Annotated in this window: 48 protein-coding genes and 1 riboswitch (1 of these 49 cut by a window edge); of the genes, 19 read left to right on the top strand and 29 right to left on the bottom strand. The window is 72.6% G+C overall.

Features of this window, described 5'->3' with window-relative positions; genetic code table 11:
* Positions 1-62 precede the first annotated feature (62 nt).
* From M3185_RS12915 to glyA, 6 genes are all read right to left on the bottom strand, one after another.
* Complete coding sequence (locus tag M3185_RS12915) at positions 63-584, bottom strand: hypothetical protein (RefSeq protein WP_251334092.1); 522 nt, start codon at positions 582-584, stop codon at positions 63-65.
* Positions 585-645: 61 nt separating this feature from the next.
* Positions 646-1545 (bottom strand): ABC transporter permease, encoded by a 900-nt coding sequence (locus tag M3185_RS12920; protein ID WP_374238513.1) that lies wholly within the window; start codon positions 1543-1545, stop codon positions 646-648.
* A complete protein-coding gene (locus M3185_RS12925; RefSeq protein WP_251334093.1) occupies positions 1500-2381 on the bottom strand; it encodes an ABC transporter permease in 882 nt (293 codons plus the stop codon). The genes M3185_RS12920 and M3185_RS12925 overlap by 46 nt, the downstream gene beginning before the upstream one ends.
* Positions 2374-3300, bottom strand: coding sequence for an ABC transporter ATP-binding protein (locus tag M3185_RS12930; RefSeq protein ID WP_251334094.1), 927 nt, complete (start codon positions 3298-3300; stop codon positions 2374-2376). Before M3185_RS12930 ends, M3185_RS12925 begins: the two co-directional genes overlap by 8 nt.
* 80 nt (positions 3301-3380) lie before the next feature.
* Positions 3381-4268 (bottom strand): bifunctional methylenetetrahydrofolate dehydrogenase/methenyltetrahydrofolate cyclohydrolase, encoded by an 888-nt coding sequence (locus tag M3185_RS12935; RefSeq protein ID WP_251334095.1) that lies wholly within the window; start codon positions 4266-4268, stop codon positions 3381-3383.
* 2 nt (positions 4269-4270) lie between these two features.
* The gene (gene glyA / locus M3185_RS12940; RefSeq protein WP_251334096.1) at positions 4271-5557 is read right to left on the bottom strand and encodes a serine hydroxymethyltransferase; all 1287 of its coding nucleotides are present in this window, start codon (positions 5555-5557) and stop codon (positions 4271-4273) included.
* A 445-nt stretch (positions 5558-6002) separates the two neighbouring features.
* Between glyA and M3185_RS12945 the strand changes: the two genes are divergently transcribed.
* Together M3185_RS12945 and M3185_RS12950 are read left to right on the top strand one after the other, a co-directional pair.
* On the top strand, positions 6003-9296 hold the full coding sequence (locus M3185_RS12945; protein ID WP_251334097.1) for a beta-phosphoglucomutase family hydrolase: 3294 nt from the start codon (positions 6003-6005) through the stop codon (positions 9294-9296).
* 10 nt (positions 9297-9306) lie between these two features.
* Positions 9307-9843, top strand: coding sequence for a gamma carbonic anhydrase family protein (locus M3185_RS12950; RefSeq protein ID WP_251334098.1), 537 nt, complete (start codon positions 9307-9309; stop codon positions 9841-9843).
* Positions 9844-9867: 24 nt separating this feature from the next.
* Here M3185_RS12950 and M3185_RS12955 read toward each other — a convergent pair whose 3' ends face one another.
* Positions 9868-10449, bottom strand: a complete 582-nt coding sequence (locus tag M3185_RS12955) for a TetR/AcrR family transcriptional regulator (protein ID WP_251334099.1) — start codon at positions 10447-10449, stop codon at positions 9868-9870.
* Between the two features lie 82 nt (positions 10450-10531).
* Between M3185_RS12955 and M3185_RS12960 the strand changes: the two genes are divergently transcribed.
* The 3 genes from M3185_RS12960 (at position 10532) to M3185_RS12970 (ending at position 14671) form a co-directional block, all read left to right on the top strand.
* On the top strand, positions 10532-11647 hold the full coding sequence (locus M3185_RS12960) for a Gfo/Idh/MocA family protein (RefSeq protein WP_251334100.1): 1116 nt from the start codon (positions 10532-10534) through the stop codon (positions 11645-11647).
* Positions 11648-11830: 183 nt separating this feature from the next.
* The gene (locus M3185_RS12965) at positions 11831-12334 is read left to right on the top strand and encodes an Hsp20/alpha crystallin family protein (RefSeq protein ID WP_251334101.1); all 504 of its coding nucleotides are present in this window, start codon (positions 11831-11833) and stop codon (positions 12332-12334) included.
* A gap of 114 nt (positions 12335-12448) precedes the next feature.
* Positions 12449-14671, top strand: coding sequence for an NADP-dependent isocitrate dehydrogenase (locus M3185_RS12970; protein ID WP_251334102.1), 2223 nt, complete (start codon positions 12449-12451; stop codon positions 14669-14671).
* A 103-nt stretch (positions 14672-14774) separates the two neighbouring features.
* On the opposite strand, the gene purH is transcribed toward M3185_RS12970, so the two are convergent.
* The 3 genes from purH to M3185_RS12985 form a co-directional block, all read right to left on the bottom strand.
* Positions 14775-16385, bottom strand: coding sequence for a bifunctional phosphoribosylaminoimidazolecarboxamide formyltransferase/IMP cyclohydrolase (purH, locus tag M3185_RS12975; protein WP_251334103.1), 1611 nt, complete (start codon positions 16383-16385; stop codon positions 14775-14777).
* Positions 16386-16463: 78 nt separating this feature from the next.
* The gene (purN, locus tag M3185_RS12980) at positions 16464-17045 is read right to left on the bottom strand and encodes a phosphoribosylglycinamide formyltransferase (RefSeq protein WP_251334104.1); all 582 of its coding nucleotides are present in this window, start codon (positions 17043-17045) and stop codon (positions 16464-16466) included.
* A gap of 469 nt (positions 17046-17514) precedes the next feature.
* Entirely contained in the window at positions 17515-19110 is a 1596-nt protein-coding gene (locus M3185_RS12985; protein WP_251334145.1) for a cell division protein PerM, read from the bottom strand.
* 143 nt (positions 19111-19253) lie between these two features.
* Here M3185_RS12985 and M3185_RS12990 point away from each other — a divergent pair, with 143 nt between their 5' ends.
* Positions 19254-20423, top strand: coding sequence for a glycosyltransferase family 4 protein (locus M3185_RS12990; protein ID WP_251334105.1), 1170 nt, complete (start codon positions 19254-19256; stop codon positions 20421-20423).
* Positions 20424-20426: 3 nt separating this feature from the next.
* Here the strand turns inward: M3185_RS12990 and M3185_RS12995 are convergent, their stop codons facing one another.
* On the bottom strand, positions 20427-20810 hold the full coding sequence (locus M3185_RS12995; RefSeq protein WP_251334106.1) for a PIN domain-containing protein: 384 nt from the start codon (positions 20808-20810) through the stop codon (positions 20427-20429).
* A gap of 30 nt (positions 20811-20840) precedes the next feature.
* On the bottom strand, positions 20841-21020 hold the full coding sequence (locus tag M3185_RS13000; protein ID WP_251334107.1) for a hypothetical protein: 180 nt from the start codon (positions 21018-21020) through the stop codon (positions 20841-20843).
* A 14-nt stretch (positions 21021-21034) separates the two neighbouring features.
* A riboswitch (SAM riboswitch) is annotated at positions 21035-21160 on the bottom strand.
* A gap of 376 nt (positions 21161-21536) precedes the next feature.
* Here M3185_RS13000 and M3185_RS13005 point away from each other — a divergent pair.
* A complete protein-coding gene (locus M3185_RS13005; protein ID WP_251334108.1) occupies positions 21537-21830 on the top strand; it encodes a hypothetical protein in 294 nt (97 codons plus the stop codon).
* An 81-nt stretch (positions 21831-21911) separates the two neighbouring features.
* Here the strand turns inward: M3185_RS13005 and M3185_RS13010 are convergent, their stop codons facing one another.
* The 3 genes from M3185_RS13010 to M3185_RS13020 form a co-directional block, all read right to left on the bottom strand.
* Complete coding sequence (locus M3185_RS13010) at positions 21912-22112, bottom strand: hypothetical protein (RefSeq protein WP_251334109.1); 201 nt, start codon at positions 22110-22112, stop codon at positions 21912-21914.
* Positions 22113-22233: 121 nt separating this feature from the next.
* Complete coding sequence (gene cspE / locus M3185_RS13015) at positions 22234-22440, bottom strand: transcription antiterminator/RNA stability regulator CspE (RefSeq protein ID WP_047804984.1); 207 nt, start codon at positions 22438-22440, stop codon at positions 22234-22236.
* Positions 22441-22715: 275 nt separating this feature from the next.
* Positions 22716-25841, bottom strand: coding sequence for a hypothetical protein (locus tag M3185_RS13020; protein ID WP_251334110.1), 3126 nt, complete (start codon positions 25839-25841; stop codon positions 22716-22718).
* Positions 25842-25968: 127 nt separating this feature from the next.
* On the opposite strand from M3185_RS13020, the gene M3185_RS13025 reads away from it, so the two are divergent.
* The 5 genes from M3185_RS13025 (at position 25969) to M3185_RS13045 (ending at position 34481) form a co-directional block, all read left to right on the top strand.
* Positions 25969-29313: a DEAD/DEAH box helicase gene (locus M3185_RS13025; protein WP_251334111.1), complete on the top strand. Its 3345-nt coding sequence runs from the start codon at positions 25969-25971 to the stop codon at positions 29311-29313.
* 181 nt (positions 29314-29494) lie between these two features.
* Positions 29495-30907 carry a TY-Chap domain-containing protein gene (locus M3185_RS13030; protein WP_251334112.1) on the top strand — a complete coding sequence of 471 codons (1413 nt, stop codon included), beginning with the start codon at positions 29495-29497 and terminating at the stop codon, positions 30905-30907.
* Between the two features lie 248 nt (positions 30908-31155).
* On the top strand, positions 31156-32280 hold the full coding sequence (locus M3185_RS13035; RefSeq protein ID WP_251334113.1) for a VIT1/CCC1 transporter family protein: 1125 nt from the start codon (positions 31156-31158) through the stop codon (positions 32278-32280).
* A 620-nt stretch (positions 32281-32900) separates the two neighbouring features.
* The gene (gene purU / locus M3185_RS13040) at positions 32901-33773 is read left to right on the top strand and encodes a formyltetrahydrofolate deformylase (RefSeq protein WP_251334114.1); all 873 of its coding nucleotides are present in this window, start codon (positions 32901-32903) and stop codon (positions 33771-33773) included.
* Between the two features lie 261 nt (positions 33774-34034).
* On the top strand, positions 34035-34481 hold the full coding sequence (locus tag M3185_RS13045) for a universal stress protein (protein ID WP_251334115.1): 447 nt from the start codon (positions 34035-34037) through the stop codon (positions 34479-34481).
* 111 nt (positions 34482-34592) lie between these two features.
* Here M3185_RS13045 and M3185_RS13050 read toward each other — a convergent pair whose 3' ends face one another.
* Genes M3185_RS13050 through M3185_RS13060 form a run of 3 tightly spaced genes read right to left on the bottom strand, consistent with a single transcriptional unit; the run spans position 34593 to position 37669 of the window.
* Positions 34593-35495 (bottom strand): ATP-binding cassette domain-containing protein, encoded by a 903-nt coding sequence (locus M3185_RS13050; RefSeq protein WP_251334116.1) that lies wholly within the window; start codon positions 35493-35495, stop codon positions 34593-34595.
* Positions 35496-35504: 9 nt separating this feature from the next.
* Positions 35505-36620 (bottom strand): ABC transporter permease, encoded by a 1116-nt coding sequence (locus M3185_RS13055; RefSeq protein ID WP_251334117.1) that lies wholly within the window; start codon positions 36618-36620, stop codon positions 35505-35507.
* A gap of 26 nt (positions 36621-36646) precedes the next feature.
* Positions 36647-37669, bottom strand: coding sequence for a substrate-binding domain-containing protein (locus M3185_RS13060; protein WP_374238514.1), 1023 nt, complete (start codon positions 37667-37669; stop codon positions 36647-36649).
* A 228-nt stretch (positions 37670-37897) separates the two neighbouring features.
* Here M3185_RS13060 and M3185_RS13065 point away from each other — a divergent pair, with 228 nt between their 5' ends.
* The 4 genes from M3185_RS13065 to M3185_RS13080 all read left to right on the top strand — a co-directional run bounded on the left by M3185_RS13065 (position 37898) and on the right by M3185_RS13080 (position 41858).
* Positions 37898-38638, top strand: coding sequence for a GntR family transcriptional regulator (locus M3185_RS13065; protein ID WP_251334118.1), 741 nt, complete (start codon positions 37898-37900; stop codon positions 38636-38638).
* Positions 38639-38705: 67 nt separating this feature from the next.
* Positions 38706-39626 (top strand): 5-deoxy-glucuronate isomerase, encoded by a 921-nt coding sequence (gene iolB / locus M3185_RS13070; protein WP_251334119.1) that lies wholly within the window; start codon positions 38706-38708, stop codon positions 39624-39626.
* Between the two features lie 8 nt (positions 39627-39634).
* On the top strand, positions 39635-41116 hold the full coding sequence (locus M3185_RS13075; RefSeq protein WP_251334120.1) for an MFS transporter: 1482 nt from the start codon (positions 39635-39637) through the stop codon (positions 41114-41116).
* 10 nt (positions 41117-41126) lie between these two features.
* Positions 41127-41858 carry a DUF72 domain-containing protein gene (locus M3185_RS13080; RefSeq protein ID WP_251334121.1) on the top strand — a complete coding sequence of 244 codons (732 nt, stop codon included), beginning with the start codon at positions 41127-41129 and terminating at the stop codon, positions 41856-41858.
* A gap of 190 nt (positions 41859-42048) precedes the next feature.
* Here M3185_RS13080 and M3185_RS13085 read toward each other — a convergent pair whose 3' ends face one another.
* The 3 genes from M3185_RS13085 to M3185_RS13095 all read right to left on the bottom strand — a co-directional run bounded on the left by M3185_RS13085 (position 42049) and on the right by M3185_RS13095 (position 45984).
* A complete protein-coding gene (locus tag M3185_RS13085; RefSeq protein WP_251334122.1) occupies positions 42049-43500 on the bottom strand; it encodes a sugar porter family MFS transporter in 1452 nt (483 codons plus the stop codon).
* 301 nt (positions 43501-43801) lie between these two features.
* Positions 43802-44809 carry a sugar phosphate isomerase/epimerase family protein gene (locus M3185_RS13090; RefSeq protein ID WP_251334123.1) on the bottom strand — a complete coding sequence of 336 codons (1008 nt, stop codon included), beginning with the start codon at positions 44807-44809 and terminating at the stop codon, positions 43802-43804.
* A complete protein-coding gene (locus M3185_RS13095; protein ID WP_251334124.1) occupies positions 44806-45984 on the bottom strand; it encodes a Gfo/Idh/MocA family protein in 1179 nt (392 codons plus the stop codon). Before M3185_RS13095 ends, M3185_RS13090 begins: the two co-directional genes overlap by 4 nt.
* Before the next feature lie 156 nt (positions 45985-46140).
* On the opposite strand from M3185_RS13095, the gene M3185_RS13100 reads away from it, so the two are divergent.
* Positions 46141-47154, top strand: a complete 1014-nt coding sequence (locus M3185_RS13100) for a LacI family DNA-binding transcriptional regulator (protein ID WP_251334125.1) — start codon at positions 46141-46143, stop codon at positions 47152-47154.
* Between the two features lie 55 nt (positions 47155-47209).
* On the opposite strand, the gene M3185_RS13105 is transcribed toward M3185_RS13100, so the two are convergent.
* The 7 genes from M3185_RS13105 to M3185_RS13135 form a co-directional block, all read right to left on the bottom strand.
* The gene (locus M3185_RS13105; RefSeq protein ID WP_251334126.1) at positions 47210-48253 is read right to left on the bottom strand and encodes a Gfo/Idh/MocA family protein; all 1044 of its coding nucleotides are present in this window, start codon (positions 48251-48253) and stop codon (positions 47210-47212) included.
* Positions 48254-48351: 98 nt separating this feature from the next.
* Positions 48352-49878, bottom strand: a complete 1527-nt coding sequence (locus M3185_RS13110) for a CoA-acylating methylmalonate-semialdehyde dehydrogenase (RefSeq protein WP_251334127.1) — start codon at positions 49876-49878, stop codon at positions 48352-48354.
* Between the two features lie 11 nt (positions 49879-49889).
* Positions 49890-51839: a 3D-(3,5/4)-trihydroxycyclohexane-1,2-dione acylhydrolase (decyclizing) gene (iolD, locus tag M3185_RS13115; protein ID WP_251334128.1), complete on the bottom strand. Its 1950-nt coding sequence runs from the start codon at positions 51837-51839 to the stop codon at positions 49890-49892.
* Positions 51836-52774, bottom strand: coding sequence for a Cgl0159 family (beta/alpha)8-fold protein (locus tag M3185_RS13120; protein WP_251334129.1), 939 nt, complete (start codon positions 52772-52774; stop codon positions 51836-51838). Before M3185_RS13120 ends, iolD begins: the two co-directional genes overlap by 4 nt.
* Positions 52771-53757, bottom strand: coding sequence for a 5-dehydro-2-deoxygluconokinase (gene iolC / locus M3185_RS13125; RefSeq protein WP_251334130.1), 987 nt, complete (start codon positions 53755-53757; stop codon positions 52771-52773). The genes M3185_RS13120 and iolC overlap by 4 nt, the downstream gene beginning before the upstream one ends.
* Positions 53754-54701: a sugar phosphate isomerase/epimerase family protein gene (locus tag M3185_RS13130; RefSeq protein WP_251334131.1), complete on the bottom strand. Its 948-nt coding sequence runs from the start codon at positions 54699-54701 to the stop codon at positions 53754-53756. Before M3185_RS13130 ends, iolC begins: the two co-directional genes overlap by 4 nt.
* Before the next feature lie 40 nt (positions 54702-54741).
* The gene (locus tag M3185_RS13135) at positions 54742-55698 is read right to left on the bottom strand and encodes a sugar phosphate isomerase/epimerase family protein (protein WP_251334132.1); all 957 of its coding nucleotides are present in this window, start codon (positions 55696-55698) and stop codon (positions 54742-54744) included.
* 459 nt (positions 55699-56157) lie between these two features.
* Between M3185_RS13135 and M3185_RS13140 the strand changes: the two genes are divergently transcribed.
* Together M3185_RS13140 and M3185_RS13145 are read left to right on the top strand one after the other, a co-directional pair.
* On the top strand, positions 56158-56316 hold the full coding sequence (locus M3185_RS13140; RefSeq protein ID WP_251334133.1) for a hypothetical protein: 159 nt from the start codon (positions 56158-56160) through the stop codon (positions 56314-56316).
* Between the two features lie 67 nt (positions 56317-56383).
* Entirely contained in the window at positions 56384-56776 is a 393-nt protein-coding gene (locus M3185_RS13145) for a tautomerase family protein (protein ID WP_251334134.1), read from the top strand.
* Positions 56777-56847: 71 nt separating this feature from the next.
* On the opposite strand, the gene M3185_RS13150 is transcribed toward M3185_RS13145, so the two are convergent.
* Positions 56848-57472, bottom strand: the end of a protein-coding gene (locus M3185_RS13150; protein ID WP_251334135.1) for an alkaline phosphatase D family protein. 1004 nt of this gene lie beyond the right edge of the window; the window shows 625 of its 1629 coding nt (coding positions 1005-1629); its start codon lies off the right edge, out of view — the gene reads right to left on this strand; its stop codon occupies positions 56848-56850.

Consider the following 57472-nt stretch of genomic DNA (forward strand, 5'->3'; position numbering starts at 1 on the left):
AGTCTATGCCAGGTGCTCCGGGTCCCGCCCGTGGGGGGGGGGGCGGGGGGCGGGGGGCGGGGTCAGTCGACGACGGTGCCGCTGAGCGGCTCGCCCGGGTCGCGGAGCATGCTCATCCCGTTGCCGGCGGTGATGTCGATCGTGTCGAGGGCGCGGTCGAGGGCCTCGCGCTCGGCGCCGTCGACGGGCAGCCCGGCCAGCTCCTGCTTGATGACCTTCGACTGCACCAGCACGATCTGGAAGCTGTGGGAGAGCTTCTCGTCGCGCATGGAGGGGGAGCTCCCCGCCTGCGCGGCGGCGGGGGCGCGGCCGCGCAGCTGCTCCTGGGCCTCCTCGACCCGGCGGCGGCCGAAGCGGGCGGCCTTGCGCACCATGAGCACCACCCACACGGCGAGCATGAGCCAGCCGAGCGCGATGCCGGCGAGGATCCAGCCCAGCAGCGAGTTGGCGTTCGCGGCCTGCAGGATGGCCACCACGAAGATGACCACGAGCACGGCCATGCCGATCACCGTGCCCCACAGGGCGGTGCGGGAGCCGGCCTCGCGGGCGGGGGCGGACGGGGTCGAGAATCCGATGGAGCGCATGGTGCACATTGTCTCAAATCCCGGCCCGGGCCACGAACCGGGCCGGGCCCGGCGGGAGGGCTCAGCGCAGGAACAGGGCCCGCAGCCGGGCCGTGGTGACGAGCACCCCCACCCCCACGAGGGCCAGGTAGTAGGCCGCGTGCCCTGCCGTGGCGGCGCCGGGGGCGCCCGCGGCCAGGTCCCGCAGCAGCTCGACCCCGTGCCACAGGGGCAGCGCCTGCACGGCCCACCGGACCGGCTCGGGGTAGACCTCCAGCGGGTAGAACGTGCCGGAGAACAGGAACAGCGGGAGCGTGAGGAAGGTGACCCAGTCCATCTGCTGGAACGTGCGCATGAAGCTGGTCACGGCCATCCCGAACGCGGCGAAGCCGAAGGCCACGAGCACGGCCCCGGGGACCATCAGCACGGCCCACCAGGAGTGCACGAGCCCCATGGCCGCCATGACCGCCGTGAAGCCGGCCGCGTAGACGCCGCCGCGCACCAGCGCGACGCCGATCTCCCCGAGGGCCACGTCGAGCGGGCCCAGGGACGTGTTGAGCATGCCCTCGTAGAGCCGGGAGTAGCGCAGCTTGAAGAACACGTTCCACGTCGAGTCGTAGACGGCCCCGTTCATCGCCGAGACCGCCAGCAGCGCCGGGGCGATGTAGGCGGCGTAGGCGACCGGGGCGCCGTCGGGGCCCGTCACCTCCCCCACGATCGAGCCCAGGCCCACCCCCATGGCGAGCAGGTACAGCACGGGCTCCACGAACCCCGAGGCCATGACGGCCCAGTTGGCCCGCCACTGCGCCCGCATCCCGCGGGCGAAGACCGCCCGGGCGTTGCCGCTGTAGAGCGCTCCCCCGCGCGGGGGGCGCAGCAGCCCCTGGCCGTCGGGCGGGGAGCCGGCGACGGGTCCGGGCCCGCGCCCCGGCGCGCTCACGCCTCCAGCCTCCCGGCGTAGGCCCGGCGCGCGAGCACCCATCCCGCGCCCGCGAGCGCGGCGAGGTAGCCGGCGTGCACCGCGGTGAGCCAGCCGGGCTCGGCGAGCCCGTACGCCAGGACCCGGCCCAGCTCGGTCGCGTGCCACAGCGGGGACAGCCACCCGACGACCTGGAGCGGGCCCGGGAGCACGGACAGGGGGAAGAAGGTGCCGGAGAACAGGAACAGCGGCATGATCACGAACCGCTGGAGCAGCGCGAACTCGCCCCGCTCCTCGCGCAGGCGCGCCGCGAAGGCCATCACGGGCAGCCCGAACGCGTTGCCCGCGAGCACGCCGAGGGGCACGAGCAGCCACCCGGTCGCCGGCCGCGGAACCGCGCCGAACGCCAGGAGCACCCCGTAGTAGACGCCGGAGGTCACCAGGTAGCGCACCGTGGCCGCCGCGGTGTGCCCGGCGGCGAGCTGCGCCGGGGACAGCGGAGTGGCGTGGGCGCCCAGGTAGGTGCGCCGCCACCTGAACCCGGCCATCACGGTGTAGGAGTTCTCCTCGGCGCCGGCCATCATCGCCGCGGACACGAGCAGGGCCGGGGCCACGAAGTGCAGGTACGAGGTCCCGAGCCCCGGGCCGGACGGGGCGGCGGTGTCGACGACGGTCGCCAGACCGATCCCCAGGGCGAGGAGGTAGAGCACCGGCGAGCCGACCCCCACGCCCAGCAGGGTCCCGGCGTAGGCCCGCAGGTTCCGCAGCTGGTGCTCGGCGAAGTACAGGGCACCCCGGGCCCGGGCCCGGCGGGCGGCCTCGTCCGGGCCGAAGGGCGGTCGCAGGGAGGAGAGGTCGACCACGGCGCCCCCGCGCGCCGGCCGGGCGGGCTCAGTCAACGAGGGACCTGCCCGTCAGCCGCAGGAACACGTCCTCGAGGGAGGAGCGGCGCACCAGGGACGTCAGCGGGTGCAGGCCCCGGCGGGAGACCTCCTCGAGGTCGCGCTCGCCGTCGGCGGAGTAGACGAGCACCCGGTCGGGGAGCACCTCGACGCGGGAGCCGAGCCCGGCGAGCCGCTCGGCGGCGGCCGCGTTGCGGTCGGAGCCGAAGCGCAGCTCGAGCACCTCGCGGGTGGAGAAGCGGCGGATCAGCTCGGCGGGCGAGCCCTGGGCCATGATTCGGCCGGCGTCGACGACGACCAGCCGGTCGCACAGCTGCTCCGCCTCGTCCATGTAGTGGGTGGTGAGCACCAGCGTCACGCCCTGCTCCTTGAGCCGGAACAGCCGGTCCCACAGCACGTGCCGGGCCTGGGGGTCGAGGCCCGTGGTGGGCTCGTCGAGCAGCAGGATGCGGGGGTCGGAGACGAGGGAGCGGGCGATGGTCAGCCGCCGCTTCATCCCGCCGGACAGCTCCGAGACCTTCGCGCCGGCCTTGTCCGTGAGCTGGGCGAACTCCAGCAGCTGCTCGGCCTTGGGCCGCAGGTACGCGTACGGGAGGCCGAAGTAGCGGCCGTAGACCACGAGGTTCTCCCGGACCGAGAGCTCCTCGTCCAGGTTGTCCTGCTGCGGGACCACGCCCAGGTGGGCGCGCACCCGCGGGCCCTGCTCGTCCGGGTCCAGGCCGAGGATCTCCAGTCGGCCGGAGGTGCGGCGGGAGACCCCGCCGATCATCCGCATGGTGGTGGACTTGCCGGCGCCGTTGGGCCCGAGCAGCCCGAAGGACTCGCCGCGGGCGACCTCGAAGCCGATGCCGTCCACGGCGCGGAAGCCGCCGTAGTGCTTGGCCAGGTCGGTGGCGCGGATCACGATCTCGGACACCGGCCCAGTGTAGAGCGGCGCCGGGGACGACCGCTCGTCCCCGGCGCCGCGGTGCGCCCGGGGTCCCCGGGCCGGCGGGCTCAGCGCAGCCCGGCCTGCCGCTCGGCGGTCTCGACGACGTTGAGCAGCAGCATCGCCCGCGTCATCGGGCCCACGCCCCCGGGGTTCGGGGAGATCCAGGAGGCCTTCGCGGCCGCGGCCGGGTCGATGTCCCCGGCGAGCTGGCGCTTGCCGGTCTCCGGGTCCTCCACGCGGGAGACCCCCACGTCGAGCAGGACCACGCCCTCCTTGAGGGAGTCGGCCTTGATCATGTGCGGGCGCCCGGCGGCGGCCACGACGACGTCCGCCTGGGCGAGCAGCTCGTCCAGGTTCCCGGTCCCGGTGTGGGCGAGCGTCACGGTGGCGTTGATCTCCCGCCGGGTGAGCAGCAGCCCGATCGGGCGCCCGACGGTGACGCCGCGGCCCACGACCAGGACGTGGCGGCCCGCGAGGTCCACCCCATGGCGGCGCAGCAGCTCCACGACGCCGTTGGGCGTGCAGGGCAGGGGCGAGGCCATCGGCTCGGACACGTTGAGCACCAGCCGGCCGAGGTTGGTCGGGTGCAGCCCGTCGGCGTCCTTGTCCGGGTCGATCCGCTCGAGGATCGCGTTGGTGTCGAGGTGGCCGGGCAGCGGCAGCTGCACGATGTAGCCGGTGCAGGCCGGGTCGGCGTTGAGCTCGTCGACGGCCCGCTCGAGCTCCTCCTGGGAGACGTCGGCGGGCAGCTCGCGGCGGATCGAGGCGATGCCGACCTCGGCGCAGTCCTTGTGCTTGCCGCCCACGTAGGAGTGGGAGGCCGGGTCGTCGCCGACCAGCAGCGTGCCGAGGCCGGGGACGACGCCCCGCCCGGCGAGGGCGGCGACCCGCTCGGTGAGCTCGGCCTTGATGGCCGCGGACGTGGCCCGGCCGTCGAGGATCTGCGCGGTCATGCTCACCACTCCTCGAGGCCGTCGTAGAGCGGGAAGTCGGCGGCCAGCTTGTCGACGCGGGCGCGCAGGGCGGCGACGTCGGCGCCGGGCTTGAGGGCGGTCGCGATGACGTCGGCGACCTCCTCGAACTCGGTGGCGCCGAAGCCGCGGGTGGCCAGCGCCGGGGTGCCGATGCGCAGGCCGGAGGTGACCATGGGCGGGCGCGGGTCCCACGGGACGGCGTTGCGGTTGACGGTGATCCCCGCCCTGTGCAGGAGGTCCTCGGCCTGCTTGCCGTCCAGCTGGGAGTTGCGCAGGTCCACGAGCACGAGGTGCACGTCGGTGCCCCCGGTGAGGACCGAGACGCCGGCCTCGGTGACGTCGGCGGCGGAGAGCCGCTCGGCGAGGATGCGGGCGCCCTCCAGGGTGCGCTCCTGGCGGTCGCGGAACTCGTCGGTGGCCGCGATCCGGAAGGCCACGGCCTTGCCGGCGATCGCGTGCATCAGCGGCCCGCCCTGCTGGCCGGGGAAGACCGCGGAGTCGATCTTCTTCTTGAACTCCCCCGTCGTGAGGATCACGCCGGAGCGGGGGCCCGCGAGGGTCTTGTGCACGGTGGAGGTGACCACGTGGGAGTGGGGCACCGGGTTGGGGTGCAGGCCCGCGGCCACGAGGCCGGCGAAGTGCGCCATGTCCACCCACAGCTTCGCGCCGACCTCGTCGGCGATCGAGCGGAACGCCTCGAAGTCCAGCTGCCGGGAGTACGCGGACCAGCCGGCGACGATGACCTGGGGCCGCTCGGCGAGGGCCTGCTCGCGGACCTTGTCCATGTCGACCGTGTAGGTGGTGGGGTCGACCTCGTAGGCGGCGATCTCGTAGAGCTTGCCGGAGACGTTGAGCTTCATGCCGTGGGTCAGGTGCCCGCCGTGGGCCAGGGACAGGCCCATCAGCTTGTCGCCGGGGCTCATGAGGGCGGCCATGACGGCGGTGTTCGCCTGGGCCCCGGAGTGCGGCTGGACGTTGGCGTGCTCCGCGCCGAACAGGGCGGTCGCCCGGTCCCGGGCGAGGTTCTCGACGACGTCGACGAACTCGCAGCCCCCGTAGTAGCGGCGCCCGGGGTAGCCCTCGGCGTACTTGTTGGTCAGGACGGAGCCCTGCGCCTCGAGGACCGCCCGCGGGGCAAAGTTCTCGGAGGCGATCATCTCGAGGGTGCCCCGCTGCCGCCCGAGCTCGTCGGCGATGGCCGCCGCGATCTCCGGGTCGACCTCGGTGAGGGGCTGGTTGGTGACGGACGGGGACGAGCTCGTGGACATGCCGCTCCTGAAGCTGGGACCTGGGGTCGGACACCACGAGTTTAGGCGATCGGCCGGGCGCTCCCGGCCGGGCCCGGGCGGGGCTCCCCCGCCCGGATCCGCTCGAGCCCGCCGGGGCTGTCCGTCGTGGAGGCCGTCGCCGGGGCCCAGCACGGGCGGGTCGACGTGCGCGGCGCCCCCGGGCCACCTGCTTCGCGGTCCGGCTCCCGCCCGCCCGAGCGGCGCGCCCGGGGCGGGCCGTGTCCCGCCAGGCGGACCCCGCTTGCCCCGGGGGCCACCGGGCCGTTTAATGAGGTCGTCAGGAACCGTCGGCACGGAGGGCGCGCCAGCCCCTCCCCGCCGAACCGCAACGCCGCGCCCGGGGTCCGTAGCGTACCGCGTGCAGGTTTCCCCGAGCGGTCCCGCGGGGCCCGGAAGCCGCTCACCACGCTCCGGAGGAACCCCCGTGAACGCACTCCCCACCGCTCCGTTCACCGCGTCCCTGCCGCGCATCCGGTCCTCGGACAACCCTCCCCAGACAATCGACCAGCTGCGCACCGACCACGAGTCGGTGATCTTCGACATGGACGGCGTGGTCACCGACACCGCCGCCGTCCACGCCGCCGCCTGGAAGACCCTCTTCGACGCGATCCTGGCCGACGACCGGCTGGAGCCGTCCGCCGAGGGCGGGACCGTGGACCGGCGCCCGTTCGACGCCGACGCCGACTACCGCCACTACGTCGACGGCCGCCGGCGCGAGGACGGGATCCGGGCCCTGCTGGACGCCCGCGGGGCCTGCCTGCCCGAGGGCGACGAGACGCCCGGGGCGTGGACCGTGCAGGGCCAGGCCGCGCTGAAGAACGCCTACTTCCAGGAGGTCCTGCACGTGAAGGGCGTGCGGGTCTTCGACGGCACCGTCGCCCTCATCGAGCGGCTGCGGGCGGCGGGTGTGCCGGTGGGGCTCGTGACCGCCAGCCGCAACAGCGTCCCGGTCCTGGCCGCGGCGGGGCTGCAGGACGCCTTCGACATCATCGTGGACGGCCACTTCGCCGCCGAGCACGGGCTGCCCGGCAAGCCCGCCCCCGACACGTTCCTGACCTGCGCGCAGATGCTGGGCGTGGACCCGGCCCGCTCCGTCGTGGTGGAGGACGCCGTGGCGGGCGTCCAGGCCGCCGCCGCCGGCGGCTTCGGCATGGTCGTCGGCATCCGCCGGCACGGCGAGCGCCAGGACCTCTACCACGCGGGCGCCACGGTCGTGCTCAACGACGTGGCCGAGCTCGACCTCGGCGCGCGCCGGGACGACCCGTGGAAGCTGGTCTTCGAGGGCTTCGACCCCGCGACCGAGGTCCGCCGCGAGACCCTGCTGACCCTCGCCAACGGCTACATGGGCGTGCGCGGGTCCGCGTGCGAGTTCCCCGACAACGGCGTCCACTACCCGGGCAACTACCTGGCCGGCGTCTTCAACCGCGTGGTGAGCCACCTCAGCGGCCGCGACGTCGAGCACGAGTCCATGGTCAACGCCCCGAACTGGACCCACCTGGACCTGCGGGTGGCCGGCGGCGAGTGGTGGTCCGAGGGCGGGCTGCGCCCCACCGCCGAGCGGGTCGAGCTCGACCTGCGCCGCGGGCTGCTGATCCGGTCCCTGACCCTCACCGACCTCCACGGCGACCTCGGCGACGACGGCTCCCACGCCCGGCTCGAGATCGTCCAGCGCCGCCTCGTCTCCCTGCGCCACCGCCACCTGGGGGCCCAGGAGACCACGGTGACCGCCCGCGGGTTCTCCGGGCGCCTGCACGTGCGCACCGGCATCGACCCCACCGTGCGCAACAACGGGGTCGCGGAGTACAAGGACCTCAACGCCCACCACCTGGTGGACCTGGAGTCGACGTCCCTGCCGGACGACCACGAGACGCTCCTGTCGCACGTGCGCACCACGCAGTCGAAGATCGAGATCACCACCGCCCAGCGCACCACGATCGAGGGCGGCCAGAACGTGCGCGAGCGCCGCGAGATCCGCCCCGGGGGCACCGAGTTCCGCCGCCACCAGGTGAACATCACGGAGGGCCGCCCGGTGATCATCGACTCGACCACGGCCGTGGTCACGAGCCGGGACGCGGCCATCGGCTCCCCCCGCGAGGGCGCCCTCGCCGAGCTGGACCGCAACCCGAGCGGCGTGCGGGGGCTGCTGCCCTCCCACGAGGTCGAGTGGGCGCTGCTGTGGGACCGCTACGACGTGGACGTCTGCCCCGACCCGGGAGACCGCCCGAAGGAGCTGGCCATGATCCAGCTGGCGCTGCGCACCCACCTGTTCCACGTGGCCCAGACCCTGGCCCCCCACCTGTCGCTGCGCGACGCCGGCGTGCCCGCCCGCGGGCTGCACGGCGAGGGCTACCGCGGCCACATCTTCTGGGACGAGCTCTACATCCTCCCGGTGGTCAACCTGCGCCAGCCGCGCGTGACCCGCTCCCTGCTCTCCTACCGCTGGCGGCGGATCGCGATGGCCCGGCACCGGGCGATGGAGTTCGGCCTCGAGGGCACCGCGTTCCCGTGGCAGTCGGGCTCGGACGGCCGGGAGGAGACCCCGCCGGAGCTGTTCAACCACCACTCCAACCGGTGGCTGCCGGACAACTCCTGGCGGCAGTTCCACGTGGGCCTCGCGATCGCCTACAACGCGTGGATCTACTACGAGACCACCGGGGACATCGACTGGCTGGCCGGCCAGGGCTCCGAGCTGATCATCGGGATCACCCGCCTGTTCGCCTCCCTCACCGACTACGACCCCGCGGACGGGCGCTACCACATGGCCGGGGTCATGGGCCCGGACGAGTACCACGACGGCCCGCGCGGCCAGCACGGCGGCGGGCTCAAGGACAACGCCTACACCAACGTGCTGGCGGCCTGGCTGTTCCGGCACAGCGCCCACATCTTCCACGACATGGTGGAGCACCAGCGGGAGGAGCTCGCGGCCCGCTTCGGGCTCTCGGCCGAGGAGGTCGGGACCTGGCAGCGGATGGCCGAGCGGATGTTCGTGCCCTTCAACCGGGACGGCACGATCAGCCAGTTCGACGGCTACGACGACCTCGACGAGCTGGACTGGGAGTACTACCGCGCGAAGTACCGCAACATCGGCCGCCTCGACCTCCTGCTGGAGAACGAGGGCGACATGACGAACAACTACAAGCTGTCCAAGCAGGCGGACACCATCATGCTCGTCTACCTCCTCGGCCCCGACGGGCTCGTCGAGGAGCTGGGCCGGATGGGCTACGAGGTCGACCACGCGGCCGTCGAGCGCACGGTCGACCACTACATCGCCCGCTCCTCCCACGGCTCGTCGCTGTCCCGGGTGGTCAACGCCTCGGTGCTCGCGTGGCTGAACCCCGACCGCTCGTGGTCCGCGTTCCAGGATGCGCTGCTCGTGGACCTCGACGACACGCAGGGCGGCACCACCGGCGAGGGCATCCACCTCGGGGCCATGGCCGGCTCCGTCGACGTCGTCACCCGCGCCTACGCCGGGTTGCGCGTGCGCGGGGAGTGGCTGGAGTTCGACCCGGCCCTGCCGAGCCAGCTGGACCGGGTCTCCTTCACCGTGCTCTACCGCGGTCAGGTCATCCGGGTCTGCATCGACCACCACGTGCTCGAGCTTGAGGGCTCGTCCCAGCGCGCGGACAGCGTCACGATCCACGTGCACGGCGCGGAGTACGTCCTCAAGGGCGGGCAGCGCATCCGCGTCGCCATCCAGCAGCGCCACCCCCGCCGCTAGGCTGGTGCCCATGGAAGCTCCCGCGGCCGCCGGCCTGGTCCTCCCGCACGCGGGGCACGCGCCCCGGATCGACCCCTCCGCCTTCGTGGCCCCCACCGCCACGGTGGTGGGCGACGTCGAGCTGGGGCCGGGCACCGGGGTGTTCTACGGCGCCGTCGTGCGCGGGGACCGCTCCTCCGTCCGGCTGGGGGCGCGGTCCAACCTCCAGGACAACGTCGTGGTGCACTCGGACCCCGAGCACCCGTGCACGATCGGCACCGGCGTGAGCGTGGGCCACGGCGCGGTCGTGCACGGGTGCACCGTGGAGGACGACGTCCTCGTGGGGATGAACGCCACCGTCCTCAACGGCGCCGTGATCGGCGCGGGCTCCCTGGTGGCCGCGGGCGCGGTCGTGCTCGAGGGCACCGTGGTGCCGCCCCGCTCGCTCGTGGCGGGGGTCCCGGCCAGGGTCCGGCGGGAGCTCACGGAGCAGGAGCAGGAGAAGGTCCGCGCGAACGCGCGCACCTACGTGCAGCTCTCCGCCGAGCACCGGCAGCTCAACGGCTGAGCCGGCCCGCGCCCGGTGGGCGGGTCACTGGGCCACGAGGGTGCGGGCGTAGTCCCGGTAGGCGTCGCGGTCGAAGCCGGGCAGCAGGCAGGACTGCACCACGTAGCCCTGCAGCACGGACAGGATGGCCTGGGCGAACATGCCGATCCACTCCTGCGCGGCCATGGCGTCCAGGCCGAGCTGCTCGAGCGCCCACCGGCCGTAGTGCGCCTCGATCCGCCCGCGCACCTGCGCCAGGTGCTCCCCGGCCAGCACTCCGAGGGCCGGGTCCGTCACGGCCGCTCCCCAGGTGACGAGCAGCAGCCGGGTGGTCCCGGGGTCCGCGTCCAGGCGCTCCAGGAGCCGCACCACCCACTCGGCGGGGGCGAGGTCCTCCCCGCCCGCCTCGTCCGCGAGGACGCGCCCCAGGGCGTCCCCCGCGGCGGCGAGCACGAGCTCCTGCTTGCTCGGGAAGTGGTTGTAGAGCGCGCCGGCGGACAGGCCCGTGGCGGCGATGATGCGCTGCATCGACGCGCCGTCGTAGCCGTGCGCGAGGAAGCACGTGCTCGCGGCGGCCACGATCTCCCGCCGCCGCCGCTCCCTGTGCTGCTCGCTCACCCGCGCCACGCCGGACAGTCTAGGGGACGAACGGTCGTTCGATCGCCGGGACGCCGCCGCACCCGGCCCGGCGGCGTGGCACAATGCGACGATGCTGCCCCAGACCTCCTCCGCCGCATCCGCCGCCCTGGCCCCCTTCGCCGACGCCGCGCTCGACGCCGCCCACCTCGAGGACCCGCTGGCCCCGACGGGCCGCACCCTGGGGTGGGGCGTGGTCAGCACCGCGGCCATCGCGGAGAAGGTCGTCCCGGACATCGCCGCCCTGCCCGACGCGCGCCTGGTGGCCGTCAGCTCCCGCGCGCAGGACCGCGCCGAGGACTTCGCCCGCCGGCACGGCGTGGAGCGCGCGTACGGGGACACGGACGGGGCGACGGGCCTGGACCGGCTCGCGGCCGACCCGGACGTGGAGATCGTCTACGTCGCCACCCCGCACGGCTACCACCACCGCGACGTCTCCGCGCTGCTGCGCGCCGGCAAGCACGTGGTCTGCGAGAAGGCCCTGGCCATGACCGCCGCCGAGGTCCGCGACCTCACGCGGCTCGCCCGCGCCCAGGGGGTGTTCCTCATGGAAGCCGTGTGGACCCGGATGACCCCCGGCTTCCGCACCGCCATGGGCTGGGTGCGGGAGGGCCGGCTCGGCCGGGTGCGCTCGGTCGAGGGCACCATCGGGATGCACCGGCCGGTCGACCCCGAGCACCGGCTGTTCCGCAACGCCGACGGCGGCGGCGTGCTGCTGGACATGATGGTCTATCCGCTCACCTGGACCGCGGCGGTGCTCGGCTCCCCCCGGAGCTGGAGCGTGCTGGCGGAGGTCGGGCCCACGACCGTGGACGTGGACACCGCCCTCACCCTGGACTTCGACCACGGCCGCGCCCACGTGAGCGGGACGCTGGCCACGACGGTCCCGCACCAGGTGACGATCAGCGGCACCGGCGGCTGGCTGCGGGTGGACGGCCGGATCAACTGCCCGCACACCCTGGTGCTGCAGACGGCCGAGCGGCAGCGCGCCGGCGCCGCGCCCGTCGTCGAGCACGTCGCCGTGACGGGCGCGGGCTACGTCTTCGAGATGCGCGAGGCCACGCGCTGCGTCCAGGAGGGCCTGCTCGAGTCGCCGATCATGCCGTGGGCCGACTCGCTGGAGCTCGTGGAGCTGTTCGACCGCGTCCGGGCGGAGATCGGCGTCGGCTACCCCAACGACGCGCGCTGAGGCGCACGGAGGCCCACCAGGTCGCGCGGCGGCACGCCCAGGGCGACCCGGTTCGCCCTGGGCGATGGAGCCTGTCATCTGTTGCCCGCCGATCGGGGCGGGGATATCATTTTTCACAGTTGAGTTGATCGGACTCAACTAAGTGTCAGAGACATTGCTCATCCGGTTCAGGAGATGATGACCATGGCTACGATGTTTACCCCGTTCAACGACTTCGACCGCCTCGCGGCGTCCATCCTGGCCCGCCCGGGCCTGCGGGAGATGCCCATGGACCTGTACCGCGCCGGCGACGAGTACATCCTGCGCGCGGACCTGCCGGGCATCGACCCGGGCAGCGTCGACGTCGACGTCGACGGCCAGCTGCTGACCATCCGGGCCGAGCGGAAGCTGCCCGAGGTCCACGACGTCCAGTGGATCACCCGGGAGCGGCAGAGCTCCTCGTTCGTCCGCCAGCTCAACCTGGGGCAGGGCGTCGACATCCAGAACATTGCCGCGACCTACGACAACGGCGTGCTCACGGTGACCATCCCGGTCACCGCCCAGGCCAAGCCGCGCAAGATCCAGGTGGTCTCCGGCCAGGGCGAGCAGCAGGCCCTGGGCCAGACGCAGTCCGGGGAGGAGGACCGCGTGATCGGCGAGGGCGAGCTGGTCAACGGTTCCGGCTCCACCCAGTCCACCGAGGGCTGATCGCGCGTCCCGCCGCGCGCGGGCGAGCACGACGAGGGACGGCTCCGGCTCGGGTATCTTGGCACCAGGAAACACTGTCCCGATCCGATGACGTTCATGGGAGACACCCCGCACATGGCAAAGATCATCTACACCCGCACCGACGAGGCGCCGCTGCTGGCCACCTACTCGTTCAAGCCGGTCATCGAGGCCTTCGCCTCCACCGCCGGCGTCGAGGTGGAGACCCGCGACATCTCGCTGGCGGGCCGCATCATCGCGGCCTTCTCCGACCGCCTGCCCGCGGAGCAGAGGGTCGACGACGCCCTCGCCGAGCTCGGCGAGCTGGCCAAGCGGCCCGAGGCCAACATCATCAAGCTGCCGAACATCTCCGCTTCGAACCCCCAGTTGAAGGCGGCCGTCAAGGAGCTCCAGGAGCAGGGCTTCGCCCTGCCCGACTACCCGGACGAGCCGGCGACGGCGGAGGAGCAGGAGATCCGGGCCCGCTACGACAAGATCAAGGGCTCCGCGGTCAACCCGGTGCTGCGCGAGGGCAACTCCGACCGCCGCGCCCCCGCCTCGGTGAAGAACTACGCCCGCAAGAACCCGCACCGCATGGGCGCGTGGACGGCGGAGTCGAAGACCAACGTCGCCACCATGGGCCACGACGACTTCCGGTCCAACGAGAAGTCCGTGGTCCTCGGCGAGGACGACACCCTCACGATCCAGCACGTGGGCGAGGACGGCACGACCACCGTGCTGAAGAAGGCCTTCCCCGTGCTCGCGGGCGAGGTCGTCGACGCCACCGTGATGCGCGCCGCCGCCCTGGACGCCTTCCTCGCGGAGCAGGTCCAGCGCGCCAAGCAGGAGGGCGTGCTGTTCTCGGTGCACCTCAAGGCCACCATGATGAAGGTCTCCGACCCCATCATCTTCGGCCACGTGATCAAGGCCTTCTTCCCGGAGGTCTTCTCCGCCTACGGCGCCCAGCTGGAGGAGGCCGGCCTGTCCCCGAACAACGGGCTCGCCGCAATCCTCAACGGCCTCGACGCCCTCCCCGCCGACCTCCGCGAGGACGTGAAGGCCGCGCTCGACAAGGGCCTCGCCGAGGGCCCGCAGCTGGCCATGGTGAACTCCGACAAGGGCATCACCAACCTGCACGTGCCCTCCGACGTCATCGTCGACGCCTCGATGCCCGCCATGATCCGCCAGTCCGGGCACATGTGGGGCCCCGACGGCGAGGAGGCCGACACCCTCGCGGTGCTCCCGGACAGCTCCTACGCCGGGATCTACCAGGTCGTCATCGACGACTGCCGCGCCAACGGCGCCTTCGACCCGCGCACCATGGGCTCCGTCCCCAACGTGGGGCTCATGGCGATGAAGGCCGAGGAGTACGGCTCCCACGACAAGACCTTCGAGATCCCCGCCGCCGGCACCGTCCAGGTCGTCGACGGCTCCGGGACCGTGCTCCTCGAGCACGAGGTCGCCCCGGGCGACATCTGGCGGGCCTGCCAGACCAAGGACGTCGCGATCCGCGACTGGGTCAAGCTCGCCGTCACCCGCGCCCGCGCCTCGCAGACCCCGGCCGTGTTCTGGCTGGACCGCACCCGGGCGCACGACGCCAACCTCATCGCGAAGGTCGAGCAGTACCTGCCCGAGCACGACACCGAGGGCCTGCAGCTGGAGATCATGTCCCCCGAGGAGGCCACCGCCTTCTCGATCGAGCGGATCCGCCGCGGCGAGGACACCATCTCGGTCACCGGCAACGTGCTGCGCGACTACCTCACCGACCTCTTCCCGATCCTCGAGCTGGGCACCTCGGCGAAGATGCTCTCCGTGGTCCCGCTGATCAACGGCGGCGGGCTGTTCGAGACCGGCGCCGGCGGCTCCGCCCCGAAGCACGTCCAGCAGCTGATCGAGGAGAACCACCTCCGCTGGGACAGCCTCGGCGAGTTCCTGGCGCTGGCCGCGAGCTTCGACCACCTGGCCTCGACGACGGGCAACGCCCGCGCCCAGGTCCTGGCCGACACCCTGGATCGCGCCACCGGCACCTTCCTCGAGGAGAACAAGTCCCCGAGCCGGAAGGTCGGCGAGATCGACAACCGTGGCAGCCACTTCTACCTGGCCCTGTACTGGGCCCAGGAGCTGGCCCGCCAGGACGCGGACGCCGAGCTGGCCCAGGCCTTCGCCTCCGTGGCGGAGCAGCTGGCGGCCAACGAGGAGACGATCAACGCCGAGCTGCTCGCCGTGCAGGGCCGGCCCGCCGACATCGGCGGCTACTACCGCCCGGACGACGTCCGCACGACCGCGGTGATGCGCCCGTCGCAGACCTTCAACGAGGTCCTCGGCTCGCTCACCGTCTGAACCGTTCCCGCGGGCGCCGCGCCGAGCACGACGCGGCGCCCGCGGCACAGCGCAGCGGCCGCATCCGTTCCCGGATGCGGCCGCTGTGCTGTGCCGGGAGGGCTCAGTGGAAGAAGTGCCGCGCCCCGGTGAAGTACATGGTCACCCCGGCGGCCTCGGCCGCGGCCACGACCTCCTCGTCACGGATCGAGCCGCCGGGCTGGACCACCGCGCGCACTCCGGCGTCGAGCAGCACCTGCAGGCCGTCGGCGAACGGGAAGAACGCGTCCGAGGCCGCGACCGCGCCCCGGGCCCGCTCCGCGCCGTCCTCGCCGAGGCTGTTGGCGCGCTCGACGGAGAGCCTGCAGGAGTCCACGCGGTTGACCTGGCCCATGCCGATGCCCACGGAGGCGCCGTCGTGCGCGAGCAGGATCGCGTTGGACTTCACCGGGCGCAGGGCCTTCCACGCGAAGGCCAGGTCGGCGAGCGTGCGCTCGTCGGCCGGGGCGCCCGCGGCGAGGGTCCAGTTCGCCGGGTCGTCGCCCGCGGCGTCGAGCCGGTCGGTGACCTGGAACAGCGCTCCGCCGGAGATCTGCCGGTACTCGAGGGCGTCGCGCTCGAAGCCTTCCGGCAGCTCGAGCAGGCGCACGTTCTTCCGGGTCCGCAGGATCTCCAGGGCCTCCGGCTCGAAGCCGGGCGCCACGACGACCTCGGTGAAGATGTCCTTGACGGTCTCGGCCATGGCCCGGGTCACGGGGCGGTTGGCGGCGATCACCCCGCCGTAGGCCGAGAGCGGGTCGCACGCGTGGGCCTTGCGGTGGGCGTCGGCGATCGGGTCGGCGGCACCGGGGCCGGCCACCGCCACGCCGCAGGGGTTGTTGTGCTTGACGACGGCCACGGCCGGCTCGTCGAAGTCGTAGGCGGCGCGCAGGGCGGCGTCGGCGTCCACGTAGTTGTTGTAGGACATCTCCTTGCCGTGCAGCTGGTCGGCCTGGGCGATCCCGGGGGACGCCGCCTCGTCGACGTACAGGGCGCCCTTCTGGTGGGGGTTCTCGCCGTAGCGCAGCGAGGCCGAGCGCTGGAAGGCGAGCCCCGCGTACGGCGGCCAGAAGTTGGCGTCCTCGTCCTGCTCGAACTGCTGCATGGTCCAGGTGGCCACGGCGGTGTCGTAGGCGGCGGTGTGGGCGAACGCCGCGGCCGCCAGCCGGCGACGGGCCCGCAGGTCGAAGCCCCCGGAGGCGGCGGCCTCGACGACCTCCCCGTAGGAGGCGGGGTCCACGACGACGGAGACGGCCGCGTGGTTCTTGGCGGCGGCGCGGACCATGGACGGGCCGCCGATGTCGATCTGCTCCACGACCTCGTCCTGCGCCGCCCCGGAGCGGACGGTCTCCACGAAGGGGTAGAGGTTGACGACGACGAGGTCGAAGGGCTCGATGTCGAGCTCCGCGAGCTGGTCCAGGTGCTCCTGCTTGCGGCGGTCGGCGAGGATGCCGGCGTGCACGCGCGGGTGGAGGGTCTTGACCCGGCCCTCCAGGCACTCCTGGAAGCCGGTCACCTCCGAGACCTCGGTGACGGGGACCCCCGCCTCGGCGATGCGCCGCGCCGTGGACCCGGTCGAGACGATCGCCACGCCGGCCTCGTGCAGGCCGCGGGCGAGGTCCTCCAGTCCCGTCTTGTCGTAGACGGACACCAGGGCTCGTCGGATGGGCACGCGGTCGGGCTGGGTGAGGCTCACAGGTTCTCCATGGGTCTTCGGTGGTGGGTGCCGGCGGGATCCGCCGCACACCAGTTTACGGACCCCGGCCGGGCGCGCTCACCGGGCCTCGTGCAGGGCGGACCGGCGGGCCAGCGCGCCGAGAGTGTCCACCAGCAGCTCCCGTTCGGCGGCCTTGATGCGCTCGTGCAGCCGGTCCTCGTCGTCGTCCGTCAGCACGGGCACGGCCGCCTGGGCGAGGATCGGGCCGGCGTCGACGTCGGCCACCACCTCGTGGACCGTGACGCCCGTGACCTTCACGCCGTGCGCCAGGGCGTCCCGGACGGCGTGCGCCCCGGGGAAGGAGGGCAGCAGGGACGGGTGAGTGTTGACGACCCGGCCGGCGAAGGCCTCGACGAACCCGGCGTCGACGATCCGCATGAACCCCGCGAACAGGACGCGGTCCGGCGCGTGGTCCTCCACGGCCCGCTGCAGCGCCCGATTCCACTGCGCCCGGTCGGGGTGGTCCCCCGGCCGCACGAGGAACGTCTCCACCCCCGCGGCCTGCGCGCGCTCGAGGCCGGTGCACGGCTTGTCCGCGCCCACGGCGGCGATCTCGACGTCGATCCGGTCCTCCCGGACGGCGTCGAGGACCGCCTGCAGGTTGGTGCCGGACCCGGAGACCATGACCACGATGCGCATGCCCCGATTCTAGTCGGGCCCCGGAGGGACCCCGGACGGGCACCGGACGGGGGTGGCCTAGAGTGAACGGCATGGCCCCTCCCCCACCGCCCGTCCGTGACCCTGCCGCGAAGGACGCCCGGCGTGCCGCCGCGATGCGCACGGCGGGCGGCGGCCTGGTGTGCGCCGTGGTCGCCCTGGCCCTGGTCGGCTCCACCCTGTGGCTCACGGTGGCCGGGCTGGCGGCGGCGGCCCTCGGCACGGCACTGGGCATCGCGGCGCTCGTGCGCTCCGGCGGCACCGCGCCGCGCCGGCTCGTGGTGGCCGGCGGGGTCGTCGCGATCCTCCTCGGCGGCCTGAGCCTGCTGACCGGCGGGGCGCGGCTGGCGCTGTGGCCCGTGGCCGAGGCCTACGAGCGCTGCGTCTCCCGCACCCTCACCCTCTCGGGCACCGCCCGGTGCCAGCAGCAGCTGGAGGACGGCATCTGGTCCTACTTCTCCGGCGGACCGGGATCCGCCGGGGCGTCCTCCGCCACCACCGGCGCGGTCCCCCGGGACGCGGCCTCCCCGGACGCGTCGACGTCGAACGCCTCGGCGGATCCCGGCACGGCGGCCTCGCCGTCCCCGGCCTCCTGGGCGTCCGCCGCCTGAGCCGCGCCCCGGGCGGAGCGGTCCGCGCGCGGGCGCCGCTTCCCGGCCGCGCGCATCGCCCGCCGCGCCGCCGCCTCGGCGCGGCGGCGCCGGCGGTCCTCGCGCCGGGCGGCCGCGCCCTGTGCCCCGGCCGCCCCGCGGGGCGGGGTGAACGGGGACTCGTGCTCGAGCCAGGGCCCGGCCACGTAGCCGAGCGCCGCCCCCACGGCGACCTCCGCGCCGAACCAGAGCAGGACCTGGACCCCGTCGGGGCCCACCTCCACGAGCCGGCCCAGTGCCAGGGAGCCCTGCGCGATCCAGCTCAGCGCCATCATCAGCGCGCCCGCGGCCGCGCCGATGAAGGCGCCGGTCACCAGCGTCGAGAGCGGGAACGTGATCCAGCGGGCCGGCAGCCGGATCGCCATCCAGTCGTCGAGGTGGTTCTCGCCCTCGCGCAGGAACCACCACCCGGCCAGCACCCCGGCCAGGACGGGCAGCACCACGACGGTCAGGGCCCAGGACGGCAGCTCGGCCGGTGGCAGGGCCGCGAGCGCGGGCAGCAGGGGCACGGGCCCGGTGGTGGTGCCGAGGGGGGAGGCGTGGGTGCCGGAGCCCAGTTCGAACCCGGCACCCGTCGCCCATGCGAAGGCGTAGACGGCGAGGTTGGGCAGGTAGCCGAGCTGGAGGCCCGTCAGGGCGGTGTCCCCGGGGGCGCCGGTGCCTAGGCGCTGGTAGACGGCCACGACGTCGTTCCAGTTCCAGAACAGGGCCGTGCTCAGCAGCGCCGCCCCGATCCCGACCCCGGCGACGGCCGCCAGGAAGCCCGCGCGTAGCACCGCCCAGACGTACGAGCCCGCCCACCGGGAGTACTGGCTGGTGCGCTCGACCCACGCCGCGGCGTTGACGCCGATCAGGCCGGGCAGCGAGCGGGAGACGCGGTAGGCCCCCACGAGGGCGCCCAGCGCCACGGGGACGAGCGGGAACACGGCACCTGCCACGGGGCTCGCCGAGACTTCGTCCGTGCCGAACAGCACGGCCGCCCCGGCCCCGAGCACGGCGTAGCCGGCCAGCCCGCTGAGGTACGGCTGCCAGAACTGGCCCTCCCAGCAGGCGCGGGCCAGCCGGCGTCCCGCGATCCACGCGAGCGCGAACGGGACGACGGTCAGGCCGAGGGGCACGAGGTTGAGGGTCCCCGAGGTCGCCGGCAGCCCGGCCCCCGGGTCCAGGGCCACCTGCAGCGGGGCGAGGTGGGCGAGCAACCACACCTGCCCGGACAGGACGAACCCGCCGGTGAGGCCGAGGCTGTCGAAGCCGTCGGCGAGCCAGACCATGAGCACGGTCAGCAGCACCAGGAGGTAGGAGACCAGGGCCACGGAGCCGAGTTCCATCAGGCCCTGGAGCCACAGGGGCATCGGCACGCCGCGGCGGTCGGGGGAAGAGGAGCCTTGGGTGATCATCACCGCCCATCTTCCCACGCCACCCCGGGGGGCACGGCCCCGGGGCCGCCACGGGGCGGTCGGGCGCGGAGTTCACGGTCGCTTCACCGGGGGGCCACGCGGTGCTGTCCCCCCGGTCGCTCGGGGGCGGCAGGTTCGGTGGCGTGAGAGTCGCCCTGGTTGCCGAGCAGTTCCTCCCCCACATGAACGGTGTCACGCACTCGGTGCTGCGGGTGCTCGAGCACCTGCGCGCCGGCGGCCACGACGTCGTCGTCGTGGCCCCCTCCTACGCCCCGGCGCCCCTCGGGGGCCTGGTGGAGGACGTCGTCGAGGACCTCGACGGCGTCCCGGTCCACCGGCTGCCCGCCGTCCCGCTGACCGGCTACCCGGACGTGCGCGTGGCCGGGGGCACCGTCGCCCGGGTGCGGCGGCTGCTGGAGCGGTTCCGGCCCGACGTCGTCCACGTCGCCTCGCCGTTCGTCCTGGGCCGCCGGGCGATCCTGGCGGCCCACCAGCTGGCCGTGCCCTGCGTGGCGGTCTACCAGACGGACGTGCCCGGCTACACCGCCAAGTACGGCGCGCCGTTCCTCGAGCAGCTGCTGTGGGCGCGGGTGCGGGCCATGCACAACCTCGCGACCCTGACCCTCGCGCCCTCGTCCGCCGCCGTGGGCCAGCTCGTGGAGCACGGTGTCCGCGACGTGCGGATCTGGCGGCGCGGGGTGGACACCGTCCGGTTCTGCCCGCGGCACCGGGACGAGCAGTGGCGCGAGGAGGTCGCCGCGGGGCGGCGGATCGTCGGCTACGTGGGCCGGATCGCCCCGGAGAAGCAGGTCGAGGACCTGGCCGCGGTCGCGGACCTGCCGGGCACGCGCCTCGTGGTCGTGGGCTCCGGGCCGGAGGAGGAGTCGCTGCGCCGCCGGCTGCCGGGCGCCCACTTCGCCGGGTTCCGCACCGGCGCGGACCTGGCCCGGATCATGGCGTCCTTCGACGTCTTCGTCCACCCCGGCGAGTTCGAGACCTTCTGCCAGACGATCCAGGAGGCCATGGCCTCGGGGGTGCCCGTGGTCGCGACCGGCCGGGGCGGGCCCCTCGACCTCGTGGACTCCTCCCGCACCGGCTGGCTCTATCCGCCCGGGGACCTGGCCGCCCTGCGGGGCCGGGTCGCGGACCTCGTGGGCGACGACGCGAAGCGGGCCGCGTTCGGCGCGGCCGCGCACGCCGCGGTCCAGGACCGGACCTGGCACGCGCTCGGCGAGGAGCTCCTGGGGCACTACCGCAGTGCCGTGGAGCTCTCGGCCCGGGCCCGCGCCCCGCGTCACCGCTGGCCCGTCTGAGGGTTAGCCGCGGGCGGTCCTCACGTCGAGGACGTCCACCCCCGTGCCGGCGTAGCGCTCCGGCTCGGCGGTGAGCACCGTGAGCCCGTGCACGAGCGCGGTCGCGGCGATGAGCCCCGCGACCGGATCGGGCCGGCGAGGAGCGTCCAGCCCGCCCCAGGTGCGGCTGACCAGGGCGTCCACCGGCAGCACCCGGTCCGGGAAGCGCAGCTCGAGCTGCTCTGCCCACAGCGCCTCGTCCGGCCGCCCGGCCAGGAGCTCGCCGAGCACCGGGGCGGGGAGGAACATGCGGCGGTGGCCGTGCCGGCGCAGGGCCGCGGCGATCTCCGGGCAGCGGTCCGGGGTGCGCACGCCCAGCAGCACGGAGCGGTCCAGGAGCAGGTCCACGGCGGTCAGGTCCTCGGCCCGGGGCGGCCGTCAGGCCGCGGCCGCGAGCCGGCCGCGGGCGGGCGCCAGCAGGAACTCGACGAACTCGTTGCGGGCCTGCACCACGCGGGCGTAGTCCTCGACGCTCATGGCGGCCGCGCTCAGGCCGGGCCCGGCGGCGGATGGTGCGGCCACGGGGGCAGGAGGAACGGGGGGAAGGGCGTCGGGCATGACCGGGATCCTTCGATGTGCTCTTGCTCGCACCGGGTGCCGCCGTGGCGGCGATGCGAGCCGCTTCCTCATCCGAACCACCCGCGAACATGGGGTTGGTGCCCGGTCAAGTCGGAGCTTGCCGACCGGGTCTCTTGAAGCTGCTCCCATTGAACCACATGTGGCGGACCGCACGCCGTGGCGCGCCCGGCGTCCCCGGACCGTCACCGGGCCGACACCTCGCCGACACACGGTTCGTGTTCACTGGTGCCGTGGCGCCGAGGGCCGCACCACCGAGGATTACGTCTTCGTGACACAACTCACGACGGACTTGTCGGAGTGTCGGCCCCACGGGGTAGCCTGGACCTGCTTCTCGAGATGCAGCTTCCGCGCGCTCGGACGGGACAGGACGTCCCGGACACGGGTTCGCGGACAGGCTCCGACCAGCTGCGCGCCAACCCGCAGTTCACGGGTGGTTCGGATGACGAAGCGGCGGGCAACGACACCGGATGCCTGCAAGAACGTCAGGAGAAAAACATGACCATGTCCAAGGAAAGACCAGCGAGCACCACCGACCAGCGTGAGGAGTGGATCGACGTCACCGTCACCACCCTCCCCGACCTGCACCTCGTCCGGCTGACGTCGACCGAGGGCGACGTCCAGGAATACCTGAGCGCGGAGGCCGCGGACCTGGCCGCCGCCGCGGAGCACACGGCGGGGACGGCGCAATGGTGCGCCAAGTACCACCAGCTCCTCGTCCCCGGCGCCATGGCGGCGACCGGACGGCACCCGTTCTTCAAGCTGCACCCGGCGCTGCCGCTGTCGGCGTAGACAGACGGCACGTCCCACCGGCGAAGGCCGCGGCCCCCTCGGGGGTCGCGGCCTTCCTCGTGCCCGGGTCCGGGCCGGCCGTCAGGCCAGGCCGTAGTCCCCCGGCGCGCCCCAGCCCTCGCCGGTCCCGTCGGCGGAGCCGTCGGCCTCCCACCCGGAGGCCTCCCACTCGGAGCTCTCCAGCTCGAAGGGCACGGAGGCGGTGAGCTCGGCCTCGGGGACGCGGTTGACGAGGAACGGGTCCTCCTCACCGGCCGGTGGGTGCGGGACGGGATCGACCACGGCGGGCTCCTCGGCGACGGCCCGGTCCGGGCGGCCGGGGAACGGCAGAACCGCCGCCGGGCGCGTGCCCGGCGGCGGTTCTGGACGGATCGGACGGGCCGTGGGCCCGTGGTCCCGGTCCTTAGGAGATGACGGTGATGTTCGCAGCCTGGGGGCCCTTGGGGCCGTCCTGGGTCTCGAACTCGACGCGGTCGTTCTCGTTCAGCGAGCGGAAGCCGCCGGAGTTGATCGCGGAGAAGTGGGCGAAGACGTCCTTGGAGCCGTCCTCGGGGGTGATGAAGCCGAAGCCCTTGTCGGCGTTGAACCACTTGACGATGCCGGTAGTCATGGGAGTACCTGATCCTTCATGAGATGAACGTTTCCCGACGGTCGAGAAACCAAAGAGTTGTGATGCCTGGAAAACGTCTTCTCAGAAAAACTGCTGCACCCGAGCGGGCCGAACTGCTTGAAATACAAAAACGACAACCTCAACAACTTCGCACGAGCCTACACCACATCCCCCCGCAGTGCCCAGCGTCCGCGGGACGGACCCGCTCGCGCCGATCCCCCGCCGCCCCGGGGCACGAGGAGGCCCCGGGGCCTCCTCGTGCGCGCAGCCGCGCGTCAGCTCATGAGCTTGTCGACCAGCGCCTGGGCGAATTCCGGGGAGATGTCCCCGTAGTTGAGGGAGAAGTCCTCGTCCACCTTGGCGGGCAGCATCCCGGAGCACAGCACCGCGGCGCGGGCGTAGAGCCCGGACAGCTCGGCGCCGATGGGCACGGACAGCAGCTGCAGCTCCGGGTCGTAGGAGACGATCGGGACGCCCGCCTGCCGGGCCGCGAAGTGCTTGCCGATCCCCGAGGCGACGAGCCGGGCGTGGCCGGACTCGACGTCGGCTGGGGTCCGGAACGCGTACCGGGTGCGGTGGTGGTGGTTGATCCGGTACAGCCCGGGCCGGTCCCGGTCCTCGGTGGCCTCCCACGTGGCGTCCTCGGGGACGAAGCGCTCGGCCACCCCGTTGTACTGCATCTCCGAGCGGCGCACGCGCTGCTCGACCTCCGACAGCGGGGGCAGGGTGTCGAGCATGACGGGCCCCGCCTCGAAGACGACGTCGCAGAAGCCCTCCGGCAGCGCCTCCTGGAGCTTCTCGAGGTCCACGTCTTGCAGCAGCGTGGTCGCGTGGTCCTCCGGGGAGAGGACCACCACGGACGCCTCCTGCGCGGCGGCGGCCTCGGCGACCACCGCCTCCTTCTCGGGGGTCCACCCGCCCGTGAGCAGCACGGAGCCGTCCACGAGCTGGGTCAGGGCGGGCCCGCAGACCTGCCAGCGGCGCACCGTCCAGTGCTCGTCCCGGACGACCTCGAGGAAGCCGAGGGCCTGCAGGTGGCCCACGAACCACTCCTCGAAGCGCTCGGAGTCCTCGAGCTGGCGGGCCACGATGGACAGGCTCGAGCGCTTGCCGCCGCCCAGGAAGGTCAGGGCGTCGCGGAACGGCATCCAGGACGTCGGGTACTCCCCCTCGTCCGGGCCGATGAAGCGCAGGGCCTCGACGGATCCGGTCTGGGTGATGGCCGAGGGCTTGGTGAGCCGGCCCGGGTAGCGCTTCTGCAGCCCGCACTGGGCGCACTGGCCGAAGATCCACGGCGCCTTGGCCTTGGGCTCCATGGCGGGCAGCACGATGCGGTGCCGGCCGGTGGCCAGGCAGGACCGGCCCTCCGGCTCGGGCAGCACGTTCGTGCGCTCGAGCAGCAGCTGCCCCTCGGAGGAGTGCCAGCCGGGGGCGGCGGGCACCTCGTGCGCCGCGGCGAGCTCCTGGGCGGGCAGGTTGTCGAAGGACCCCTGCACGTACTCCTCGGGCAGCTCCTCGAGGGTGGACGCGGTGACCGGCCACAGGGGCTCGTCCCGCACGTGCACCATCTCGCCCTCGTAGCCGAGGGAGCGCTGGGTGAGGTAGAAGGACGAGTCGCGCAGCTTGAACTCGCGCCGCTGCTTGACGGTGCGGCCCGCCTTGAGGACCAGGGTGTAGTCGTTGGGCTTGAGCGTCCCGTCGCGGCGGGCCAGCGGGGTCCCGCCCAGGGAGATCTGGAACGGGGGCACCCGGTTCTCGGTCAGCTTCGCCTTCTCGAGCTTGAACGAGTGCGGGTTGCGCCACTCGCACTCCACCGTCAGGGGCACGTCCGTGTCCGAAGTGACCGTCACCTGGGGCGGGCGCAGCGCGGACCAGCGCACCACGTCGCCGGGGATCCGCAGGCCGCCCGAGAGTGTCACCGCCGGCACCAGGCGGGGCACGAGCCCGGAGAAGTTGTCGTTGGCCGTCAGCTCGGGGTTGCCCGCGCGCAGCACCTGCACGTCGTCGAACATCACCCAGCCCTCGGCGAGTCCCTGGGTGCCGGCCTCGACGAAGCGGTAGTCCGGGGAGGCGGAGTCGTCGAGGATCCGCTTGACCTGCGCGATCATCTCGGGCTCGTCGCGCACCATGATCCGGCTCGGCCAGGCCGCGGGGATGTGGTCGACGGAGATGAAGGTGTCCGAGAACCCGTCCTTCGCGAAGACGACGACGGGGCGCGGGTTGCGCTCGAAGCGCACCTCCCCGGCGCTGATCCTCAGCGCGCCGCCCAGCAGCGTCGGGGCGTCGATCCGCGCGGTGTAGGCCGACACGCCCAGGAAGGCGTCGCCGATGTAGGACAGGAAGACCGTGCGGGGGCCCGCCGTGGTCTCGAGCTCCACCTCCCGGCCGGACAGGAAGCGCTTGGGCACCACGAACCCGAGCTCGAACACGGGGTTGCCCACGTAGTCGGTGCCGTCCGTGAGGGACAGGGAGCAGGACTTCACGGCGCTGCGGCCGGGGCCGCGGCCGTTGGCCCGGACCTCGGCGCGGGCCTGCTCGCGGGACTTCTCCCACACCCCGAGCTCCGCGAGGGCGATCTCCAGGCCGGGCTCCCGGGTGAGGGGGTTCGCCCAGATCTGCTTCATGGGCTTGGACGCCCGCGTGTCGGCGACGTCGAGCCAGAAGTCGAGGTAGATGCCGAGCTCGGCCGCCGACAGCCCCTGGGCCGTGGTCATCCCGAGGTCCTCGAACATCCGGTGCAGCTGGCGCCGCTCCGCCTCGCCGAGCATCGTCTGGGACAGGGCGAGCCCCACGGGCCGCTGGTTGACGGCGTACGCCGTGGGCAGCCCGATCTCGCCGTCGCGCAGCTCCAGCCAGTAGCGCAGGGCGTCCCAGTACGCCTCCGTGTCCTTCTTGAAGGAGGCCTCGAGGACCTTCGCGTTCTCCGGGCCCACCTGGAGCAGCACCGCGAGGGGCAGGAAGAAGGTGGAGACGGACTTGTTGCCGGTCCGCGCGGCCAGGGTGGACATGTGCCGGCCCGCGAGCGCGAAGAGGGCCAGGAGCGCGACGACGGGCGGCGGCGGGATCTCGGCGAGGGAGTCCAGGCTGCGCCGGGTGGCCCGGTACCACTTGGCGTTGAGGCGGGTGAAGGCGTCGAACACGGAGCGCCGCGGGTCGGAGGGCACCAGCAGCGGCGTCACCGAGTCGGCGAGGGCCCGCAGGGTGGAGGGGCCGTCGAGCCCCTGCTCCGCGCCGATCGCGGCGAGGGTCTTGTCGTCGAGGTCGAGGTAGACGGGCTCCCCGGAGCGGTGGGGCCCGAAGAAGGCCGCGCACACGGCGTCGTTCCACCGGAGGTAGGCGACCTCCTCGGCACTGTCGGCAATGGCATGGTCTCCGAGGCGGAGCCCAGCAGTGTCGGGCACGAGTCCTCCGTCCGCGGCCGCACGTGGGGCCGCTGTCGTCGTTCGAGGGGTCGCCACGATTATAGATAGCCCGCGAGGGGGCTCGGGACGCGGCCCGGTTGTCCCCCTGGGCCGATACGGTGGAGGGATGCACTCCCCTCCCGTCCCCCTCGTGGACTCCCGGCGGCTGGTCGCCGCCGCGGGGCCCGCGGTCTTCCAGCGCGGCCAGGACTACTTCCGGGCCGGGCGGGTGCGCTCCGCCCAGTGGTCCGGGGAGGCCGGGGGACCGGGCACCCTCGCGGCCCAGGTCGAGGGCTCCGGCGGGACCTACTCCGTGTCCGTGCGGGTGGGGGCCGGCGGCGTCCCGGGCCCCGCGTGGTGCAGCTGCCCCGCCGGGGGCTTCTGCAAGCACGCGGTGGCCGCCGTGCTGCGGCACAACTTCGAGACGGCGGTCCGGGCCCACCGCACGGACGGGGCGGCCGGGCCCGCGGGGTCCTCCGCCGCCCGCGAGCCCGGGGCGCCACAGGACCCCGGGTCGCCCGACTGGAAGGACGCCCTGTCCCGCATCCTGGGCGGGGCCCCCGGGCCCGGGGGCCCCGGTCCCGAGGAACCGGTCGGGGTGGGGCTGGAGTTCGACCTGCGCCGCGAGCCCTACCGCTACGTGCACGGCGCCGGCCGGCCCGGGGCGGGCCGCCCGGCGCCGTGGCACCTCTACGTCCGGCCGGTGCGCCGGGGCCGGCGGGAGCAGTGGATCAAGGGCGGCCTGGACTGGGAGCGGATCACCTCGGAGCCCGGGGCCCTGGATCCCGCCCAGGCCGACTGGTTCGACGAGCTGCGGGCCCTCAGCGCCACCCGCTCCCCCTACGCGGTGCACGACCGCCACTGGATCCGGCTGGACTCCTACGCCTCGCCCCTGCTGTGGGGGATCCTCGCCCGGGCGCCGCAGGCGGGGATCTCCCTGGTCGGGCGGGAGCACGGGCTGCCCGTGACCCTTGAGGAGCCGGGGCGGTTCTCTGTCGACGTCGTGCGCGGCGCGGGCGACGCCCTCGAGCTGCGCCCCACCGTGCACAGCGGCGAGCGCCGGATCGCGCTCACCACCGCCCGGATCATCGGGGACCCCGGCCACGGGCTCTTCCACCCCGACGGGGACCCGGCGGCCGTCGCGGACACCGAGGACCTCAATGTCTTCCCCCTGCGGCTCGTGCCCCTGGCCACCCGGCTGACCCGGGAGCAGCGGCGGTTCCTCGACACGGCGGGCGGGCTGACCATCCCCGAGGACGAGGTCGGGGAGTTCTTCGACCGCTACTTCCCGCGGCTGCACCGCAGCATGGACGTCGCCACCGGGGACGGGTCGATCGAGCTGCCGCAGGTGGCCGACCCCGAGCTCGTGCTCACCCTGGAGCACCAGGAGCTGACCGTGCGCGCCACCTGGGAGTGGGAGTACCAGCGGGGCCGGGAACGGATCCGGCTGCCGTTCCGCCCGGTGGACCCCCTGGCCGACGAGCCCGTGGACCGGGAGAGCTCGTGGGAGACGGCCGTCACCGCCGCGGTGCGCCACCGCGCCCCGGGCCTCGACCTGCGCCGGTCGAGCTACGTGGCCGGGGACGCCCTCGTGCTGATGCGCGAGTGGTTGCCCGCGCTGGAGAAGGTCCAGGACCTGCGGATCGAGCACGCCGGCGGACGGCCCGCCTACCAGGAGATCTCCTCCCCGCCGACCATCACGGTCAGCACCGCCGCCACCGAGCGGCGCGACTGGTTCGACCTGGGCGTGACCGTGAAGGTGGGCGAGTTCTACATCCCCTTCGCCGACGTCTTCCGCGCCCTCGACCTCGGCCAGGACGTCATGCTCACCCCCGACGGGTCCTGGTTCGCCCTGGACCGCCCGGAGTTCGACCGCCTGCGGGAGCTGATCAAGGAGGCTCGCTCCCTGCAGGAGCACCCCGACGGGCCGCTGCGGATCCACCGGCAGCAGGCCGGGCTGTGGCAGGACCTCGAGGACCTCGCCACCGAGACCGAGCAGGCGCAGGCCTGGCGGGAGGGCGTGCGCGCGCTGCTCGACCTCGACGCCGTGGAGGCCCCGCCGGTGCCGGCGGGCCTGCACGCGGAGCTGCGCCCCTACCAGCGGGACGGCTACACGTGGCTGAGCTTCCTGTGGGACCACGGGCTGGGCGGGATCCTCGCCGACGACATGGGCCTCGGCAAGACCGTCCAGGCGATCGCCCTCATCTGCCGCGCGCGGGAGCGCGACCCCGGCCTCCCCCCGTTCCTCGTGGTCGCGCCCACCTCGGTGGTGCCGAACTGGGTCGCGGAGATCCGCCGCTTCGCCCCCTCGCTGCAGGTCGCCGGCGTCACCGACACGCAGGGCAAGGCCGGCACCGCGCTCGCGGACACGGCCGCCGGCGCGCACGTGGTGGTGACGTCCTACACGCTGCTGCGCCTCGACGAGACCGCGTACCGGGGCGTGTCCTGGGCGGGCGTGCTCCTCGACGAGGCCCAGTTCGTGAAGAACCCCCGCACCAAGGCGCACCGGGCGGCCAGAGAGCTCGACGCCCCCTTCAAGCTGGCCATCACCGGCACGCCGTTGGAGAACAGCCTCGTCGAGCTGTGGGCGCTGCTCTCGCTCACCGCGCCGGGGCTGTTCCCGTCGCGGCGGAAGTTCACGGAGACCTACCAGCGCCCCATCGAGCGCGCCGAGGACGCCGAGGCGCTGGCCCGGTTGCGGCGCCGGGTCAAGCCCCTCATGCTGCGCCGCACCAAGGAGTCCGTGGACCTGGAGCTGCCGCCCAAGCTGGAGCAGACCATCGAGGTGGAGCTCTCCCCCGCGCACCGCCGGATCTACGACACCCGCCTGCAGCGGGAGCGGCAGAAGGTGCTCGGGCTGCTGCGGGACCTGGACCGCAACCGGTTCACGATTTTCCAGTCCCTCACGACCCTGCGCCTGCTCAGCCTCGACGCGTCCCTCGTGGACCCCGAGGCGGAGGTGTCCTCCAGCAAGCTGGACCTGCTCTTCGAGCACCTGCCCGAGATCGTGGCCGAGGGCCACCGGCCCCTGGTGTTCAGCCAGTTCACGAGCTTCCTCAAGAAGGCCGCGGCCCGGCTGGACGAGCTGAAGATCCCCTACGCCTACCTCGACGGGTCGACGACGGACCGCGCCGGGGTGCTCGAGCGGTTCACCTCGGGGCAGGCCCCGGTGTTCCTGGTGAGCCTCAAGGCGGGCGGCTTCGGGCTGAACCTGACCCAGGCGGACTACTGCTTCCTGCTCGACCCGTGGTGGAACCCCGCCACCGAGGAGCAGGCCGTGGACCGCACCCACCGCATCGGCCAGCAGAAGAAGGTCATGGTGTACCGGCTCGTGGCGCGGGACACCATAGAGGAGAAGGTCATGGAGCTCAAGGAGCGCAAGGCCCGGCTCTTCACGGCGGTGCTCGACGACGACCGGATGTTCTCCGGCTCCCTCACGGCGGAGGACATCCGCGGGCTGCTCGAGCCGTGACGAGGCGGTTGCGTGCGCCGTGTCAACAGCGGGTCACAATCCCCCGGCGCTCCCGGTGCCGGAGGCGGAACGACTAGCATCGACACAACGCCGCCCACCCCGTGGCGCGGCCGTCCCCGTCGGTCCCCGACGCGCGCCTCCGCGCGGATCCCGTACCGACCTCTCGACCGAAGGACCTAACATGCCGTACGCCGTGGCGGGTCTCGCCGCCTTCGTGCAGCGCTACGGCTCCCTCATCCGCGCCATGGCGCGGCGCGGGATGACCCGCGGACAGGTGCGGATGCGCTTCCTCCTCCTGTTCCCGGACGAGTCGCCGGCGCTGCTGGACGAGGCCATCGCCCAGCTGGGCGCCCAGTTCTCCCCGGGCACGACCGCACCCGAGGTCGGGGACGGCGCCGTGGCCGCCGGGGTGTGGCTGACCATGGCACACCACCTCGGTCTGGCCCCGGACCCGGACTACGCCGCCCTGCACCTGAGCACGGAGACGGTCCGCGACGTCACGGCCGTGCTCGCCGCGGCCGACACCGACGGCAGCGTCACCCGCCGGGTCCTGGGGCTCATCGGGGCCGCCCAGCAGCACTGCGCCGACGAGCCGTCGACCACCTTCGGCGCCCACGACTACGAGCGGGCCCGGCTGAGCCTGTGCACCGGCGCGAACTTCCTGTGCGCCCTGGCCCACTACTGGCCGGCGGCCGAGCGGACCGTCTCCCAGCGCCTCGGCGAGGGCCGGTGGAGCCGGGCGATGGAGCAGATCGGCCTGCCGGCCGCGGCCGGCGAGCCCGACGTCCACGTCTTCACCGAGGAGGAGTACGCCGAGGCCGTGACCGCGTTCCTCTCCGAGTGCCGCAGGCACGGGAAGCGCCCCACCACGACCCGGTACGGGCGGTGGGCCGTGGAGCAGGGCGCCCGCAGGACCCCCCGCCCCTACTTCGACGGGGTCCGCCGCTACTTCGGGTCCTGGGAGGAGGCCATGCGCTTCGCCTCCGGCCGCCAGCCGGTGGGCGAGCCCGCGGGCGAGGGCTTCGCCGACACGAGGACCTGGTCCGACCTGGCCACGCCCGAGGCGCAGGAGCTGCTGGGCCGCGCGGGCATCGGCGTCGTCGCCGCGGGTCCCGGTCCCACGGTCGCCGACGAGGACGTGTGGGACGACCTGCACCGGCTCATCGCCACCGTCCTGGCCCGGCTGCCGTGGAATGACTTCCTCGTCATCGAGTACGAGCCCCTGCAGGGCCGCACGGAGGCCCCCGTCGCGTGGGCCGGCGTGGGCCCCCACGGCGTGGAGTGCTCCGTGCTCTCCCGGGAGCAGCTCACGCACGCGGCGTGGCCCGTCGACGAGACCTTCTTCAATGAGGACGAGTGGACCGAGCCGGCGGGCTGGGACCAGCCGTGGACTACCGGGCCGGTGGGCTTCCAGGACGCCGCCCAGCGGCTCGTCGACGGCCTGCGCTTCGGCTGGGGCTGCGCCGACCCCTACCGCTTCCACTGGGGCGTCGGTTCCTTCCCGGCCGAGCCGGTGGCACCCGGCGACGCCACGGTCATCGACGCCGACCGGCGGCGCCACCCCGCCGGGACGACGGACACCCGGGGCTCCTGAGCCCGGTCCGCGCCCGGCCGGTTTCGGTGCACCGAATCCGGGCTCCGCCGCTCCCGGCCTACACTCGTCGGGAAGCGAAGGGGAGTAGTTCCCGGGCCCGCGCGCCCGTCGGTCTGTCGCCATCCCGGTCTCGACGAGGAGCCCCGGCAGCCCACCCGCACCCGCGGGCGAACGAGACCTTCACCGGACGAACCACTCCCGGTCGGGCCCCGCGCACCGTGGCTCCCGCCCGGCCCGAGGAAGGCCGCATGAGCACCCCCACCGACACTGGCTCCGCCCCGCGCGAGCACCCGCAGCCGGCCCAGATCCGCCGCTGGCGCAAGTACCTCGCCGAGGAGCGGGCCGAGGCCCAGATCTACCGCCGGCTCGCCGCGCGCAGCTCCGGGCGCGAACAGGAGATCCTCCACCAGGTCGCCGAGGCGGAGCAGCGCCACGCCGAGCACTGGGTGCGCCTGCTCGGCCCGCACGCCGACGCCGCCGCCCGCCCGTCGCTGTCCTCGCGCCTGCTCCTGTTCCTCGCCGCCCACCTCGGCACCGTCTTCGTGCTCGCCCTGCTGCAGCGCGCCGAGAGCCGCTCCCCCTACGACCGGGAGCAGGACGCCTCCGAGGCCATGGCCGCGGACGAGGCGGTGCACGAGGAGATCATCCGGGCCCTCGCCACCGAGGGCCGGCACAAGCTCTCGGGCAACTTCCGGGCGGCCGTGTTCGGCGCCAACGACGGCCTCGTGTCCAACCTCGCCCTCGTCATGGGCGTGGGGGCGACCGGCACCTCCCCGTCGATGGTGCTCTTCGCGGGGGTCGCCGGCCTGCTCGCGGGCGCCCTGTCCATGGGGGCCGGGGAGTTCGTCTCCGTCCGCTCCCAGCGGGAGCTGCTCGACGCGTCCCAGCCCACCCAGGTCACCCTGCACGTCGCCCCGAACCTGGACCTGGACGCCAACGAGCTCGTGCTGATCTACCGGGCGCGGGGCATGAGCGAGGAGGCCGCCGAGCACCGCGCGGCCGAGCGCCTTGGCTTCTTCGACTGCGACTGCGACCCGTCCCGGTCCTTCCGGGACCCCGTCGAGGACGAGCCCGACCCCCAGGCCCACGTCGCCCTGGGCACGGACCTGGGCGCGGCGGCCTCCAGTTTCGGCTTCTTCGCCTCCGGGGCGCTCATCCCGATCCTGCCGTACCTCTTCGGGCTGACCGGGCTGCCGGCGATGACGCTCGCGCTCGCGCTCGTCGGGATCGCGCTGCTGGTGACCGGGGGCCTGGTCGGCCTGCTCTCCGGCGCCTCGCCGTGGAAGCGCGGCCTGCGCCAGCTGGCGATCGGCTACGGGGCGGCGCTGGCCACCTATCTGCTGGGGCTGCTCTTCAACACGAGCGTCGCCTGAGCCGACCCGGCGACGTCACGGAAGCGAACGGGGGCCGTCCCCACTTGCGGGGACGGCGCCCGGGAGCGTGCGTGCCCGCGGCGGCCGCCCGGCACCGGCGACGGCCCCGCACGGCCGCTGAGCGGCGCGGATCCGCGGCCGGGCGGCCGACCCCGGCACGGGCCCGTGGCGGCGCCGAACGGCGGACACCGGAAATTTCCCGGGGGAACCGGGTGCGAACCCGCCACGGAGTCGGATATGGTTGCTTCCGTGGTGAAAACCACAGCAATGGGGGAAATTGCACGGGTAGGACCCATTCGGACGCACTGGGGGGTGCACCGTCTGCGGCACCTGTGTTCTGAAAGCCGCTCAGCCCACGGCTCTCCTCTGTTGAGGCGTGCAACGCCTGCCGATGGCCGCGGGTCCTCCACCGGAGGCGCATCTCTCCCCGCGCCGGGCGGACTCCTACCGCCCGTTCCCGCGGCCATCGGTCTACACCCCCCTCCCCGGGGCTCCTCGCGGGCCGGAGCCGGCCGTCCGGCACCTCCGGACGCTGCGGCTAGGATCGTAGGGCCGCGCCCGTCGCCACCGACGCCGCAGAGCGCGGCCGCACCCGCCGCTCACCGCCGAGGAGTCCATCCATGCCCGACCAGGTCCCGGGGACCGTCGAACACGTCCTGACCGTCCACTGCCCGGAGGCCCACGGGCTGGTCAGTGCCATCACGTCCAACCTGACGCAGCAGGGCTGCGACATCTTCGACGTGAAGCACTTCTCCGACCGGTTCACGGACGAGTTCTTCATCCGCTGCCACACCGTCAGCGAGGCCGGCACCACCACCGTCGAGTCCCTCACCGAGGGCTTCGCCCCGGTGGCCGAGCAGCACGACATGCGGTTCCGGCTCGTGTCCGCGCAGCGCCGCACCCGGGTGCTGGTCATGGTCTCCCGGTTCTCCCACTGCCTCACCGACCTGCTGCACCGCACCCGGATCGGCGAGCTGCCCATCGAGATCGTGGCCGTGGTCTCCAACCACCTGGACCACAAGAGCCTCGTCGAGTGGCACGACATCCCGTTCCACCACATCCCGGTCACCACCGCGACCAAGCAGCAGGCCGAGCAGCGGCTGCTCGGCCTCGTGGACCGCTACGACGCGGAGCTGGTCGTGCTGGCCCGCTACATGCAGATCCTCTCCGACGAGCTCACCCGCGAGCTGTCGGGCCGGTGCATCAACATCCACCACTCGTTCCTGCCCTCCTTCAAGGGCGCCAAGCCCTACCACCAGGCCTACGCCCGCGGCGTGAAGATGGTCGGGGCCACCGCCCACTACGTCACCGGCGACCTCGACGAGGGCCCGATCATCGCCCAGCGCGTCATTCCCGTGGACCACGCCCACACCCCCGACGACCTCGTGGCGGTGGGCCGCGACGCCGAGATGCAGGCTCTCTCCCGCGCCGTGCGGTGGCACGCGGAGGGCCGCGTGGTGCTCTCCGGCAACCGCACCATCGTCCTGGTCTGAGGGGGGCCGCCCCGGTTGGTGCCGGCGGGGACGTGGGGGTCCCCGCCGTCGTGCGCCCGCGGCGGCGGCTGCGCCGGTGCGCGTCATGGAGCCCACTTCTCACCGGCGGGCGTCGACCGGTTGCCGTCCGGCGCCTACCGTGGAGATGTCCGGGCGCGACACCGCGTCGGCACGCCTCGCGGGGCCCGGATCCGACCGCCGGCCTCGCCCTCGGGGTCTCGGGGTCCCGTGCAGGCATTTCCTCGCAGGGAAGGAACCGTCATGAGCGACGCACCGAACACCAGCACCCCCACCGGCGACCGCGTCATCGTGGCCGTCGACGGCTCGGGGCACTCCCAGGACGCCCTGCGCGAGGGCGACCGCCTGGCGCGGGCCCTCGGGGCACCGCTGGAGGCCATCATGTGCTGGGACAGCTCGTACCTCTACGAGAGCTACGCCGACATCGACCCCGCGAGGTTCGCCGCCGAGAGCGACGAGCTGCTCGCCACCACCCTCGCCCAGGTCTTCGGGGAGGACCTCCCGGAATACCTCACCCCCCGCCTGCTCCGCGGCCAGGCAGCGGCCCGGCTCATCGAGGAGAGCAAGAACGCCCAGCTGCTGGTCGTGGGCCCCCGCGGCAGGGGCGGGGTGCTGGGCATGATCCTGGGCTCGGTCAGCTCCGCGCTGATCTCCCACGCCCACTGCTCGGTCCTGGTGGCCCGCCCTTAGACGATCCCGGATGCCACACCGGTCACCGGTGGTCACGGCCCCGTCAGCGCAGACGCGCGGTGGCGTGCTCCGTTTCCGCCGCCCGGCGTGGGAGCCGGACGGGCTGCCGTCCTACTGCCGGCGGGGGCGGGAGAGGTCCGCGGCCATGTCGGCCCGGCCCTGCTGGAGCCGGGAGGTGTGCCCCCCGAGCTGGGCGAGCTCGTGGGTGAGCTCCTCCAGCTCCGCACCACCGGCCATCTGGGCGGTGAGGTCGCCCAGGGTGATGTCGGCCTTGTCGTAGTAGCCGATGGACTGCCCGCGCTTGAGCAGCAGGAACCGGTCGCCGACCGGGTAGGCGTGGTGGGGGTTGTGGGTGATGAACACCACTCCTAGACCGCGTTCGCGGGCCTGGAGGATGTAGCGCAGCACCACCCCGGACTGCTTCACGCCCAGGGCCGCGGTGGGCTCGTCCAGGATCAGCACCGTCGCGCCGAAGTGCACGGCGCGGGCGATGGCCACGCACTGGCGCTCACCGCCGGACAGCGTCCCGATGGGCTGCTCGACGTCGCGCAGGTCGATGCCCATGTCGGCCAGCTCCTTCTTGGTGATCTCCTTCATCTTCGCCACGTCCAGGCGCTTGAAGGGCCCGAACCCGGTGGTGAGCTCGGAACCGAGGAAGAAGTTGCGCCACACCGGCATCAGCGGCACCACGGCCAGATCCTGGTAGACGGTGGCGATCCCGGCGTCGAGGGCCTGACGGGGCGAGTTGAAGGTGGTCTCCTCGCCGTTGACGTACAGGGTCCCGTCGGTGTGCTGGTGGAGTCCGGCGATGATCTTGATCAGGGTGGACTTCCCCGCCCCGTTGTCGCCGAGCACGCAGGTGACCTTCCCGGCATGGACGGCCATGGTCACCTCGCGCAGGGCGATGATGTTGCCGTAGCGCTTGCCCACCCCGTCCAGCTCCACCAGGTGGGTGAAGCCGTCGGTAGGGGTGGCGGCGTGGGCGCCGGCGGTGGGGTCTGGTTGCGTCGTCATGACGGTCACCTACTTCCTCTCGATGCGCTTGCGCACGTACATGTTGACGATGGTGGCCAGCAGCAGCATCAGGCCGAGGAAGAACTTGAACCAGTCCGGGTTCCACTCGGCGTAGACGATGCCCCGTGAGGCGATGCCGAAGATCAGGGCGCCCAGGGCCCCGCCGATGGCGGAGCCGAAGCCGCCGGTGAGCAGGCACCCGCCGATGACCGCGCCGATGATGTAGAGGAACTCGTTGCCCACGCCCTCCCCGGACTGCACCGAGTCGAAGGCGAAGAGATTGTGCATGCCCAGCAGCCAGCCGCACAGGCCCACGCCCATGAACAATCCGATCTTGGTGCGCGCCACGGGCACACCCACCGCGCGGGAGGCGTCCTCGTCCCCGCCCACGGCGAAGATCCAGTTGCCCATCCGGGTCCTGAGCAAGATGAAGGTGGCCAGGCCGGTCAGGGCGATCCAGTAGAGGACGGTGATCCTGATGTCGACGCCGAGGATGTGCACGGACGAGGCGAAGACGGCCTTGGCGGAGGCGAAGCCATCCATGTCGCTGATCGGGGGCGAGGCCACCGAGCCGCTGATCAGCCGGGTCAGGGCCAGGTTCAGGCCGGTGAGCATGAGGAAGGTCGCCAGGGTGACGATGAAGCTGGGCAGCTTGGTGCGGATCAGCAGCCAGCCGTTGAGCAGGCCGATGAGCAGGGACACGGCGAGGGCCACGGCCACCCCCACCCAGACGTTGAGGACGAAGAACCAGCTGAACATCGAGGCCGTGAGCGCCGAGGTGATCACGGCCACCCCGGTGGAGAGGTCGAACTCTCCGCCGATCATCAGCAGGGACACCCCCACGACCATGATGCCGATGGTGGAGGCGCCGTAGAGCACCGTCGAGATCGACTGCGGGGCGGTGATGGACGGGGCGGCGACGGCGAAGAACAGCGCCACGACCAGCGCGCCCACCAGCGCCCCGATCTCGGGGCGGGCCAGGAACGTGCCGAGCAGGCCCTTGGTCCGGACCCGCTCGTCGGCCGGGTCCGCGGCGGTCGGGGCGGGCGCCCCGCCGGATCGGGGGGCCCCGGCGGGGTCGCGGTCCCGAGCGGGCGCCGCGGCCGGGGGGCGGGTGGAGGACATCGGCTTCTCCTGGTTTCCGGCGCCGCTCAGCGGACGCCTTCCTGCGCGTGCTGGAGGACCTGCTCGGCGTCGGACGAGTCGACGACCGCGGGCCCGGTCAGTGTGGCCTGGCCGCCGCCGATCGTGAAGGCCCCGCGGTGGTTCTGCCACAGGGCGTCGACGGACAGATAGCCCTGCAGCCACGGCTGCTGGTCGACGGTGAACAGCACGTCGCCGTCGACGACGGCCTGGGCCAGGTCGCCGTTCATGTCGAAGGAGGCGACCTGCACGTCGCTGCCGGCGGATTCCTTCGCCGCCAGCAGCGTCAGGGTGATCGGGGCACTGAGACCGATGACGGCGTCGGCGTTGTGGGAGGTCTGCAGCTTGGCGGTGGCGGTGGAGGCGACCTGTGTCATGTCGGTGCCCTGGACGTAGAGGATCTCGGTCTCCGGCAGCGCCTTCCTCACGCCGGCGCACCGGGTCTCCAGGCCGACGTTGCCCTGCTCGTGGATCACGCAGACCGGGTGCCGCAGGCCCTCCTCCTTCAGCCGGCGCCCTGCGGCCTCGCCGGCCAGCCCCTCGTCGGAGCCGAAGTGCGCGAACGCGCCCATGTCCCGGAACTGCTCCGCGCCGGAGTTCAGGGTGACGACGGGGATGCCGGCGTCCTCGGCGGCGGCCAGCACGTCGCGCATGGCCTCGGGCTTGGCCAGGGTCACGGCGATCCCGTCCACGCCCTGGTCGAGGTACTGCTGCACCAGCTGGGCCTGGCGCCCGCCCTCGGGATCGGAGGCGTAGAGCAGCTCGGCGTTGTCCTTGGCCGCGGCCTCCTCGGCCCCCTTGCGGACCGTGTCCCAGAAGGTGTCTCCCGGGGAGGCGTGGGTGACCATGGCGACCTTCATCCGCGCCGTGGTCGCGACCTGCCCCTCGCTGCCCTCACCCTCCTCGGCGACGGTCCGGCCGCCCTGGCTGGAGCAGCCGGCCAGCGCGAGCGCGGGAACGAGCAGCGCCGCGGCGGCCACGTGCCGGCGGCCCGGCATCCGGCGATACCCGTTGCGGGCCGCACGTCGCATGGACACGGAGTTCTCCTCTCACCGCGAGAGATCCTAGCGCTTCCGCGCGCAGACTCGACCACGCGCCTGGCGCACCGCGCGAGTGAGGGGGATCACAAGGGTCAACAGAATGTATGGACATACTCACAAGATCGGGGCCACAATGGACACTGGGGAACCCTTTCCCGACCGGCACCGGTGTCCGCACCGAAGCCGGGCTGCCCCTTGCCCGATCCTTGGAGGCCCACCATGTCCGGTCCGCTCCGCCTCTCGGTCGACAGGACCTCCCCCGTGCCCCTCTACCACCAGGTGGCCCAGGGCCTCGAGGAGGCCATCCGCAGCGGGGACCTCCCGCCCGGCACCAAGCTGGACAACGAGATCGACCTCGCCAACCGGCTCAACCTCTCCCGCCCCACGATGCGCAAGGCCATGGATCAGCTGGTGAGGGCGGGACTGCTGGTGCGCAAGCGCGGGGTCGGCACCCAGGTGGTGGGCGCGCAGGTCCGCCGCTCCCTCGAGCTGACGAGCCTGCACGACGACCTCCAGCGCAGCGGGAACAGGCCCACCACGGAGGTGCTCGACTTCTCCCGGATCCCGGCCGAGGAGGACGTGGCCTCGCTGCTCGGCGTGCCGGCGGGCGAGGAGGTCTACCACCTCGTGCGCCTGCGCCGCACGGACGGGGAGCCGCTGGCGCTCATGGAGAACTGGATCCCGTGCTCGCTGTGCGAGCTCTCGCGCGAGCAGCTGGCGCAGAACGGCCTCTACGCGACCATGCGCGAGCAGGGCATCAACTTCCAGCTCGCCCACCAGCGGGTGGGGGCGGTGGACGCCGACCCCTTCCAGGCCGAGCAGCTGCACGTCGCCCCCGGCGCAGCACTCGTGGCCATGAGCCGCACCGCGATGGACGACATCGGCCGCCCCGTGGAGACCGGCCGCCACGTCTACCGGGCGGACAAGTACAGCTTCGAGCTCACCTTGGTCCAGCGGTGAGCCGCGGGCCGGAGACCATCCCTGCGCGGACAGCACCGTCCCGCGCACGACGACACAGGAGGACGACATGACCGCACCCCCGCACCCCGAGTGGGTTTACCCGAAGGACTCCGCCGCCCAGGGCGCGTGGTTCGTCTCGCTGGGCGGCCACGACTCCACCACCGCGGTCGAGGGCTGGGCGCACACGGGCCTGCGGGTGGCCAAGCTGGGCCCGGGCGAGGGCGTGGCCCTCGACGGCGCCGACGAGGAGCGCATCGTGGTCCCCCTGTCCGGGTCCTTCCGCGTCGACACGGACGGGCACTCCTACGAGCTGGTGGGCCGGGAGAGCGTCTTCTCCGGCCCCACGGACGTCCTCTACACCGGTGTGGGCCGGGACCTGACGGTGATCTCGGAGGTCGGCGGCCGGGTGGCCGTGGCGTCCGCACCGGCCCGGGCCGAGTACCCCACCCGTCACGTCCTGCGCGACGAGGTGCCCGTGGAGCTGCGCGGGGCGGGCAGCTGCTCCCGCCAGGTGCACAACTTCGGCACGCCCGCGGCCCTGGAGGCCGACCGGTTCATCGTGTGCGAGGTGCTGACCCCCGCCGGCAACTGGTCCTCCTACCCCCCGCACAAGCACGACGAGGAGACCGAGGGGGAGACCGCTCTCGAGGAGATCTACTACTTCGAGACGCAGGTCGCCGCCGGCATGCCCGCTCCCGCCCCGGAGCAGGGCGGAGCCGACGCCCTGGGCTACCAGCGCGTCTACGCCTCCGACGCCCGGCCCATCGACGTCAACGCCGAGGTGCGCACGGGCGACGTCGTCCTGGTGCCCTACGGCTGGCACGGGCCCGCGATGGCGGCCCCGGGCTACGACATGTACTACCTCAACGTCATGGCCGGTCCCGGCCGCGTGCGCGAGTGGCTGATCAGCGACGACCCGCACCACGGGTGGATCCGCCGGACCTGGGACGAGGCGGCGATCGACCCGCGGCTGCCGTTCGGCCGCTGAACGGGCCCGTGCCCGCTCCGGGCGCCCGGGGAGGCGCGGCGGACGACACCGCCTCCCCCGGCGGCGAGTCCTGGAACCGCGGGCCGGCGCTGCTGGTGGCCGCCGTGCTGTTCATGGAGCACCTGGACGGCACCATCCTCGTCACCGCGGCGCCGGCCATCGCGGCGGACCTCGGCGTCTCCGGCGCCGAGGTGGGCCTCGCGATCACCGCCTACCTGATCACCGTGGCCACGGCGATCCCCGTGGGCGGGTGGCTCGCCTCCCGGTTCGGGCCCCGCCGGGTCTTCTGCAGCTCCATCGTGGTCTTCACGCTGGCGTCCGTGCTGTGCGCCCTCAGCGGCAGCCTCGCCGTGCTGGTGCTGGGCCGTGTGCTGCAGGGTCTCGGCGGGGCCATGATGGTGCCCGTCGGGCGGCTGATCGTGCTGCGGGCCACGCAGAAGCGGGACCTGCTGCGCGCGATCGCCTACATCACGTGGCCGGCCCTGCTGGCGCCCGTGCTGGCGCCGCTGGCAGGCGGGCTCCTGACCACCCATGCGGGCTGGCCCTGGATCTTCCTGGTCAACGTGCCGCTGGGCGTCCTCGCCCTCGTGGCCGCGCTGCGGTTCGTCCCGGACTCCGCCCCGGAGCCCCGGGCCCTGGACTGGCGCGGGCTGCTGTGGTGCACCGCCGCCGTCTTCGGCCTGGTCACCGGCATGGAGCTGGTCGCCGGCGCGGACCGGACCGGCACGGGCGTCCTGCTGCTCGTCGCGGCCGCCGCGAGCGGGATCCTCGCCGTGCGCTGGCTGCTGCGCACGGCGACCCCCCTGCTGGACCTGCGGGTGTACCGGGTCGCCACCTACCGCGCGGCCAACGCGGGCGGATTCGTCTACCGGCTGGTCATCAGCTCGGTCCCGTTCCTGCTGCCCCTGCTGTTCCAGGACGGGTTCGGGTGGTCGCCCGTGGAGGCGGGGCTGTTGGTGACCGCGGTGTTCGTGGGCAATCTCGGCGTGAAGCCGGCGACGACCCCGCTGCTGCGCCGGTTCGGGTTCCGGGCCGTCCTGATCGGCGCGGTGGCCGGCGGGGCGGGCTGCCTCGCGGCGTGCACGGCGCTGACCCCGGACACGCCGGTCCCGGCCCTCGCCGCGCTGCTGACCCTCAGCGGAGCCCTGCGCTCGATCGGGTTCAGCGCCTACAACGCGCTGCAGTTCGCCGACGTGGCCCCCGAGCAGATGCCCTCGGCAAACACCCTTTCTGCGACCGGCGCGCAGCTGGCCGGCGGGCTGGGGGTGGCCGCGGGGGCGCTGGCCCTGCAGGCGTCGGCCGCCCTGGGCCACGGGCTCCCGGTCGGCGAGCTCTTCCCGTACCATGCCGCCTTCGGGCTCATGGCCGCGCTGCTGCTGGTGCCGCTGGCCGGCGCCGTCAGGCTCTCCCCCGCGGCGGCCGCCGAGGTCACCGGACGCCCCGCCGGGGGCCGATCCGGCGCGTCCTCCGAGCCGCCGCCGCGCGGCTAGCCTGGAAGGCATGGGCTGGCACATCGGCACATCAGGGTGGAGCTACGACCACTGGGAGCACGTGCTCTATCCGCCGGGCACCCCGCCGGCCCGGCGCCTGGAGCTCTACGCCCGCACCTTTTCCACCGTGGAGCTCAACGCCAGCTTCTACCGCTGGCCCCGGAGCACGACCTTCGCCGGCTGGAACACCCGACTGCCGCCGGGTTTCGTGATGTCGGTGAAGGCCCCGCGCGGGCTCACCCATGCCAAGAAGCTCTACGCGCCCGAGGTGTGGACGGAGCGCATCGCGGGGTCCTGGCACGAGCTCGACGGCAGGCGAGGGGTGTTGCTCGTCCAGCTGCCTCCCGCCCTGAGCCGCGACGACGCGCGGCTGGACTGGTTCCTGGCCTGCCTCCCGCCGTGGGTCAGGGTCGCCGTGGAGTTCCGCCACGGCAGCTGGCACCACCCGGAGGTCTTCGCACTGCTGGCCCGCCACGGCGCGGCCTACTGCGTGATGAGCGGAGCCGGGCTGCCCTGCGTCCTCGAGGCCACGGCCGGCTTCGTCTACGTCCGCCTCCACGGCCCCGACCCCCACCACCTCTACGCGGGCTCCTACTCCGACGCCGACATGGCCTGGTGGGCCGACCGCGTCCGGGAGTGGCACCGCACCGGCCACGAGGTGTTCACGTACTTCAACAACGACGGCGAGGGCCACGCCGTGCGCAACGCCCTGACCCTGCGCCGTCTGCTCGACGCCGGGTGAGAGGTCGCCGCCGGGGCGGCGTGGGCGTCCGACCGGGGCGTCCACCTGCTGTCGGCCACCGCACGGAAGGGCCCCCTCCTGATCGGGAGGGGGCCCTTCGGCTCGTGGTCGTCCGCCGGACTGCACGCCACCCGATGATTCGGGTGGCGTGCAGTCCGGCGAGTACTCCCGGGAGTCCTGGCACGAACTCCTACTGGTTGGCGTTGGCCTTGACCGTGTAGATGGCCCCGGTGGACACGTCCTCCTCCAGTGCCTCCAGGGTGCGTCCGCGGGTCTCGGGGACCTGGGTGTAGACGAAGAGCAGCGACAGCACCCCGACCCCGGCGAAGAGGAAGAACGTCCCGGTGATGCCCACCGCGTTGACCAGGGAGGGGAAGTACAGCGACAGCACGCCGTTGGCCACCCAGAGCATGAAGATGGACACCCCGATCCCGAACCCGCGCATGTGCAGCGGGAACACCTCGGAGAGGTAGACCCACACGGCGACGTTGAGGAAGGTCTGCATGGACCCCACGAAGGCCACCACCAGGGCCAGGATCACCCACGGGCGCAGCGGATTGCCCGCCTCGAGCACGAGCGAGAAGACCCCGATCAGCAGGTGGCAGGTGGTGGTGAGGGTCAGCCCGATCATGAAGGTCTTGCGCCGGTCGAGGCGGTCCATCATCGCCAGGGCGATGAAGCCGCCCACCACGGCGATGATCCCGGGGGCGATGTTGGCGATCAGCGCCGCGCTGGCGCTGAAGCCGGACTCGATGAGCACGATCTGCCCGTAGTACATGATCGAGTTGATCCCGGTGAACTGCTGGACGATGCCCAGCCCGATGCCCACCAGCATGATGCGCACCAGGTGCTTGTTGGCCAGGATCGCGCCCAGCCCGATCTGCTGGGCGGCGCGCTCCTCCTCGGTGACGTGCTCGACCTCCCCGAGCTCGGCGATCGCCCGGTCCTCGGAGCGGATGGTCTTGAGCACCGCCAGGGCCTCGTCGTGTCGGCCCTTCTCCACCAGCCACCGCGGGGACTCCGGCATCCGCAGCATCCCGATGAACAGCCCCACCGCCGGCAGCGCGCAGATGGCGAACATGATCCGCCACACCCCGGTGGTCTCGCTGAAGACGTTGCCGATGATGGCGTTGATCACGAACGCCGCCAGCTGCCCGATCACGATGGCCACCTCGTTGCGCCCGGCGATCGAGCCGCGGATCTCATACGGGGCCATCTCCGCCAGGAACACCGGCACCACCGCCGAGGCCCCGCCCACGGCCAGGCCCAGGAAGACGCGCCCGACCACCAGGACCTCGTAGCTGGGGGTGAACACCACGATCGCGGTGCCCACGAAGAACAGCACGGCCAGCAACAAGATGGTCTTGCGCCGCCCCCAGGCATCCGACAGCCGACCGCAGGACAGCGCCCCGACGGCGGCGGCGAAGACCAGCGAGCTGGTGACCACGCCCTCGGTGAGCGGGGTCAGGCCCAGCTCCTCCGACATCGGGCGCAGCGCACCGTTGATCACCCCGGTGTCGTAGCCGAAGAGCAGCCCGCCGAAGCAGGCCACCACGGAGATCAACCCCAGGCGCTTGCGATGCGGGCCCGGGGTCAGGGCAGGCAGCGGAACAGCTGACTCATGGGATGACGATGTGGCCATCGAAGGCTCCTTTGTCCGTGCGCACGACTGCGCTGTTCACTCTGTCGGCCCGTCAGTCCAACACGACCGCCGGGCGTGTGACACAGCTCTCATTTGGTGGGATGTACATATGTTAGGACAATAGCCGCGTCCTGACTACCCCTGGCCCCGCATGGCCGACACATAGCGCCCGGCGGGTGACACCGAGGCGGAGAATCCCGTCGTCCCACCCACCGTCCCCATGGCCGCGCGGTCGCGGACGGTGCGACTCCCCTCCCGGGCGGGGAGGGTGCCCACCCGCCCCTCCCGGGAGGATCTGCTCTCAGCGCCGGGCGCTGACGGCGGCCGCCGCGTTCTTGAGCACGGTCGCGGCGACCTCGAGTCCTTCGATCCGGCCCAGGGAGGTGTCCTCGTGCTCGATGTTGACCGCCATGTCGGGGTCGACCTCGTGCAGCGCGGTGAGGAACTCGGCCCAGAAGGCGGTGTCGTGTCCGCGGCCCAGGGCCACGAAGTCCCAGGCGGAGTTCCTGGGCCACTCGTTGGCCCACTCGTCACCGCCGAGGTTCGTGCGCTCCTCCTCGGGCGCCAGGCGGCGGAAGCTGTTGTCCAGCACCCCGTAGAGCGCGGCGTTCTCCCGGTTGATCCGGACGTCCTTGGCCGCGGCATGGAAGATCAGGGGTCCGAGTTCGCGGACCACGGCGACCGGGTCCATCTGCTGCCAGAACAGGTGCGAGGCGTCGAGCTCTACACCCACGTGGGTGGCGCCGGTCAGGTCGATGAGCTTGTAGACGTCGGCGGTGTTGAACACGACGTTCTGCGGGTGCAGCTCCAGGGCCACCTTCACGCCGTGGTCGGCGGCCATCCGGTCGGTCTCGCGCCAGAAGTCGGCGACGATCCCCCACTGGTGGTCCAGCACGTCCAGGGCCCCGGAGTTCCAGGCGTTGACCACCCAGTTGGGCACGGTGGCCCCGGGCTCCCCGCCGGGCAGCCCGGACATGGTGACCACCCGGTTCTGGCCCAGCCGCTCGGCGAGCCGGATGGAGCGGCGGATGTCCTCGGCGTGCTTCTGTCCGATCTCGGGCTTGGGGTGCAGCGGGTTGCCGTTGCAGTTGAGACCGGCGATCGAGACCCCGGTCCCCTCGAAGAGGCCCAGGTAGTCGTCGCGGGCGGCGTCGCTGAGGAGGATCTGGTCCATGTCCGGGACGTGGACGGCCGGCAGGAACCCTCCGGTGTTGATCTCGATGCCGCTCAACCCCAGGTCGGCGATGACCTGCAGTGCCTCGGGCAGGGACCGGTCGTGCAGGATCGCGTTGTAGACGCCGAGCTTCACAGGAGAACCTTCTTTCCGTGGTTGGTGGCGGACTCCACGGCCGCCTCGAGGATTTCCATGTTGTGCACGCCCTCGGCGAAGGAGGCGTTGCGGGGCAAGGAGGCGGTCTCCTCGAGACTGGCGACCTCCTCGAGGAAGGCCCGGGCCTGGTAGCCGAAGGCGTCGTTCTGGCCGAAGCCCACGCCGGGGGCGTCCATGGCCAGGCCGCCGCCGAGATACGCGTGGCCGGGGCCGAGGTTGACGGTGCGGTAGCCGTTGGTGGCCTCGGGCCCCTCGGCGAGGTAGAGCTCGAACTCGGCCGGGCGCAGCTGGGTGAACCGGGCCGCGCCCTTCTCGCAGAACACCTCGAAGGTCAGCGTGTTCGGGTGCCCGGCCGCCACCCGGGAGACCTCGAGGCTGCCGGCGCCGGCGGCGAACTCGGCGGAGAAGGCGGCGTAGTCGTCGTTCTCCACCGGCTCGTACTGGTCACTGACCTCCACGAGGTCGTGGCCGACCACGGCCCCCAGGGGCAGGGGGCGTTCGGTGATGGTGGTGGCCAACCGGCCCCCGGACACGGAGGTGATGTCGCCACAGAGGAACTCCGCGACGTAGGCCAGGTGGCTGCCGACATCGGCCAGCGCCCCGGAGCCGGGTCCGCCCTGGTAGCGCCAGCTCATGGGGGCCTTCGGGTTCACGCCGTAGTCGGTCCAGTAGCGGCCGCTGAAGTGCAGGACCTTCCCGAGAGTGCCGTCCTGGATCAGGTCGCGGATCGCGGCGATGCCAGGGGTGCGGCGGTAGGTGAAGCCGATTCGGGCGATGGACTCCGCCCGTTCTGCGGCGGCAGCCATGGCCCGGGCGTCCTCGAGGGTGTCGCTCAGCGGCTTCTCGCACAGCACGTGCTTGCCCGCCTCCAGCAGGCCCTCGACGGCCCGGCGGTGGAAGCGGTTGGCGATCACGACGCTGACCACGTCGATCTCCGGGTCCTCCGCGATCGCCTCCCAGGACCCCAGGGCCTTCTCGTAGCCGTAGCGGCGGGCGACGTGACCGCCCAGGGTCTCGTTGACGTCGCCGATGGCGACGTAGCGCAGGGGCGGCAGGACGGGGTCGTAGAGCGTGGGGGCCACGCGGTAGGCCGCCGCATGGGCCTGCCCGGCCATGCCGGCGCCGATAACGGCGATACCGATGCTGTCAGTCATGTTCCCTCCAGGGACGAGACGAGCGAAGAACAAGGAACACCCCGCCGTCCGCGCCAATGACGAAACGGGTTTATGGAGCGCTCCAAACGAGAGTAGAGTCACACCTGGACCACGTCAACCGTCATGTCAGGAGAATCAATGGAAGACAATGCTGGGGTGAGTTCCGTCCCGAAGCGCCCGCCGACCATCTACGACGTCGCCCAGGCCGCCGGCGTCTCCAAATCCTTGGTGTCCCTCGTCCTGCGCGGGTCTCCTCATGTGTCCGAGGCTCGGCGGACCGCCGTCCTCGAGGCCATGGCCCGGCTGGACTATCGGCCCAGCCACGCCGCCTCGGCCCTGGCCGGCGCGACCACCCGCACGATCGGCGTCGTCATCGACGACTACCGGAATCTCTGGTTCGTGGAGCTGCTGCGTGGCCTGCAGGAGGGCCTGGCCCCGCACGGACTGCGGATCGCGGTCGCCGACCACACCCTCAACGCCCACGTGGAGGCGCACCCGCTGGACGGGTTCCTCTCGATGCGCGTCGACGGGCTGGTGATCGCCACCGAACCGACCGGGGCCATGGGCGTGCCCCAAGGGCTGCCCGTCGTCGTGGCTGGCCACCGGGAGGGCCGGATCCCGGACGCTGACATCGTCGCCAACGACGACCGGCTTGGGGGTCGCCTGGCCACGGAGCACCTCCTGGAACTCGGCCACCGCAGGCTTGGGCACCTCACCGGTAACGGCGGAGCGGCGCGCCTGCGGGCTGAGGGCTTCCGGGACGCCCTTCGGGCGCGGGGCCTGCGCGCTCCAGTGCTGCGCGGTGAGGGCCGCACCACGGAGGAAGACGGCTACCGGGCCGCGCTGCAGTTGCTCGACGAAGCGCCGGACACGACCGGGATCTTCACCGCGAACGACACCATGGCCATGGGCGCACTGGCGGCCGTCAGGGAGCGAGGGCTTCGCGTGCCGCAGGATCTCTCCGTCGTCGGCTACGACGACTCCCCCATCGCCTCCACGCACCTGCTCGAGCTGACGACGATCGACGGCCGCAACGCACAGGTCGGCGCAGCGGCCGCCGAGCGGCTCATGGCGCGGATCGGCGGGGAGCGGGCGGCCGCGGGGACGACCCTCCTCGGCCCCGAGCTGACGCTCCGGTCCTCCACCGCACCTCCCCGCACCGCGCGCTGACCGGAGGCCGCCTGCGCGGAAGCCGTGGACCCGGCACCGGGCCCACGGCCTCCCGTCAGCGGGCGGCGCCGGCCGGGACGCTGCCGGCGCCGTAGAGCTCGGGCTTGGGCTGGAGCTGGACGGGGACGATCTCCCCGGTCGCTTGCGCCCGGACACCGGCCTCGCAGCACGCGGCCGTGGCGTAACCGTCCCAGGCCGAGGGCCCGCCGATCTCCCCGCGGGCGGCGGCCTCGACCCAGGCCTGGATCTCGCGGTCGTAGGCCTCGACGAAACGCTCCTCGAAGCCGGGGGTGACGCTGCCGCCCCACGTGCCGGCGGTGCGGACGTAGGGCTCCTGGTCCCCGCCGATGCCGACGACGCCGGTCTCGAAGGAGGCCTGGGTCGCCACCTGGTAGCCGAACTGCGCGTTGACGTACACCTCGACCTGGGCGAGGATCCCGGACTCGGTCTCCATGAGCACCAGCTGGGGGTCGCGCTGGCCGGCCGGCGCGTTGCGGGTGGAGCGCCCGATGCGCACCTGCACCGAGGTGATCTCCTCGCCGGTGAAGAACCGCACGGCGTCGAACTCGTGCACCACCGAGTCGTTGATGATCATTTCGTTGGTGAACCCGGTCGGGGTGGTGGGGTTGCGGTGCTGGTGGTGCAGGGTCAGCAGCTCGCCGTAGGTCTTTTCCTCGATCATCCGGCGCAGGGTGAGGTAGCCGGAGTCGAAGCGGCGCATGAAGCCGACCTGGATCAGCTGCCGGCCGGCCGCGACCTCGGCCTGGACGACGCGCCACGAGGACTCGGCGTCCGGGGTGAGCGGCTTCTCGCACAGCGTGGGCAGCCCGTGCTCGAGGGCGGGCAGCAGCACCTGCTCGTGCAGGAAGCCAGGGGTGGCGATCAGGGCGGCGTCGACGTCCCCCCGCTCGAGCACCTCCTGGAAGTCGGTGTGGGCCACGGCGCCGGGGATGTGGGCGACAGCGGCCTCGGCACGGGCCCTGTCGATGTCGACGACGGCGGCGATCTCGGCGCCGTTGATGCGGCGGTGGATGCGCTCGATGTGGTCGGCGCCCATGCGGCCGGCTCCGACGACGGCGACGCGAAGCGGAGTGTTCATGGTCTGTCCTCTCTCGGCCCTGGAGGGGCCTGGAATGTGCGAGGCCCTGCCGGGCACGGGACCGTGCCCGGCAGGGCGTCACCTGTGGTGGGTGGTGCTCAGTGGTCCGACGACGACGGGAACGCGAAGGACGCCCCGGAGGCGTGGTGGGGCTCGGGCCACCGCTCGGTGACGGCCTTGCCGCGGGTGTAGAAGCGCACCCCGTCGGGGCCGTAGATGTGGTGGTCCCCGAACAGCGAGGCCTTCCATCCGCCGAAGGAGTGCCACGCGACGGGCACCGGGATCGGGACGTTGACCCCAATCATCCCCACGGTGACGCGGCGCTTGAACTGGCGGGCGTAGGCACCGGAGGAGGTGAAGATCGCAGTGCCGTTGCCGTAGGGGTTGGCGTTGATGATCTCGATGCCCTCGTCGAAGCTGTCCACGCGCAGCACGACCAGCACCGGACCGAAGATCTCCTCCTCGTAGGCCTCCATGTCCCGGCGCACCCGGTCGAGGACTGTCGGGCCCACGAAGAAGCCGTTCTCGTGGTCGTCCACGACCAGGTCGCGACCGTCCACGACCACCGCCGCGCCGGCCTCCTCGGCCGCCGTGACGATCCTCACCACGCGGTCGCGGGAGGCCGGGGTGATGACCGGGCCCATGTCGGAGGACGCGTCCATGCCGTTGCCCACGGTGATGTCCCTCGCCCGCTCGGCGAGCTTGTCCACCAGCAGGTCCGCGGCCTCGCCCACGGCCACGGCCACCGAGACCGCCATGCAGCGCTCCCCGGCGGAGCCGAAGGCCGCGGCCGTGAGGTTGTCGGCGGCGGAGTCCATGTCGGCGTCGGGCAGGATGATCGCGTGGTTCTTCGCCCCGCCGAGGGCCTGGACCCGCTTGCCGTGCTTGGTCGCTGTCTCGTGCACATACTTCGCGATCGGGGTGGAGCCCACGAAGGAGATGCCGTCCACGTCCGGGTGGGTCAGCAACCCGTCCACGGCCTCCTTGCCGCCGTGCAGCACCTGGAAGACACCGTCCGGCAGGCCGGCCCGCTGCCACAGCTCGGCGATCAGCAGCGACGGCGAGGGGTCCCGCTCGGAGGGCTTGAGGATGAATGCGTTGCCGGTGGCGATCGCGACCGGGGCCATCCACAGGGGCACCATCACGGGGAAGTTGAACGGGGTGATCCCGGCGACCACGCCCAGCGGCTGGCGGAAGGAGTAGACGTCGATGCCGGTGGAGAACTGGTCGGAGAACTCGCCCTTGAGCTGCTCGGCGATCCCGCACGCGAACTCCACGACCTCCAGGCCGCGGCCGACCTCGCCCTTGGCGTCGGAGAGCACCTTGCCGTGCTCGGCGGTGATCAGGGCGGCGAGGTCGTCGGTGTGGGAGGCCACGAGCTCGCGGAACTTGAACAGCACCGCCGTGCGCCTGGCGATGGACATCTCCCCCCACTTGTCGGCGGCCGCGCGTGCGGCGGCCACCGCACGCTGCAGATCCTCGTCGGAGGCCAGGTGCAGGATGCCGGACACCTTCCCCGTGGCCGGGTTGTAGATCTCCTGGGTGCGGTCCCCGGTACCGGGGGTGCGCGCTCCGTCGATGAAGTGCTCGACGTGCTGGGTCTGCTGCTCGGTCTGCTGCGTCATGGGTTCCTCCTTCAGTTCCCGAGCAGCGGACGCTGCCGGGCCTTGTGTTCCTGGTAGACCTCGTAGGCCTCGTTCGTGGACTCCAGGGTCGCTGTGGCCGTCACGGGCACGTCCCACCACGACTCGGAGCTGGGCGCGTCGATGAGCGGGTCCGACTCGACGTGCACGAGCACGGGACCGGAGCCCTCGGGCACCGCCTTCGCCTGGGCGACGGCGGCCTTCAGCCGGTCGATTACGCCCGCCCCGGGCTCGACCCGCAGCACGGCCACGCCGAGAGACTCGGCGTTGGTGGCGAGGTCGATCGGCAGCGTCGAGCCGTCGTCGAAGCTGTGCCGCTCCCCGTCCAGGTAGCGGTATTTCGTGCCGAAGCGCTGGGAGCCCAGGGACTCGGACAGCGCGCCGATCGAGGCGTAGCCGTGGTTCTGGATGAGCACGACCACGAGCTTGAGCCCCTCGGCGACGGCAGTGACGAGCTCGGTGTGCATCATCAGGTAGGAGCCGTCGCCGACCATGACGACGACGTCGCGGGGGTCCTGGCCGGTGCGGGCTGCCTCGTCGACCGCTGCGCGCTTGACCCCGAGGCCGCCGGCGATTTCGTAGCCCATGCATGAGAAGGCGTACTCGACGTGGTAGCCGTAGGGGTCCTTGACCCGCCACATCTTGTGCAGGTCCCCGGGCAGGGAGCCCGCCGCGCAGATGACGACGTCGCGGTCGTCCATGGCCTCGTTGACGGCGCCGATGATCTCGTTCTGTGCCGGCAGCGGCTCGTGGCGGGTGGCGAACGCCTCGTCGACGATGCCGTCCCAGCGCTGCTTCTCGGCCGCGACGACCTCGGCCAGGTCCGCGCCCACGCGGTAGCCGCCCAGCGCCTTCGTGAGCTCCACGAGCGTCTTGCGGGCGTCGGCGACGACCGGCACGGAGGACCCGAGCTTGTAGGCGTCGAACGCCGCCACGTTGATGTTGAGGAAGCGCACGCCGGGGTGCTGGAAGGCGGTGCGGGACGCGGTCGTGAAGTCCTCGTACCGGGTGCCGATGCCGATCACGAGATCGGCATCGGCCACCACCGCGTTGGAGGCGGTGGAGCCCGTGGAGCCCACCGCGCCCAGGCACAGCGGGTGGTCCCAGTCCATCACGCCCACGCCCGCCTGGGTGTAGGCCACGGGGATGCCGGTGGCCTCCGCGAACTCGGCCAGCGCCTCGGTGGCGAACGCGTAGTGCACGCCGCCGCCGGCGATGATCACGGGCCGCTCGGCCGCCCGGATCGCCGTGACGGCGGCCCGGACGTCCTCCTCCTCGGGTGCGGGGCGGCGGATTCGCCACTCGCGGGGGGCGAGGAACTCCTCGGGCACCTGCAGCGTTTCCGCCTGCACGTCCTGGGGCAGGGCGATCGTGACCGCGCCGGTCTCGGCCGGGTCGGTGAGCACCCGCATGCCGTTGAGCAGCGCGGAGAACAGCTGCTCCGGGCGCCACACGCGGTCGAAGAAGCGCGAGACCGGCCGGAAGACGTCGTTGACCGTCAGGTCCCCGGCGTCGGGGCGCTCGAGCTGCTGCAGCACGGGGTCCGGAGCGCGGGAGGCGAACTGGTCGGAGGGGAACAGCAGCGCCGGCAGGCGGTTGGTGGTGGCCAGCGCGGCACCGGTGACCATGTTGGTCGCGCCGGGGCCGATCGAGGTGGACACCGCGAAGGTGGCCCGGCGCCGGGTGTGCCGGGCGTAGCCGACGGCCTGGTGAACCTGGGCCTGCTCGTTGCGGCCCTGGTAGTAGGGCATCAGCGTGGGGTCCTGGGCCTGGTACTGCTTCAGCGCCTGGCCCACCCCGGCCACGTTGCCGTGGCCGAAGATGCCGAACATGCCGGGGATCGTCCGCTCCCGGTACTCCGTGCCGCCCACGCGGTCGACGGTCCACTGGTTGGCCAGGAACTCCACGAGCGCCTGGGAGACGGACAGGGTGCGCGCGCTCATCGGGCGGCTCCTTCCTGGACCGGGTGGTCCTTGAGCAGGGAGGCGGCCGTGGCCACGGCGCCGGTGACGTCCCCGTCCTCGGGGTACAGCAGGGTGCGGCCCACGGTCAAACCTTGCACGCCGGGCAGCGCCAGGGCGGCCTCCCAGGTGGCGAAAACCTCGTCGGGGGACCCGCTCGGGTCCCCGCCCAGCAGCACGGTGGGCAGGGTCGTGGAGGCCATGACGCGCTCCATGTCCTCCACCACGGGCAGCTTCATCCAGGTGTGGGCGGAGGACCCGCCCAGGCCCTGGGCGATGGCCACGGACTGGATCACGGCCTCGGGCGAGAGGTCGTTGACGATGCCCACCTCGGTGATCCGGGAGATGAACGGCTCGACCATGGCGATGAGGCCCAGGGCCGCGAGGGAGTCCACGGCGTGCGCCGTGTTCTCGAGCACGGACGTGGTGTGCGGGTCCTCGAAGCAGATGCGGGTCAGCATCTTGCCGCCGTCGGCGCCGATCCGGTTCAACGCCTCGGCGGTGTGGCCGGTGAAGCGGTCGTCGATCTCGTTGACGAGCCCGGGCAGGCCGCCGCGGTTCATCGAGCCGAAGACGAGCTTGCCCTCCAGCGCACCGAGCAGCAGCAGGTCGTCGAGCACGTCCGGGGAGGCGAGCACGCCGTCGACGCGCGGGTTGGCCAGGGCGATCTGCAACCGGTCCAGCAGGTCCCGTCGGTCCGCCATGGCCTGCACGTCGCCGCGGACCTTCAGAGCCCCGCGGGCGGCGTGGTCGGCGGCGACCACGAAGTTCTGCTGGCCGTGGACGAGACCGGGGTGGCGGCGCCGGGAGTCGGCGGCCCGCTGCACTGCGCGGGGGTCCTCGAGCCGGATCCGGGACAGGTGCTCGTAGCGGCGCGGATCGGCGTCGGTGCCGAGCGCGATCGGGGAGGTGGTCATCGGGTGGCTCCTTCGGGAACGGATCGGCCGCGCTCGCGCAGCAGCTGGAAGACCTCATCGGGGGTGGGCATGGCGTCGGAGCAGGAGATGCGGGAGGCGACGATCGCGCCGGAGGCGTTGGCGTAGTCCAGCACCTGCTCCAGGGCCCAGCCCTGGTTGATGCCGTGGCAGAACGCCCCGCCGAAGGAGTCCCCGGCGCCGAGGCCGTTGACGGTCTCGACCGGGACGGGGGCGGAGACGACACGCTCGTCGCGGGTCTTGGCCATGACGCCCTCGGGCCCCAGCTTGACCACGGCGATCTGCACGCCGGCCTCGAGCAGCCGGTCGGCCTGCTCGTCGGGGGTTCCCTCCCCCACGGCCACGGCGCACTCCTTGTCGTTGCCGATGGCGATGGTCACGTGCTGGAGCAGCTCGTGGACCTGGGCGCGGGCCTCCTCCTCGGAGGCCCAGAACATGGGTCGGTAGTCGAGGTCGAGGATCGTGTGCTGGTCCGCCCGCAGCTGCTCCCGGGGCCGGGCCGCGTGGGCGGCGAGGTGGGCGGCCCGCGACGGTTCCTGGCACAGCCCGGTGACCGTGGACCACAGGATGCGGGCCTCGGCCACCGCGTCGGTGTCGATCTCGTCGGCGCGGATCTGCAGGTCGGGTGCCGTGGGGAAGCGCCCGTAGAAGTAGAGGGGGAAGTCCTCCGGCGGGCGGATCGCGCAGAACGTCGCCGGGGTCTGCAGCCCGGGCACGGCCGAGACGAACCGGTCGTCCACGCCGTAGCGGGCCAGCTCGCGGTGCAGGTAGACCCCGAAGGGGTCGTCGCCGGTGCGGGTGATCACCGCGGCGGACTCGCCGTGGCGGGCCGCGGCGACGGCCACGTTGGACGGGGAGCCGCCCAGGTACTTGCGGAACGTGGTCACGTCCTCGAGGCCGACACCGATGTCGTCGGGATAGATGTCGACGCTGATGCGCCCGAGGGTCAGGACGTCGTAGCTCATGCGTGGGCTCCGGTCTTCTGCGAGGACTCCGGGGAGGACTCCTGTGTGGCGCGGGCGGGGTTCTGTGCGGCGCTGCGGGCCGCGTCGGCGCGCTCGGTCATCTGCGCGAGCTGGTAGCGGGAGACCTCGGGGGCGCTCTCGTCCTCGGCGAACACGGAGGAAACCATCACGGTCTCCTCCCGGTCGAGGAAGCCGTTGGCGGCCAGGCCGCCGAAGAACTCGTTCCAGTCGACGTCGCCGTCGCCGATCTTGAGGTGCTGGTGGACCCGGACGGCGTTGCCCGGAGGGTTGGTGATGTAGCGCAGCCCGTGGGAGCGGTGGTGGTCCATGGTGTCGGCCACGTGCACGACCCGCAGTCGGTCACCGACCGCGGCCATGATGTCCAGGGGCGCGTCGGCCATGTGGAAGGTGTGGGGCGCCACGTAGGCGAAGCCGAGGTTCCTGGAGTTGACCCCGCGGATGACCCGCCAGGCGGCGAGGCCCTGCTCGACGAAGTCGTCGGGGTGGGGGTCGATGGCGATGTGCACGTCCTCGGCCTCGATCAGGGGCAGCAGTTCTTCCATCGAGCGGTAGAACGCGCGCTCGGACTCCTCCGCCCGCTCGGGTCGGCCCTGGAACTCCGTGTTCATCTGCTGAACCCCGAGGTCCACGGTCATCCGGATGGCGCGCTTCCAGTAACGCACGGCGGCCTCCCGGGCGTCGGGGTCCGGGGAGGACCAGCGCAGCACCGGCAGCACCGAGGCGATCTGGACCCCCGCATCGCGGCACGCCCTCCGCAGGGCGGCGACGAGGTCGTCGTCGGCCTTGGGGTGGTTGAAGAAGGGCAGGAAGTCTGCGTGCGGCGTCAGTTGCAGGTACTCGTAGCCGAGCTCCCGGGCCAGCGCCGGGAATTCCAGCAGCGAGTGGGTGGAGTGGAACGGGGTGGGATCGAGGGCGATCTTCACGGTCGGGTCTCCTGGACGGTCGGGGCGACGACGGACGGGGTCAGCGGACGCGGGTGCGGGAGCCGCAACCCGTGAGGTAGGCACGGGTGCGGGTGGCGATCGGGAGCGGGACGGCGAAGGAGGACACCGGGTACATGTCCTGCTCGACGATGCCGAAGATCGGCCGGTCCAGCTTCTCAACCTCCGCGATGACCTGAGCGAGGTCGGGCAGGCCGGCGGGCGGCTCGACCATGACGCCGGCCAGGTTGGCGGCGGCCCACGTCATGTTCTCGCGGCGCACGCGCTCGAGCACGACCGGGTCGATCTGCTTGAGGTGGAGGTAGCCGATGCGCTCGGGGTACTTGCGGATGAGGTCCACGGAGGAGGCGCCGCCGTACTCGGCGTGGCCGGTGTCCAGGCACAGGGTCACGAGCTCGGGGTCGGTGCGCTGCAGGAAGGTCTCGATGTCCGGCTGGCCGCACACGTGGGAGTCGGCGTGGGAGTGGAACTGCTGCTGTAGGCCGAACTCCTCCTGCAGCACCTTGCCGAGCCGGTCGTGGCCGGCGCACAGGGCGCTCCACTGCTCGGCGCTCAGCTGCTCGTTCTCCACGGCCTCGCCCGTGACGTCGTCGCGCCACATGGCCGGAATGACCACGATGTGCTCCCCGCCCATCGCGGCGGTCAGCTCCGCGACCTTCCGGGCGGGCTCCCAGGCCTGCTCCCACTGTTCTGCGCCGCGGTGGAAGGCGGTGAAGACGGTGCCGGCGGAGACCTTCAGGTTCCGCTGGGCGAGCTCGTCGGCGAGCCGGGCGGGGTCGGTGGGCAGGTAGCCGTACGGACCGAGCTCGATCCAGGAGTAGCCGGCCTCGGCGACCTCGTCGAGGAAGCGCTCCCACGGCGTCTGCTTGGGGTCGTCGGGGAACCACACGCCCCAAGAGTCTGGAGCGGTGCCGATGAGCACGGGATTCTGCTGCTGCTCCGACTCGGCGGTGACGGTGGTCGCGTTCTGCTGCGCCATGGTGACCTGCTTCCTGGTGCTCGTTCTGGGGTGGCGCCGCGGAATGGTGTCCTGGCGCCGGGCCGATCAGTGGTCCGGATCACAACCAGAATACGCATCCAGGATAGTTTGTAAAGACATAAGGTCTAAACAGCCCTAGGATCCCCGACCGCCGAAGCATTGGCCGATGCGCCCGACCTCCACCCGATTGTCCGAATGTATTGACATACTACCTTTCACGCGTGATATTGATAACACGCGCGTGACGGGGGCCCCGCACCTCGACGCAACCCTCCGCCGGAGAGCTGCGTGCACCGTGCACCACGACCGGCGGAGCCCCTCCTCCTGAACCACGGTCCGGCTCCACAGCGCGCATCGGCAGGGTGGCGCCCATCCGATCGGCGGTGCCACGGATGGCACCGGCGACCCGAACGAAAGGAACCGGCGTGTCCCACCAACGCGGTCGTCACCCTCGTCTTCTTGCCGCTCGTGACGTCGCTCGGCTTCGGCGCCTTCCTGCTCATCGCCTTCGTCGGGCTCCTGGTGCTGCTCTTCGTGGCCGCCTCCGCGCCCGGGAGCCGCGGCAGGACCCTGGAGGACCTCGAGGAGCAGTTCGAGGCCGACTGCAGCACCGTCTGACCCGCTGCGGCCCACCGGCCGCCCATGCTCCTCCTCCGCTTCCCGACTCCACCGAAAGGCTCCTCCCATGCCCCTCGTGCGCATCGACGTGATCGAGAACCGCCGCACCCCCGGCCAGCTCCGCGAACTGGCCGACGTCGTCCAGGACGTCATGCTCGAGACCTTCGCCGCCCCACCCCGGGACCGCTACCAGATCGTCACCGAGCACCGGCCGGGCCAGATCATCGCCGAGGACACCGGCCTGGGCTTCATCCGCACCGACGACCTCGTCGTCGTCCAGGTGTTCCAGCAGGGCCGCACCGAGGACCAGAAGAGGGCCATGTACCGGGCACTGGCCGACCGGCTCCAGGACCGCACCGGCCTCGACCCGCAGGACCTCATCGTCTCCGTCACCGAGAACACCCGCGCCGACTGGTCCTTCGGCCACGGCGTCGCGCAGTTCCTCGAGGGCCACCTCTAGGCGCCCGCGCCCACCGCACCACCGCCCGAGGGCCCGTCCGCGCCGCACGCGGACGGGTCCTCGTCGCGTCCTCACCGCTGCGGGACGAGCTCCTTGCTGAACACGGTGTCCCCGTAGCCGTCGCGCAGGCTCACGGTCAGGACGTCGTCCTCGTCCAGCTGCGCGTGACCGAAGAACTGGTACCGGCCGTCCCGCGGGGAGCCCCCCGCCGGGCCAGCCTTCGCGAAGACCTGCTCGGGGCCGAAGGTGCCGTCGAGCGCGTTGGGGCCGAAGCCGCCCGCGTTGATCGGCCCCGCCACGAACTCCCAGAACTCGTCGAAGCCGGTGAACGCCGCCCGCTCGGGCGAGTAGTGGTGGGCCGCGCAGTAGTGCACGTCCGCGGTCACCCACACAACGTTGCGCACGCCGGCGTCCTTGAACGCCCGGAGCACGCGGGCCAGCTCGAGCTCGCGGCCCAGCGGCTCGCCGTCGTCGGCGTTGGCGACCGACTCCTGCGCCTTCCCGTCGGGGACAATCACGCCCAGGGGCAGGTCCGCGGCGATCACCTTCCACACGGCCTCCGAGGACGTCACCCCGTCGATCAGCCACTGCACCTGCTCCTCGCCGAGCAACGGGGTGGCCTCCCGTTCCCGGCCCGCGGTGTTCTCGCCCTTGAAGGTGCGCATGTCGAGGCAGAAGACATCGAGCTGGGGGCCG

The organism is Kocuria rosea, assembly GCF_023715525.1.
Lineage (GTDB): Bacteria > Actinomycetota > Actinomycetes > Actinomycetales > Micrococcaceae > Kocuria > Kocuria rosea_A.

Excerpts from the sequence above, each read along its gene's own strand:
- iolB (WP_251334119.1), top strand. The coding sequence starts at position 38,706 with ATGACCGCACCCCCGCACCCCGAGTGGGTTTACCCGAAGGACTCCGCC.
- M3185_RS13135 (WP_251334132.1), bottom strand. The coding sequence starts at position 55,698 with ATGGCGCAGCAGAACGCGACCACCGTCACCGCCGAGTCGGAGCAGCAG.
- glyA (WP_251334096.1), bottom strand. The coding sequence starts at position 5,557 with ATGTCCACGAGCTCGTCCCCGTCCGTCACCAACCAGCCCCTCACCGAG.
- M3185_RS13095 (WP_251334124.1), bottom strand. The coding sequence starts at position 45,984 with ATGACTGACAGCATCGGTATCGCCGTTATCGGCGCCGGCATGGCCGGG.
- cspE (WP_047804984.1), bottom strand. The coding sequence starts at position 22,440 with ATGACTACCGGCATCGTCAAGTGGTTCAACGCCGACAAGGGCTTCGGC.
- iolD (WP_251334128.1), bottom strand. The coding sequence starts at position 51,839 with ATGAGCGCGCGCACCCTGTCCGTCTCCCAGGCGCTCGTGGAGTTCCTG.
- M3185_RS13145 (WP_251334134.1), top strand. The coding sequence starts at position 56,384 with ATGCCCCTCGTGCGCATCGACGTGATCGAGAACCGCCGCACCCCCGGC.
- M3185_RS13055 (WP_251334117.1), bottom strand. The coding sequence starts at position 36,620 with ATGTCCTCCACCCGCCCCCCGGCCGCGGCGCCCGCTCGGGACCGCGAC.
- M3185_RS13050 (WP_251334116.1), bottom strand. The coding sequence starts at position 35,495 with ATGACGACGCAACCAGACCCCACCGCCGGCGCCCACGCCGCCACCCCT.
- M3185_RS13005 (WP_251334108.1), top strand. The coding sequence starts at position 21,537 with ATGACCATGTCCAAGGAAAGACCAGCGAGCACCACCGACCAGCGTGAG.
- M3185_RS12985 (WP_251334145.1), bottom strand. The coding sequence starts at position 19,110 with ATGATCACCCAAGGCTCCTCTTCCCCCGACCGCCGCGGCGTGCCGATG.
- M3185_RS13030 (WP_251334112.1), top strand. The coding sequence starts at position 29,495 with ATGCCGTACGCCGTGGCGGGTCTCGCCGCCTTCGTGCAGCGCTACGGC.
- M3185_RS12950 (WP_251334098.1), top strand. The coding sequence starts at position 9,307 with ATGGAAGCTCCCGCGGCCGCCGGCCTGGTCCTCCCGCACGCGGGGCAC.
- M3185_RS13000 (WP_251334107.1), bottom strand. The coding sequence starts at position 21,020 with ATGCCCGACGCCCTTCCCCCCGTTCCTCCTGCCCCCGTGGCCGCACCA.
- M3185_RS12970 (WP_251334102.1), top strand. The coding sequence starts at position 12,449 with ATGGCAAAGATCATCTACACCCGCACCGACGAGGCGCCGCTGCTGGCC.
- M3185_RS12935 (WP_251334095.1), bottom strand. The coding sequence starts at position 4,268 with ATGACCGCGCAGATCCTCGACGGCCGGGCCACGTCCGCGGCCATCAAG.
- M3185_RS12965 (WP_251334101.1), top strand. The coding sequence starts at position 11,831 with ATGGCTACGATGTTTACCCCGTTCAACGACTTCGACCGCCTCGCGGCG.
- iolC (WP_251334130.1), bottom strand. The coding sequence starts at position 53,757 with ATGAGCTACGACGTCCTGACCCTCGGGCGCATCAGCGTCGACATCTAT.
- M3185_RS13105 (WP_251334126.1), bottom strand. The coding sequence starts at position 48,253 with ATGAACACTCCGCTTCGCGTCGCCGTCGTCGGAGCCGGCCGCATGGGC.
- M3185_RS12960 (WP_251334100.1), top strand. The coding sequence starts at position 10,532 with ATGCTGCCCCAGACCTCCTCCGCCGCATCCGCCGCCCTGGCCCCCTTC.
- purU (WP_251334114.1), top strand. The coding sequence starts at position 32,901 with ATGCCCGACCAGGTCCCGGGGACCGTCGAACACGTCCTGACCGTCCAC.
- M3185_RS13065 (WP_251334118.1), top strand. The coding sequence starts at position 37,898 with ATGTCCGGTCCGCTCCGCCTCTCGGTCGACAGGACCTCCCCCGTGCCC.
- M3185_RS13025 (WP_251334111.1), top strand. The coding sequence starts at position 25,969 with ATGCACTCCCCTCCCGTCCCCCTCGTGGACTCCCGGCGGCTGGTCGCC.
- M3185_RS13080 (WP_251334121.1), top strand. The coding sequence starts at position 41,127 with ATGGGCTGGCACATCGGCACATCAGGGTGGAGCTACGACCACTGGGAG.
- M3185_RS13060 (WP_374238514.1), bottom strand. The coding sequence starts at position 37,669 with ATGCGACGTGCGGCCCGCAACGGGTATCGCCGGATGCCGGGCCGCCGG.
- M3185_RS13120 (WP_251334129.1), bottom strand. The coding sequence starts at position 52,774 with ATGACCACCTCCCCGATCGCGCTCGGCACCGACGCCGATCCGCGCCGC.
- M3185_RS12915 (WP_251334092.1), bottom strand. The coding sequence starts at position 584 with ATGCGCTCCATCGGATTCTCGACCCCGTCCGCCCCCGCCCGCGAGGCC.
- M3185_RS13085 (WP_251334122.1), bottom strand. The coding sequence starts at position 43,500 with ATGGCCACATCGTCATCCCATGAGTCAGCTGTTCCGCTGCCTGCCCTG.
- purN (WP_251334104.1), bottom strand. The coding sequence starts at position 17,045 with ATGCGCATCGTGGTCATGGTCTCCGGGTCCGGCACCAACCTGCAGGCG.
- M3185_RS13110 (WP_251334127.1), bottom strand. The coding sequence starts at position 49,878 with ATGACGCAGCAGACCGAGCAGCAGACCCAGCACGTCGAGCACTTCATC.
- M3185_RS13045 (WP_251334115.1), top strand. The coding sequence starts at position 34,035 with ATGAGCGACGCACCGAACACCAGCACCCCCACCGGCGACCGCGTCATC.
- M3185_RS13035 (WP_251334113.1), top strand. The coding sequence starts at position 31,156 with ATGAGCACCCCCACCGACACTGGCTCCGCCCCGCGCGAGCACCCGCAG.
- M3185_RS12920 (WP_374238513.1), bottom strand. The coding sequence starts at position 1,545 with ATGGGTGCTCGCGCGCCGGGCCTACGCCGGGAGGCTGGAGGCGTGAGC.